The following is a 56,906-nucleotide window of genomic DNA, read 5'->3' as shown; positions in this document are numbered from 1 at the left end:
GCCATTTCTGCGTCTTCCGGGCTCACCGACGTGGTCTTGGCCTTGACGCCGGCCTGGTTGGCCATGGTGCGGAAGGCTTCCCGCTGGTCGTCGGTGACCAGGGTGACCACCGTGCCCGTCGCGCCCGCGCGCGCCGTCCGACCGGCGCGGTGCAGGTAGTCCTTGGGGTCTGCCGGGGGCTCGACGTGGACGACCAGGCTCACGTCGTCGACGTGGATGCCGCGGGCCGCGACGTTGGTCGCCACCAGCGTTGTCGTTTCACCGCTGCGGAATTCGTCGAGGATGCGGGTCCGGGCGTTCTGCGCCTTGCCACCGTGCAGGGCGCCGGCGGGGATCCCGGCCGCGCGCAGCTTCTTGGCCTGGCGGTCGGCGTGGTGCTTGGTGCGCACGAACATGATCGTGCGGCCCTCGCGAGCCGCGATGCGCGCGAGCACGGCCTGCTTGTCCGTCGTCGACACCAGGAACTGGTGGTGCTCCATGCTGTCGACGCTGGCCGCAGGCGGCGCCAGCGAGTGCACCACCGGGTCGGTCATGTACCGGTCGACGAGCTTGTCGACGTCGCCGTCCAGGGTGGCGGAGAACAGCAGCCGCTGGCCGTCCGCCGGGACGAGGTCGAGCAGCTCGCGGACCTGTGGCAGGAAGCCCATGTCGGCCATCTGGTCGGCCTCGTCGAGCGCGGTCCGCTCCACTTCGGACAGCACGCAGGTGCCTTGGCGGACGTGGTCGGCGAGCCGGCCCGGCGTCGCGACCAGCACGTCCACGCCGCGGCGCAGCGTGTCGACCTGGCGGTTGAACGAGGTGCCGCCGACGACCTCGCGGACGTAGAGCCCGAGGGCCTTGGCCAGCGGCTTCAGCGCATCGGTCACCTGGGTGGCCAGTTCGCGGGTCGGGACCAGCACCAGGCCGCGCGGGTGCATCGGGCGGGCGCTGCCCTGCTGCATCGCCAGCAGCGGCAGGCCGAACGCCAGCGTCTTGCCTGAACCTGTCTGGCCGCGTCCGAGCACGTCACGGCCGGTCAGCGCGTCGGGGATGGTGGCGGCCTGGATCGGGAAGGCCTCGGCCATCCCGTTGTCGGCCAGCGCGCGCACCAGTCGGGTGGGCAGTCCGAGATCGGCGAACGGTGCGGGGTCGACCGCGGTCACACCGACCTCGTCGAACAGGCTGCGCTTGGGCTGCTGCGGCTTGCCCTGCGGTCGGCGGCGGCGCGGACGGCGAGACGAGCGCGCGGGCATGGCGGACGAGCTTGATGGCACGAAGAACTCCCGGAAATGGCACGTCACGGGGAGGCTTCGCGGAATGTCCGCGGGCGATCACGAGGACGAGCCCGGCGCGTCGGCGCCGATAGGTGGTCAAGCGTGTCGCTGCGGACACGGGCCGGTGATCCCGGCTCTTGCGCCCTGAATTCTACCCTGATCGGCCCGGGCACCCATGGCTGCCGTCCGGGCCGATCAGGACGGCCTTATCGGTGCAGATTCCCCGCTGCGGCAAGGACTTCGGCCAGTGCGTCCGGATCGGTCCGGGCCTCGCTGGCGCCGCGGGAGCGGAACCACGCGGCGATGTTGTGTGCGTCACGTCGCAGGTAGTCCGGGCCGAGCGGGTTGGCCACCAGGTCGACCGCCTGCGGCAGGTCGATCAGCATCAGCCGCCCGTCGTGCACCAGCACGTTGTACGCGGACAGGTCGCCGTGCGTGAAGCCGTGCTGGGCGAGCACGACCAGGGCCTCGACCAGCTGCGACCAGAGTTCGTCGAGCTCATCGGCGTCCGGTCGCAGCCCCGCCAGGCGTGGTGCAGCCGTGCCGTCGGGGGTGCCGAGGAATTCCAGCAGAATTTCGGTCCCGACTCGCTGTACCGGGTACGGCACCGGCGCTCCGGCCAGCCACAGCGCGGACAGCACGCGGAACTCCGCCACCGCCCACTGCTGGGCGATCATGCCGCGCCCGAACGACGTGCGCTGCCGAATCGCCCGCATCTCGCGGGATTTGCGCAGCTGCCGACCTTCCAGATAGCCGGCGTCGCGGTGGAACATCCGGTGGTCGGAATCGCGGTACCGCTTGGACGCCAGCAGGCAGGACTCGGCGCCGGGCAGCGAGCGCCGCAGCAGGTGGACGTCGGCTTCCTTACCGGTCTTCACGACGCCGAGCTCGTGGTCCACCGCCGCCAGCTCGGTCACCAACCAGGCCGGATGCGGTTGCGGGCCGCGCTCACCGGTGTCCCAGGTGGACCATCGGTCGGCGCCGTCGGGCAGCGGCTGCGGTTCGGGTTCGTCGCGCAGCGCGGCGAGCCGCTCGCGTTCCTCCTCGGTGAGCCGACCGCGCCGGATCGGCTCGTCGTCGAAGCGCTGCCGCTTGACGGATTTCGGCTTGCGCGCCTTGCTCTTCTTGGTGTTGCGGAACAGATCCGCGTCGTACTGCTCGTACGAGGACAAGGTCGAGTGCTCCTTCAGGGCGGAGACCTCCGCCCGAGCACCGAAGCTCAGCGCGCGCGTGGCGGAGGAGAAAAGGTTCGAATGCATCCGCGCGCAACAACGGCGCGCACAACCGTCACAACGGCCACCACGACGAACCTCCCTTCCTCGAGCTCTTTCAACGCGCGACTAGCTTGACCGATCAGCGCCTGCGGCGACAACCGGTTTTTGACCTGCGATTTCAGTGTGAATTCGGTCCGCGGCGCATGATGCCGCTTTCGCAGTCAGGCGCGGACGACGACGCAGAGCTTGCGGTCGGCTTCGCGCTCCACCTGAAGCCCGGCATCGCGAGCCACGGCGAGGATGTCCTCGATCGACTCAGGTTCGTCGGAAGCCTGGGCGAGCGCCCGCGCGAGCTTGCCCTTGTGCGCCTTGTTGTGGTGGCTGACCACCTTGCGCTTGCCGGACGCGTCCTCCGACAGCACGCGAACCTCCACGGACCCGGGAACCTTCGCCAGCGCGGCGTAAGCCCCGGAGCGCAGGTCGACGACCAGGTCATCGGCTGCGGCCAGGGCCGGCTCCAGCACCGGCCGCCACACGCTGCGCAACGTCCCCAGCCCGGGCAGCGAATTGCCGCCGGAGAGCCGGTAGGCGGGAATCGAGTCGGTCCCGCGCACGATGCCGAACAGCGCCGACGCCACCGCCAGCCGCGCGTCGGCCTGCTTGCGCTCGAACGCGGACAGCGACTGCACGTCGAGGGCGTCGTAGAGAACCCCGGTGTAGCGCTCCAGAGCTGGCGCGGTGGGCGCGTCCCAGAGCTCGGCGTTGCGCTGGACTTCCTCGACCTGGCGCTCTGACAACCCGAGAACGTTCAGGCTCGCGGGTACGTCATCGGCCAAAGTGGACAGTGCCTCGACCAGCTGCTGCCGGGTATCGGTCAACTCCGGATGCGAAAGCCCGCCCAAGTCCAACGGCGCACCCGAACCACCAGCCGACTTGGTTTCCGAAGGAGGCAACAAAACCAACACCCCACCAGGGTAAGCACCACCCAACCGCGCCGAACGCCCCCTCTGCGGGACGGGATCACAGTTTCAATTGAAACTGTGATCCCGCGTGCCTAGGAATTACAGTTTCAATTGAAACTGTGGTTTCTCCGGCGAGCGAGAGCGGAACGAATCGTCGTGGCTAGTCCGTCCAGAGACCCCTGCATGTCCTCGTTGGTGACCGTGATGACCAGCCATCTCGCTTCGGTCAGTCGTCTCCGCCGGATCTGGTCCTTGCGGATCTGGGCCGGATCGGAGTGCCACTGCCCGTCGTACTCGACAGCAACTTGTTCGGTGGGAAAGGCCAGATCCACACGAGCGACGAACTGGCCGCGGAGGAACACCTCGAACTGGGGTAGCGGTTCGAGGTTTCGCAGGTTGAGTTCGACGCGCAGCACGGACTCCGGGATCGACTCCGCGCGACCGTCCAGGTACGGGATCCGGAGTCGTGCTCGCACCACACCGTTGTCGCCGCGGCCGGAAAGGAACTTCGCGATCCGTTCGGGTGTGATCAAGCCTGCGTGCGCCAGCGCGTCGAAGTGCGCGACCGACAGCGCGATCGATCGGCGTTTGATCAGGTCGAACGCGGTTCGTTCGATCCCCGCCAGCCGGATGTCGTGCCACGAGGTGTGTTCGAAGTCGTACGTCCGCACTGCTGAGCACCGAAGTCCCTGCCTGCGGTGCATTCCGAATTCTCGGGGCACGATCACGTCCACCGGGGTGGAGAAGTCGGCGATCGGCACGCCGTGGAGCGTCGCGGCTGACAGGCCGGTGAGCATTGCGGTCGGAGGTAGTCGCATCGCGGCGGCGTGGCACTTCAACTTGTGAGTGAGCGGAGTTTCGTTCCTCGTGTACACACCGTGCAGGACCCTCCGGAAGGCCGGACTTCTCAGGTGATTGTCCGTGATCCCAGCGGCCAGTGCTTCTGCGCGGAGGAACAGTCCGTGCTCGTTTCCGATGGGCGGCATGTTGATCTCAGTCATGCCTATAAGGAGGAGGATCCCCCGCGTATGGATACACCGGACACCGGATCGAGTGGAACAACTTCGTCCGGTGGGGGTCACCTTGACCACAGTTTCAATTGAAACTGTAAATCCCAGGCACGACGAATCACAGTTTCAATTGAAACTGTGACTCACGTTCGGTGCCGGCGGTGTGGTCAGGTGGGGGTGAGGGTGTGGTTGGTGGTTGTGGGGAGGGTTGAGAGGCCGTGGATGAGGGATGTCGGGCGGGGAGTTGGGGTTTCTGCTCGGCGGAGGTAGGGGAGGCGGGTTGCCAGGTTTCGGAAGGCGATCTCGGCTTCCAGGCGGGCCAGCAGGGCTCCTGGGGAGTAGTGGATGCCGGGGGAGAACGCCAGGTGTTGGCGGCTGGCCACGCAGAACTCGTTGCCCTCCGGGTCGGTCAGCACGGTCCAGCTCAGCCCGCCGGGGACCTCGTGCTCGCTGACCTCCGTCGCACCCAGCTCGACCAGCCGGCGCACCTCCGCCGCGCGATCGGTGGTGCCGAGGTCCACGTGCACCCTGTTCTTCCCGGTGCGGGGCTCGGGAACCCGCTGCAGCCCGAGTGTCACGCCGCCTTCCCGGTTCGGGGCGAGCATCATGAACTCGCCGACGTCGAGGTCCACCGAGGTGTCCAGCGTCCGGGGCCAGAACTCAGCGAGGGTGAAGCGCAGTCGATGGTGACCATGCCGATGCTGAGCGTCATGACGCTGAGCTAGCGGCGATCACCGACACCGGCCAGCGAACCGGTAATCCGCTGGTGGTGACCCCGGGGGCACTCGATACCCTGCCGGTGACGAATCAGCCCGGATGAGGAGCCAGTAGCCGTGATCACGAGGATGTCGACGTTGTTCCTGCGTACCCTGCGCGAGGATCCGGCCGACGCCGAGGTGCCGAGCCACAAGCTGCTCGTCCGCGCCGGCTACGTCCGCCGCATCGCGCCGGGGATCTACTCCTGGCTGCCGCTGGGCCTGCGGGTGCTGCGCAAGATCGAGGAGATCGTGCGCGACGAGATGGACGCCATCGGCGCCCAGGAGATCCACCTGCCCGCGCTGCTGCCCAAGGAGCCCTACGACGCCAGCGGCCGCTGGACCGAGTACGGCCCGCAGCTGTTCCGGCTGAAGGACCGCAAGGGCGCCGATTACCTGCTCGGCCCCACCCACGAGGAGCTGTTCACCCTCACCGTCAAGGGCGAGTACAGCTCCTACAAGGACTACCCGGTCATGCTGTACCAAATCCAGACCAAGTACCGGGATGAGGAGCGGCCGCGCGCGGGCATCCTGCGCGGGCGCGAGTTCGTGATGAAGGACTCCTACTCCTTCGACATCGACGACGAGGGCCTGTCCACCTCCTACCAGCGGCACCGCGACGCCTACATCCGGATCTTCGACCGGGTCGGGCTGAACTACGTGATCGTGTCGGCGACCTCCGGTGCGATGGGCGGCTCGGCGTCCGAGGAGTTCCTGGCCGAGAGCGAGACCGGCGAGGACACCTTCGTGCGCAGCACGGACTCGGGCTACGCCGCCAACGTCGAAGCCGTGGTCACCCCGGCTCCGGCCGCTGAGGCGCTCGAGGGCAAGGCCGCCGCCGAGGTCCACCACACGCCGAACACGCCGACCATCGAGAGCCTGGTCGACTACCTCAACGGCAACACCGACCGCAAGTTCACCGCGGCCGACACCCTCAAGAACGTGTTGGTCAAGGTCCGCCAGCCCGGTGCGGAGGAGTGGGAGCTGCTGGCCGTCGGCGTGCCCGGCGACCGCGAGGTCGACATGAAGCGGCTCGAGGCGTCGCTGGAGCCCGCTGAGGTGGAGCTGCTCGAGGAGGCCGACTTCACCGCCAACACGTTCCTGGTCAAGGGCTACATCGGCCCGAAGGCCTTGCAGGGCAACGGGGTTCGCTACCTGGTCGACCCGCGCGTGGTCACCGGCACCGCGTGGGTGACCGGCGCGGACAAGACCGACCACCACGTGCTGGACCTGGTGTGCGGCCGCGACTTCACCCCCGACGGCACTATCGAGGCCGCCGAGGTCCGCGAGGGCGACCCGTCGCCCGACGGCCAGGGCACCCTGGTCGCCGCGCGCGGCATCGAGATCGGCCACATCTTCCAGCTCGGCCGCAAGTACGCCGACGCGTTCGGGCTGGACGCGCTGGGCCAGGACGGCAAGCCGAAGCGGATCACCATGGGCTCCTACGGCGTCGGCGTGTCGCGCCTGGTCGCCGCGATCGCCGAGCAGAGCCACGACGAGCAGGGCCTGGTCTGGCCGCGCGAGGTGGCCCCGGCCGACGTGCACGTGGTCATCGCGGGCAAGGACGAGAGCATCCGGGAGCGCGGTGAGGCACTGGCGGCCGAGCTCGACGCGGCCGGTGTGCAGGTCATCCTGGACGACCGGACGGTTTCGCCGGGCGTGAAGTTCGCCGACTCCGAGCTGGTCGGCGTGCCCACGATCCTGGTGGTCGGCAAGGGCCTGACCCGAGGTGTCGTCGAGGTCCGCGACCGCGGCACCGGCGACCGCGCGGAGATCGAGGTCGACAACGCGGTCGAGCACGTCATCAACGCCGTCCGCGGCTGACCCGGTTCACGTCACGAAGCCCCCGAGGACCGCTCCTCGGGGGCTTCGTGATCCCGCGTCGTGCCGTCGCTGCCCGTCGCGAGCGCGACCCAGCGCTGCAGGTCGTGATCGGTGAGCGACCCGGCAAGCTACTGCTCCCGGCGGTGATCAGAGCGGATCGCGCCGGCCGGTGGTGGTGACCTGGCACGTCAACTTCGGCGGGATGCAGGCGCTGCGGAGGCGGGACGTGGTACCGCCGACCGTTACCTGCAGTGGCTCGTCGATCCCGATCGTCAGGCAGGAGGCGGCACCGGAGTGCGGGTCGCGCTCCAGCGGCGGCCCGCCGTGCGGTGAGCTCAGGACAAGGCGGTCAGCACGGCGTCGGTGTCGGCGAGGTCCGGTAGTACTGCGTGGGCTCCGGCGGCTTGGAGCTGGGCTTCGGTGCTGTGGCCGGTGGCCACGCCGACCGCGATGGCGCCGAAGCTCAGCGCGCCCGCGACGTCGTGCGGGGTGTCGCCCACGACCACGACGGAGTCGGGGGAGATCGCCGTGCCGCGGCGGTCCGCGGTCTTGGCGACGGAGTCCGCGATCAGGTCGTGGCGGTGCACTGAACCGGCGCCGAAGCCGCCGATCTCGAAGTCGACGTGGTGGTGCAGGTCGAAGGACTCGAGCTTGTGGAAGGCCACCTCGGCGAGGTTCCCGGTCACCAGCGTCTGCTCGAAACCGGGTTCCTGCGACAGCGCCTTCAACGCCTGCGCCGCCCCGGGCAGCGCGCTGCCGCGCTCCGCGAGCTCGTCACGGGTCTCGGCCACTGCGCTGGTCAGGGCGGTGAACATGGCCGCGATGGTGGTCTCGTCGGCGGTGACGCCGTGGTTCTCCAGGACGTCGGTGGTGATCGCCAGCTCGGTGCGCCCAGCGGTGTCGGGCATCTGTTCCAAGGTCCGGCCGGTGACCGCCACCAGCGCTTGGCGGTACCAGCGGGGGCCGAAGCCCCTGGCGTCGACGAGCGTCAGGTCGATGTCCCACAGCACGAGTCGAGTCACGAACCCATCGTGCCAGCCCGCAGCCCCTCGGCGACATACCAACCGCTGCCGCCCATGTCTTGCGCCGTCCGGTCGGGATTCCCAAATTTCCCTAAAGTTGGGCCGCCCTGAACGCCTGGACGCTGCGGTTCAGGGGTTTGGCGGATTCCAAATTTCCCTAAAATTGGAAACCTCATCGGTGTCAGGAGGTCAGTTCTCGGCGGGCGGTTTCGGGGACGATCAGCATGCCCACCACGGTCAGCGCCAGGCAGGCGATCAGCAGGATCACCACCGGCGTCGGGGAGTTCGTGGCGCGCAGCAGCGCGGTGCCCGCGAGCGGGGCTGCTGCTCCGGCCAGGACGGTGGCCGCCTGGTAGCCGAGGGAGACGCCGGAGTAGCGCACCGAGGTGCCGAAAAGCTCGGCGTAGAACGCGGATTGGGCTCCGGTGAGGGTGCCGTGCAGCAGCAGGCCGACGGCTACCGCGAGGAACACCAGGGCCGATTCGCCGCTGGCGACCAGCGGGAAGAACACCATCGTCCACAGTGCACACACCAGGGCCGCGCCGACCGCCACCGGGCGGCGTCCGAGCCGGTCGGACAGCGCGCCTCCAGCCAGCATCGCCACCGCCTGCACGAGCGAACCGGCGGTGACCGCTGCGGTCGTGATCGCCGTGGGCAACCCGATGCTGCCCGCGTACACCAGCAAGAAGATGGTGAAGACGTAGAAAGCTGCGTTCTCGCCGGCACGCGCGGCGAAGGCCGCGAACACCTCGCGCGGATATTGCCGCAGCGCCTCCAGAACCGGCGCACGGGCCTCGCGGCGCTGCTCGGCGACGGCTCGGAACAGCGGCGACTCGGCGACCTGCAGCCGGACCCACAGGCCGACGACGACCAGCAGGATCGACGCCAGGAACGGGATTCGCCAACCCCAAGCCGAGTACTGCGCGGCCGTTGTGCTCCCAGCGACCGCCGCGAGGGATGCCGTGGCCAGCAGGTTGCCCAGCGGCCCGCCGGTCTGCGGCCACGCGGTCCAGAAACCGCGGCGCTCGCGAGGTCCGTGCTCGGCCACCAGCAGCACAGCACCGCCGAACTCGCCGCCGAGGGCGAAGCCCTGCACCAGGCGCAGCAGCGTCAGCAGCAGCGGTGCGGCGATCCCGATCTGCTCGTAGCCCGGCAGCACGCCGATCAGCACCGACGCCGAGCCCATCATGAGCAGGCTGATCACCAGCAGCCGCTTGCGCCCGATCCGGTCGCCGAAGTGCCCGAACACCAGCCCGCCGAGCGGTCGAGCGGCGAAGCCGACGGCGTAGGTCACCAGCGCCAGCAAGACCCCGAGCAGGCCGTCCGTGTGCGGGAAGAACACCGGGCCGAACACGGTCGCCGCGGCCGCGCCGTAGAGGAAGAAATCGTAGAACTCGACGGTCGTCCCGACCACGCCCGCGGACACCACCCGGCCGAGCCGCCGCCCGCTGTCAACTGTCGTCGCCACGAACGCAAAGAGTGCGCGCGCGGACACGCACAGCGCAAGATTTCGCGAACGAATCTTCCACTTTCAGCCAGAGCAACACCCCGAACGGCTTGGCGGCCCGGGGGGAGCTGGGGTCAGCCGGGGAGGAAGCTGAAGCGGACTCGGCGGACCGGATTGTCCACATTGGTGTCCACCAGGCACACCGACTGCCAGGGGCCCAGCGCCATCTGGCCGCCGAGGACCGGGATCGTCGCGAACGGCGGGACGATCGCGGGCAGCACGTGATCCCGGCCGTGACCGCGCGAGCCGTGCCGGTGCTGCCAGCGGTCGTCCTTGGGCAGCAGTTCGCGCAGCGCCGCGAGCAGGTCGTCGTCGCTGCCCGCGCCGGTCTCGATGACCGCCAGGCCCGCGGTCGCGTGCGGCACCCAGACGTTGAGCAGACCATCCTCGGCCGACGCCGAGCGCAAGAACCGATCGCACTCGGCGCCCAGGTCGTAGACGACCTCCACGGATCCGGTGCGGACCTCGATCTCCTCGCTGTGCATGGCTCCCACCGTATCCTTCGTGAGCGTTGCTGGTGGTGAGAGCGCACGGTCCTGAAAAGCCGTTCCGCAACGGCTGATCCGGTGCGAGGATGCGGGGCATGCGAGAGGCATTCGGCGCCGAGTTCGACGTCCCGGACGGCTACCTCAACACCGCGAGCATCGGGATCCCGCCGGCCCAGGTGGCCCGCGCGGTCGCCGAGTCGGTGCGCAGGTGGGGGAGCGGGCTGGACCGGCCCGGCGACTTCGAACCTGCCGTCGCCGCCGCCCGCGCGGCCTTCGCCCGGCTGATCGGCACCACCGCGGACCGGGTCGCGCTCGGCACCACCGCGTCCCAGCTCATCGGCCTCGTCGCGGCGAGCCTCCCGGACGGCGCGCGGGTGCTGGTCGCCAAGGGCGACTTCACCAGCGTGCTCTTCCCGTTCGCCGCGCAGCAGGACCGCGGGGTGCAGGTGACGGAGGTGGAGCTGGACGAGATCGCCGCGCACGCCGCTGATCACGACGTGGTGGCGGTCAGCGTGGTGCAGTCCAGCGACGGCCGCATCGTCGACCTCGAAGCGCTGCGGAACGTCGCCGAGACGACCTCGACGCGGGTGCTGCTCGACGCCACGCAGGCGGCCGGCTGGCTGCCGCTGCAGCTCGACTGGGCGGACTGGGTGGTCAGCGCGGCCTACAAGTGGCTCATGGCGCCGCGCGGCGCGGCTTGGCTCGCGATCCACCCCGATGCGCCGGAGATCCGCCCCAACAGCGCGAACTGGTACGCCGCGGAAGACCCGTGGACAACCACCTACGGACTACCGCTGCGACTGGCCGGCGATGCTCGTGCGCTCGACCTCTCGCCGACGTGGTTCTCGCAGGTCGGCGCGGCTGTGTCGCTGGAGTGGCTGGCCGGGCTGGACATGGCCGAGGTCGCGGCGCACTGCACCGGTCTGGCCGACGAGTTCCTGGCCGAGCTGGGCCTGCCACCGGCTGGTTCGCCGATCGTTTCGGTGCAGGCCGCCGACGCTGTGCCGAAGCTCACCGAAGCCGGGGTGTCCTGCGCGATGCGAGCTGGTCGCGCACGCCTGGCGTTCCACCTGTACAACACCCGCGCGGACGTCGAAATGGCGGCCCGGGCGCTGAGAGGTACGTCCGGGGTGTCCGTCTCGTAATGCGCAACAGCTACCGTAGTTTTCGTGCCCGATGGAACAGGTGCGCCCAAAAACATGACGGGTGAACAAGCCGATACACAGCGCGACACCGCTCCGCTCCGCCGCGACAACTCGCGGATACAGCCGGATCGGGCACCAATGGACCCCGGAGTCGGGCAAGCCACCCGCCCGGTGTTCGCGCCGCCGCCGCAGCCTCAGCAAGCACCGCCACCGCCGCGGCAGCAGCCCCAGCAAGCACCGCCACCGCCACCGCAGCCACCGCCGCCGCGCCCGGTGCGCCAGCAGACCAACCCGCAGGTACAGCCAGCGGTCAACCCGCCGACCAACCGGCAGCCGATGTCCGACTTACCGCAGTCCGGTAAGAAGCGGACCGCGCCGATGGGCTGGGTCGTGCGCGGTGCCGGGCTGTTCGCCATCTCGGTGGTGTCCGGGCTGATCTGGATGATGCTCAAGCCGTCTCCGCCCGAGTCGGATGTGCAGGCGGAGGCGCCGCTGAAGTACAAGTTCGATCCGATCCGCCGCGAGGACAAGTTCCGCGGCTGCCAGAACGTCTCGGACTACAAGATCCAGCAGTTCTTCCAGGGCGAGGAGTGCGAGCACCTCGCCCGCGCTCTCTACGACACCACGCTGCCCGACGGCACTCGCGTGCTGACCTCGGTCGTCACCGTGCGGATGCCCAACGCGGACAGCGCGACGCGGCTCGACGACCTGACCACCCAGGACAGCACCGGCAACATCCGCGACCTGGTCGACGATGGCAGCGAGGACACCAAGGGCTTGCCGGCGCTCAAGGACAAGGCGTACGCCTCGGACCGCCAGAACGAGCTCGTGGTGATCGGCGACTCGGCCTACTACGACAAGGAAACGCCGGACAAGGACCCGCAACTGCTCGACGTCTCCAAGGAAGCCCTCAAGCTCGGCTGGCCGCAGGAGGGCGGCCCGCACTGACCCCGGTCAGGCCTGGCCGGGGAAGGCCTGCGCGGCAGGCTGCTGGCCGACGGTGAGGCGCCAGCGCGTCGCGCGGGTCGCCGCGGTGGTCAGTCCGTCCAGCGAGGTGGAGCGCAGCCCGGGGTCCTCGGTGTTCTCCAGCACCGAACGCCAGCCGGTCTGGCAGTCGGTCTCCGCCTTGATCAGCAGCTCGATCGCCGAGCCCTGATCGCTCACCTGCTCGCCCACGTCGTACGCGGGCTGCGCCGACGGCGGCGTCTGACCCGCTCCGCGGATCGCCTTCGCTGCCGTGTCGCGCATCCGCTGGTGCTGCTCGATCGCGTCGTTGATCGCGTTGCGCACGCGCGATTCGGTGGCGTACGCAGTCGTCAAGCCGTACACCCACACCGCCGCGTGCTCCGCGTCCAACGCACTGCGCAGCGCGTTGCCCGCTTCCTCCGAGAGCTCGGTCACACCAACACCTCCAGCAGGCTCGCGCAGCTAGCCGAGATCGATCCCACCAGTCCCGCCCGGTAGCCCGACAGACCCGGCACGAGCTTCGACGCCTGGTCCTGAGCGCCGCTCAGCGCATCGGACAACGCCTGCAACGCCGCGCTGGCCGACCCCGGAGCCTGCTGCGGAGCAGCGTCCGGCACCGACGGCGGGTCCTCGGGATCGCGCGGGTTGACGCGGTCGATCTCCTGCTGCAGGGCGTCCGCATGCGTGCTGCGCGCGACTGCGATCTCGTTGGCCACCTCGGCCAACTTCGCGTGCGCCTGCGCCACCGCCTTGGCCAGCTGGGCGTCGGACTTCGCCGCTTCCGCCAGCGCCAGCAGCTGGTCGGGCTCGTCGGCGGAGCTGCACGCCGTGGTCAGCGCGGCGGCGATCGGGGCTACCGCGATCAACCGCAGGACGCTGCGCCGTCCCAGCGCCGACCGGGCTCGCGAGGGGGAATCCACGCCGACCTATCCTGCCAGGCGACCAGGTCGACCGATGTTCGGGCACCGACCCCCGGCATGATCCGAACGAGCCCAGCACGATCCGCCGATCGTAGGGATCCCACGGCGCGCTCGGGTGCGGACGGACGCGATACCCTGGACGATCAGCGACCAGCACGTGCAGCACTGGTCGCTGACTCCGCGCGCGCCGACCGGTGCCGCGCGACTCCGCCAGGTCTTTGAACAGACCGCGATCGAAACTTGGGAGTGCCAACGTGTCCAGCCCGCCGCGTGGTGAGATCACTGCGCAGCTGGAGCCCGTCGTAGCCGAGGCCTTGGCCCGGATGGGCTTCGACCTGGAGGAGCTCGGCGTGCAGCAGGCCGGCCGCCGTCGCCTGGTCAAGGTCGTCATCGACTCCGACGAGGGAGTCGGGCTCGACGAGATCTCCGTCGTCAGCCGAGAGGTCGCGAAGGTGCTGGACGCGCACGAGCACGTCCTGGCCGGTTCCTACACGCTCGAGGTCACCTCGCCGGGCGTGGATCGGCCGCTGACCCGTCAGCGGCACTGGCGCCGCGCCCGCAACCGCCTGGTCAAGATGCGCCTGACCGATGGCGAACAGTTGGTGGCGCGGGTCGGAGAAGCCGATGATGACGGTGTCACCGTGCTGGTCGGCGGTGAACTGCGCCGGGTGACCTTCCGCGACGTGGAGCGCGCGGTGGTCGAGGTGGAATTCCAGCAACCACCGGCGGAGGATTTGGTCAAGCTGGAGCGGGCTGCAGGCGGCGTTTCCCAGCAGGGGAATGACCGGGAAGACACGGAGGAGTCGAGGTGAACGTCGACATCGCGGCACTGCGTGCGATCGAGCGCGACAAGGAAATCCCGTTCGAGACGGTCCTTGAAGCGATCGAATCGGCACTGCTCACCGCTTACCGCCACACCGAGGGGCACGAGCCGCACGCCCGGGTGGAGGTGGACCGCAAGACCGGCGTTGTCCGGGTCCTGGTGCACACCTTGGCCGCCGACGGCAGTGTGCAGGAGGAGTGGGACGACACCCCGGAGGGCTTCGGGCGGATCGCGGCGACGACCGCGCGGCAGGTCATCCTGCAGCGGTTGCGCGACGCCGAGCACGAGCGCACCTTCGGCGAGTTCTCCACCAAGGAGGGGGAGATCCTCGGCGGTGTCATCCAGCGCGACGCGCGCGCGAACTCGCGCGGCATGGTCGTCGTGCAGGTCGGGGACAGCGAGGGCGTGATCCCGTCCGCTGAGCAGGTCCCGGGCGAGAACTACGACCACGGCACCCGGATCAAGTGCTACGTCTACGGCGTCTCGCGCAGCGCGCGGGGCCCGCAGATCTCGCTGTCGCGAACCCACCCGAACCTGGTTCGGCGGCTGTTCGCGCTGGAGGTCCCGGAGATCGCCGACGGCACCGTGGAGATCCCCGCGGTGGCGCGAGAGGCCGGGCACCGCTCCAAGATCGCGGTGCGCTCGACCGTCCCCGGCGTCAACGCCAAGGGCGCTTGCATCGGCCCGATGGGCGCGCGGGTGCGCAACGTGATGAGCGAGCTGGGCGGCGAGAAGATCGACATCATCGACCACTCCGACGACCCGGCGACCTTCGTCGGCAACGCGCTGTCGCCGGCCAAGGTAGTCTCGGTCGAGGTCGTCGACGAACGCACCAAGACCGCGCGGGTGGTCGTGCCGGACTTCCAGCTCTCGCTGGCGATCGGCAAGGAAGGCCAGAACGCCCGGTTGGCGGCGCGGCTGACCGGTTGGCGCATCGACATCCGCAGTGATGCAGACCCCGCCACGAGCGCTGCCCCAGCGCACCCGGCGGATCTGGACCCCGCGGTGGACGGTGTGCAGACCGCGGGTTCGGCCGAGTGACGTCGTCGGGTTAGAATCGGTGGCAGGCTGACGCGAGGGGAGCAACGATCCGCACACGTGTGTCCGGCGAACGCGGCGAGAGCCGTGGGCCGGTTCGTACCTGTGTGGGGTGTCGTACCCGAACGTCGCCAGTTGAGCTGCTGCGCGTGGTCGCCGCGGTCGACGGGGATTCTTCTCCTGTCGTCGTTCCCGATCCGCGACGTCGGCGGCCGGGCCGGGGAGCCTGGTTGCACCCCGATCCGGCATGCCTGCGTCTGGCAGAGCGGCGCCGGGCGTTCCCGCGCGCACTTCGCGTGCGGGGATCACTCGACACCTCGGCCGTGCACGAGCACTTCGGTGCCGAGCACCCGCAGCCGGCGGCTCAAGACAGGACCGACGCGGGATTCGTCCCGCGCCAGGCAACTGAAGGAAAGCAGGTCGACCCGTCATGAATCAGCCGTGAAGCTGAAGCCATGAACGCGCATCGGCGATAGGACGAGGTCGAGCGGGACTGCCGCCCGGCCTCCCCCAGATGAGGAGAGCAGTGGCAGGCAAGGCCCGCGTGCATGAGCTCGCTAAAGAGCTCGGTGTTACCAGCAAGGAAGTACTGAACAAGCTCGCCGAACAGGGCGAGTACGTGAAGTCTGCGTCGTCCACCGTGGAGGCCCCGGTGGCCCGCAGGTTGCGCGACGCCCTCAACAAGTCGTCCAAGAAGAGCGACGGCGGCAAGCCCGCGTCGGCGGAGCCCAAGCCCGCGCGCCCGGAATCCGGTGCGCCGAAGCCCGGGCCCAAGCCGGGCCCGAAGCCCGGTCCGAAGCCGGGCCCCAAGCCGGGTCCGCGTCAGCCCGAGCCGCAGGTCAAGCCCGTGGAGCAGGCTCCGGTGGCGAAGGCCGAGCCGACTCCGGCTCCGGCTCCGAAGGCCGAGCAGGCTCCGGCCGCTCCGGCGCCCAAGCCCGAGCAGGCTCCGGCGGCCAAGGCCGAGCACAAGCCGGGCCCCAAGCCCGGCCCGAAGCCCGGTCCGAAGGCTCCCAAGCCCGGCCCGCGTCAGCCGCGCGTCGGCAACAACCCGTTCGGCGTCGGCAGCGGTGCGCCGCAGCAGCGTCCGGCGCGTCCGGGGCCTGGTCCCCGGCAGCAGGGCGGTGGCCAGGGCGGCCCCGGTCGTCAGGGTGGCGAGCGTCGTCAGGGCGGCGGCCAGGGTGCCGGTTCCGCTCCGGCGGGCGGCAACGCGCCGCGCGGTGACGGCGGCTCGCGTCCGAACCCGGGCATGATGCCCCCGCGTCCGAACCCCGGCATGATGCCGCCCCGTCCGCCGCGCAGCGGTGGCGGTCCCGGCGGTGGCCGTGGTGGCGGCGGTCGTGGTGGCCCCGGTGGTGGCGGCGGTGGTCGTCCCGGTGGTGGCGGCGGTGGTCGTCCCGGTGGCGGTGGCGGCGGCTTCCGTCCCGGTGGTGGCGGCGGTGCGCCCGGTGGTGGCGGTGCCCCCGCAGGCGGTGGCTTCCGCGGGCGTCCCGGCGGCGGTGGCCGTCCGGGTGGGCCCGGTGGCCGCGGTGGTGCGGCTGGCGCGTTCGGCCGTCCCGGTGGTCCCGCGAAGCGCGGCCGCAAGTCGAAGCGGCAGAAGCGCCAGGAGTACATGGAGAACATGCAGGCGCCGTCGGTCGGCGGCGTCCGCCTCCCGCGCGGTGGCGGCGAGACCATTCGCCTGCGCCGTGGTGCTTCGCTGACCGACTTCGCCGAGAAGATCAACGCCAACCCGGCTTCGCTGGTGCAGGCGATGTTCCACCTCGGTGAGATGGTGACCGCGACCCAGTCCGTTTCCGACGAGGTGCTGGAGCTCCTCGGCCAGGAGATGAACTACCAGATCGAGATGGTCTCGCCGGAGGACGAGGACCGGGAGCTGCTGGAGTCGTTCGACATCAACTACGGCGACCCGAACAGCACCGAGGAGGAGCTGCAGGCGCGTCCGCCGGTTGTGACCGTGATGGGTCACGTCGACCACGGTAAGACGCGACTGCTCGACACCATCCGGAAGGCGAACGTGCAGGCCGGTGAGGCGGGTGGCATCACCCAGCACATCGGCGCCTACCAGGTCGTCACCGAGCTGGAGGGCAACGAGCGCCCGATCACCTTCATCGACACCCCGGGTCACGAGGCGTTCACCGCCATGCGTGCTCGTGGTGCCAAGTCGACGGACATCGCCGTGCTGGTGGTGGCCGCTGACGACGGCGTCATGCCGCAGACGGTGGAAGCGATCAACCACGCCCAAGCGGCCAACGTGCCGATCGTGGTCGCGGTCAACAAGATCGACGTCGAGGGTGCGAACCCGGCGAAGATCCGCCAGCAGCTGACCGAGTACAACCTGGTCGCCGAGGAGTACGGCGGCGAGACCATGTTCGTCGACATCTCGGCGAAGCAGGGTGTCAACATCGAGAGCCTGCTCGAGGCGGTCCTGCTGACCGCGGACGCCACGCTGGACCTCCGGGCCAACCGGAACATGCCGGCGCAGGGTGTGGCGATCGAGGCGCACCTGGACCGCGGTCGCGGTCCGGTGGCCACGGTGCTGGTCCAGCGCGGCACGCTCCGCGTCGGTGACTCGGTGGTCGCCGGTGACGCCTACGGTCGCGTCCGCCGGATGATCAACGAGAACGACGAGGACGTCATCGAGGCGCTGCCGTCGCGGCCGGTGCAGGTCATCGGCTTCACGTCGGTGCCGGGCGCTGGCGACACCTTCCTGGTGGTCGACGAGGACCGGGTGGCGCGGCAGATCGCCGACCGCCGTGGTGCTCGCATCCGGGAGGCGCAGAACGCGGCCAAGCGCAAGCGCGTCAGCCTCGAGGACCTGGACAAGGTGCTCAAGGAGACTAACCAGCTGAACCTGATCATCAAGGGTGACAACTCGGGTACCGTCGAGGCGCTCGAAGAGTCCCTGATGAAGATCGAGGTCGGCGACGAGGTCGAGCTGCGGGTCATCCACCGCGGCGTCGGTGGCATCAACGAGTCCGACATCAACCTCGCCACCGCGGAGAACACCATCGTCCTGGGCTTCAACGTCCGGGCCGAGGGCAAGGCGGCCGAGGTCGCCAACCGCGAGGGCGTGGAGATCCGGTACTACTCGGTGATCTACCGGGCCATCGAGGACATCGAGCAGGCGCTCAAGGGCATGCTCAAGCCGGAGTACGAGGAAGTCGAACTCGGCAAGGCGGAGATCCGCGAGGTCTTCAAGTCCTCCAAGGTCGGCACCATCGCCGGTTGCATGGTCACCGAGGGCATCATCAAGCGCAACGCCAAGGCACGTCTCCTGCGCGACAGCGTGGTGGTCGCCGAGAACCTCAGCGTCAACTCGCTGCGCCGGTTCAAGGACGACGCCACGGAGGTCCGCGAGGGCTTCGAGTGCGGTCTGACTCTGGGGTCGTACAGCGACCTCAAGGTCGGCGACATCATCGAGCCCTACGAGATGCGCGAGAAGCCGCGCGACTGATTCGCAGTCCGCAGGGGGTCGTCGTCCGACGGCCCCCTGCGTTCTCGCGGTGGGGGACCCCATGTATGTCGGTGTGCTCGAACTCGACGTGTTGCTCGGCGACGTCCACTCGCTGAAGCAGAAGCGCGCCGTGGTGCGGCCGGTAGTGGCCGAGCTGCGGCGGCGCTTCGAAGTCGCCGTCGCCGAGGCGGGGAACCAGGACCTGCACCGCCGGGCGCTGGTCGGTGTCGCGGTGGTGTCCGGCGATGCCTCGCACGTGCGCGAAGTGCTGGACGCTTGCGAGCGGTTGGTCGCCGCTCGCCCGGAAATCGAATTGCTCTCGGCCCGGCAGCGCATGCTCGGTCCGGAGGACTGAAGAGGTGGTCCGCGGATTCCCGCGCGACCTCGTCCTGAGAAAGACCCCCCAGAACGTTCCGCTCCTCGTGCGGGCGGCTGAGCGGCCCGTGCCGCTCCCCAACTGAACTGAACTTTTCCGAAGGAGGTGCGCCGTGGCTGATACGGCGCGCGCCCGCAGGCTCGCCAAGCGGATCGCCCAGATCGTGGCGTCCGGGCTGGAGTACGAGGTCAAGGATCCGCGACTGGCGATGGTGACGATCACCGACGCCAGGGTCACCCCCGACCTGCGGGACGCAACTGTCTACTACACGGTCTTCGGCGGCGACGCCGACTACGCCTCGACCGCCGCCGCGCTGGCCAGCGCGACCGGGGTCCTGCGCTCCCGGGTCGGCCAGCAGACCGGTGTGCGGTTCACGCCCACGCTGAAGTTCGTGGCGGACACGGTTCCGGACCAGGCGCGGCACATGGAGGAGCTGCTGGCGAAGGCCAAGGAGGCCGATGCGGAGGTGGCTCGGTTGGCGTCCGGCGCGGAACACGCCGGGGAAGCCGATCCGTACCGCGAGGCCACCGACGATGACGAGCTCGGCACCGACGGTGCGGAACCAGAGCCGATTTCCGACGCCGATGTGCGTCGTGGGCCACAGAGTGGTTGAGTCGCAGCGCGCCATCAGGTGCGTTGTGCACGGGTGACCGCAATGGTCGCCGTTGCCGTGGAGGTGAACCGGTGCACGGGCTATCCGAAGCAGAGGGTGCGGGCGAGAGGTCCGGCGCCGTTGCGGATCCGGTCGCGTCAGCTGTGTCGGAGGCCGCGCGCGAGCTCGCCGATGCCACGGACGTGACGCTGTTCGCTCACGTCAACCCCGATGCGGATGCGCTCGGCAGCGCGCTCGCGCTGGGGCGGGCGCTGCGACAGCGGGGATGCACCGTGCGCGTGTCGTTCGGCACGCCGGACCAGCCGCCGGCCTCGCTGCGCGATCTCGACGGTGACGGCCTGGTCGTGCCCGTCGACGAGGTGCCCGCGGCGCCGCCGACCCTGGTGGTGTGCGACACCGGCAGCCTTCAGCGCCTCGGGCAACTGGCCGACCGGGTCGGCGCGACCATCGCGGCCGGTGGCGACGTCATCGTGATCGACCACCACGTCTCCAACACGCGCTACGGCACGTTGCACGTGGTGGACGAGCGCGCCGAGGCGACCGTGATGATCGTCCTGCGGCTGCTCGACGAACTCGGCGTGGAACTGGATCTGCAGACCGCTCGCTGCCTGTACGCGGGGCTGGTCACCGATACCCGGTCCTTCCGGCACGCCAGCGCCCGCACGCACCGCGTGGCAGCGCGGCTGCTGGACGCGGGCGTGGATCCCGAAGCGACCACGCGCCCGCTGCTCGACACCCATCCGTTCGGCTGGATGGGCATGCTGTCCGGTGTGCTCGGCGCGGCTGAGCTCGAACCGTCCGCTGCCCGCGGGATGGGGTTCGTGCACGCCACGGTCCGGCTGACCGACTCCGACGGCCTGCGCAGCGAGGAGCTCGACAGCGTCATCGACGTGCTGCGCACGACCAGTGAGGCTGAGGTGACTGCGGTGCTCAAGGAGACGGCGCCGCAGCACTGGTCGGTCTCGCTGCGTGCGGACAGTCTTCTGGACGTGGGCCACGCTGCGGCGGCTTGCGGCGGCGGTGGTCACCACCTGGCCTCGGGCTTCACCGCCCAGGGCAAGCCGGAGGACATCATCGCCTCGATCCGCAAAGCCCTCGACGAGGCTCCGCTGCTCGACTGATCCGCAATTTCAATGGAAATCGGACATGCGATTTCCATTGTGGAAGTTGTCCACAGGCACCGGTGTGTCGTGGTCCGACACGCCGGTGGGGCACAGTTTCAATTGAAACTGTGGTTCAGACGCGGCGGCGGGCTCGGAAGGCCGCGACGTGCATGCGGTTCGCGCAGCGCGGGGAGCAGAAGCGTTTGGCCTGGTTGGTCGAGGTGTCCAGGTAGTAGGTCTCGCAGCCGTCGGCTTCGCAGCGGCCCCAGCGGGTCGTTCCGTGCTGGACGACGCCCTGCGCCAGACCCCACGCCGCGGCGGCCGCGACTTCGTCGACCGCCGGTGCGTCCGGGCCTGCGACGTGGACGTGCCAGTTCGGGTTGTCGTGGTGTCCGCCGTGACCGGAGAGCCGTGGCCGGGGCGGATGCGCGGCGAGCAGGGCGTTGATCTCCGCGAGCACGGTTTCGCCGTCGTCGGCGACCAGGGCGTCCAGGGCTCGGCGCAACCCGTCCGCGACCGCGCGCAGCACCGGGAGGTCCGGTTCGTCGAGGCGGTCGGCCCACCAGGGTTCGTCGTGGACCGCGGCGCGGACCGCGTCGAGGCTGCTCAGATCGGCGTTGGCGATCCGCAGCGCTACGTCGACGTAATCAGCGTTGTCCATCAGTGGTCCTTACCGTAGCCTGACCTGTCAGGGGCGAAACTGTAGTTCGCAGCTTATCCCGCTGGGCCGGGAAGCCGCCCCGATCGACCCGAGCACGTACTGACCTGGAGGAAGTGTGTCCGAGCTGGCGGAGCGCATCGCGCCGCGGAAGTTGTTCGCGCTCGCGGTTCCGGCGCTCGGCGTGCTCGCCGCCGAACCGCTGTACGTGCTCGTCGACACCGCGGTGGTCGGACACCTCGGTGCCGTCCCGCTGGCCGGTCTCGCACTCGGCGGCACGCTGTTCACGCTGATCTCCAGCCAACTGACGTTCCTGACCTACGGCACCACTGCGCGCACTGCGCGTCTGCACGGTGCCGGACGTCGCAAGGACGCCGTCGCGGAAGGTGTCCAGGCCACTTGGCTGGGCATCGCGGTCGGCATCGTGCTCCTGCTGCTGGCCCAGCTGGTGGCAGTGCCGGTCGCCGAGCTGCTCGCCGGGCCAGGGCCGGTCGCCGACGCGGCCGCGACCTGGCTGCGCATCGCGCTCTGCGGCGCTCCGCTCGTGCTGATCACGATGGCCGGCAACGGTTGGATGCGCGGGGTGCAGGACACCGCGCGCCCGCTGCGATACGTGCTGGTCGGAAACGGTGTGTCGGCCGTGCTGTGCCCGCTGTTCGTCTACCCCTTCGGCTGGGGGCTGGAGGGGTCGGCGATCGCGAACCTGGTCGGCCAGACCATCGCAGCCTCGCTGTTCATCCGAGCGCTCGTGGTGGAGCAGGCGCCGCTGAAGCCGCAGCTGGCCATGATGCGCGCCCAGCTCGGCCTCGGGCGTGACCTGGTGCTGCGCACGCTGGCGTTCCAGGTGTGCTTCCTGTCGGCGACGTCGGTGGCTGCTCGAACCGGCGCCGAAGCCGCGGCCGCGCACCAGGTGGTCTGGCAGCTCTGGACGTTCCTGGCGCTGGTGCTGGACTCGCTGGCGATCGCCGCGCAGTCGCTGGTCGGCGCGGCGCTGGGCGCGGGTTCGGCGCCGCGCGCCAAGGTGATCGCCAAGCAGGTCACCTGGTACGGCCTGGCGTTCGGGATCATGCTCGGAGTCCTGTTCGCCGCGCTCGCGATCCCGCTACCGGCGGTGTTCACCTCCGACGCCGCGGTCCTGGCGGCGATCCCGCACGCCTGGTGGTTCTTCGTCCTCCTGCAGCCGGTGGCCGGTGTGGTGTTCGCCCTGGACGGGGTCTTCCTCGGCGCCGGCGACGCCGCCTACCTCCGCACCGCAACGCTCCTGAGCGCCTTCATCGGCTACCTGCCGCTGATCTGGCTCTCCCTGGCCTTCGGCTGGGGCCTGGCAGGCATCTGGACGGGCCTCTCCATGTTCATGGTTCTCCGCCTGATCACCCTCCTGCTCAGAGCCCGCTCAGGTCGCTGGGCGATCATCGGCGCCACCACAACCCAACCCACCACCGCGTGAGCTTCACTCGTCGCTGGGGCGGGGTCAGGGTCGCCAGAACCAGGGTTGGTCTCGGATTCGGCTGAAGGCTTGGCGGCGGGTTTCGGGGGCCAGGCGCTGGATGTAGACCTTGCCGTCGAGGTGGTCGGTTTCGTGCTGGAGGCAGCGGGCCATCAGGCTGGTGCCCGAGACCGTGACCGGCTCGGTGGCCATGTCGACTCCGCGGACCACCGCGTGTTGTGCACGGCGGGTGTTGAAGCCGAGGCCGGGCAGGGACAGGCACGCTTCGACGTCTTCCCGGGCTTCCTCGGAGAGCTCGACGAGTTCCGGGTTGAGGACGTAGCCGATTTCGCCGCCCACGTTGTAGCTGAACGCCCGCACGCCGATGCCGATCTGCGGCGCGGCCACCCCGGCGTGGCCGGGTGCGTCGACGGTGTCGAGCAGGTCGGTGACGATGGCGTGCAGTCGCTGGTCGAACTCGGTGATCGGTTCGGCGGGCATGCGCAGGATCGGATCGCCGAATCGTCGGATCGGTCGGAACGCCACTTCAGCCTCCTCGCTCGCCTCCAGCCGTAGCCCCGGTGCGACCCAGGCGATGATCGTTCAGCCAGGTCGGGGATGATGGTGCGTCGTGTCCGAGCACTCCCGTAAAGCACGTCCCACCGTTCCGCCCGGCCTGCTCGTGGTCGACAAACCGGCGGGGATGACCTCGCACGACGTCGTCTCGCGAGTCCGCCGCATCATGGGCACCCGCAAGGTCGGCCACGCCGGAACCCTGGATCCGATGGCCACTGGTGTGCTGGTGCTGGGCCTGGAGCGAGCCACCAAGCTGCTCGGCCACCTGGCCCTGGACACCAAGGCCTACCTGGCCACCATCCGGCTGGGCGCGACGACCACCACCGACGACGCCGAGGGAGAGTTCCTGTCCGAAGTGGACGCGTCCACTGTGGACGAGTCCGCGATCCGCGCCGGGATCGCCGAGCTGACCGGGGACATCCAGCAGGTGCCCAGCGCGGTCAGCGCGGTGAAGATCAACGGCCGCCGGGCATATGAGCTCGTGCGCAAGGGTGAGGAGGTCGAGCTGGCGGCTCGGCCGGTCACCGTCTCCCGCTTCGATGTGCTCGGCCTGCGCCGCACCGAGCGCACCACCGAGCTGGACGCGCTGGTCGAGTGCTCGTCCGGGACCTACGTGCGGGCGCTGGCCCGCGACCTGGGCGCCGGCCTCGGCGTCGGCGGTCACCTGGGCGAGCTCCGCCGGACTCGGGTCGGCCCGTTCGGGCTGACCACCGCGCGCACCCTGGACCAGCTGGAGGCCGAGCCGGGGCTGTCGATGGGGCTTGACGAGGCGGTGGAGACGGCTTTCCCGCGTCGCAACGTGGATTCGACCGTCGCTCGCGCTCTTTCGCACGGCCAGCTGGTGCCGGCCGCCGGTGTCGAGGGCACCTACGGGATGTTCGATCCGGAGGGGCGTGCGGTCGCGCTGGTCCAGGATCGCGGCCGGACCGCCAAGCCGGTGCTGGTGATCGTCCCGGCGAATTGACCGGTATTTTGCGATCCGCAAACACATTCGGTGACCCTGGTCACATCACTGGTCGACGAGAACGGCAAGCCGCTGGCGATGGCGGTGCAGCGCACCCTGCAGCCCGCGCCGCCCCAGGTGCCCATGCCGGGCCCGACTCACGGCATGGCGACGGCCTCGCTGAAGTGGACCACCGCGGAGAGCTGCGGGGTGATCCCGGCCAAGATCGCGGTCAACAGGGGTGCGAGTCGCGGCACGGGTCATGGCTTTCCGTCGTTCGGTTGGTCGAGCAGTAGGCTTCGTGGTCGTGCAGCGATGGCGTGGTTTGGAGCAGCTTCCCGGCGGCTGGGGACGGTGCGTGGTCACCATCGGTGTCTTCGACGGCGTGCACCGAGGGCACCAGCAACTCATCTCGCACGCGGTGCGGCAGGCGCGACGCCGCGGCGTGCCGTGCGTGCTGATGACCTTCGACCCGCATCCGTCGGAGGTGGTGCGGCCGGGCAGCCATCCGGCGCAGCTGACCACCTTGCGGCGGCGCGCGGAACTGGCCGAGCAGCTCGGCGTGGACGTGTTCTGCGTGCTGCCGTTCACACGCGAGGTCTCCCGCATCCCGGCCGAGGAGTTCGTGCACGGGATCCTGGTCGAGAAGCTGCACGCGGCCGAGATCGTGGTGGGGGAGAACTTCACCTTCGGGCACAAGGCCGCCGGCAACATCGAACTGCTGGCCAAGCTGGGCGAGCGGTTCGGCTTCGACGTCGAGTCCGACACCCTGGTGTCCGGCCCGGTCGAGCGGACCGACGACCCGTCGGGAGCGTCGGTGACGTTCTCGTCGACCTACATCCGGTCGTGCATCGACGCAGGTGACGTGGTCGCTGCAGCGTCCGCGCTGGGCCGCGACCACCGCCTGGAGGGCATCGTGGTGCGCGGGGCCGGGCGCGGCGGCAAGGAGCTCGGCTTCCCCACCGCGAACCTGTCCACCCCGCCGCACGCGGCGATCCCGGCCGACGGCGTCTACGCCTGCTGGTTCACCCACCGCCGCCGCGGCTCGAACGAGCCCGGCCGCACGCTGCCTGCAGCCGTCTCGGTGGGCAGCAACCCGACGTTCTCCGGCACCGAGCGCACCGTCGAGGCCTACGTGCTCGACGTCGACGCCGACTTCTACGGCGAGCACGTCGACCTGGACTTCGTGCGGCGGCTGCGGGCGATGGAGCGCTTCGACAGCGTCGAGGCGCTGATCGAGCAGATGAACCTCGATGTCGCCGAGACCCGCCGAATCCTGGCGGCGGACGGGTGAATTCAGGCAAGTCGGCTCCCCGAACGGAGCAACCGCGCCGTCCGAGCGGACCAGGGCGCACTGGGCGGATTTCCGATTCTCGCTCACGTCCGGCCAATGACCTGGCAGTATTCAGTGCCGGAGCGGCCAGGCATGATCAGGTCGGCGCCGAGATTGGGGGAGCGAAGGTGGCGGAGAGCAGCAACGTCCAGCGGAACCTGGCCCTGCAGCGGCAGTGGTACGGCGAACCGCTGGGCGATCGCGTGCGCCGCCTGGTCGTCGCCTTCCGCATCTCGCAGGCCCAGCTCGCCGACGTGCTCGGCATCAGCGCCCCGATGCTCAGCCAGGTGATGAGTGGTCGCCGCGCCAAGATCGGCAACCCGCAGGTGCTGGCCCGGCTGGTGATGCTCGAGCGCAAGGTGCTCATCCCCGGTGTCGTGTCCGGTGAGGCCGATGCGATGAAGCAGGCGCTGGAGGACGTCCGCCAGTCGCAGCCGTCGGTGGGGCGGGACAACTTACCGGTCAAGCACGCCGCCAACGGCGAAGAAGCGGTCTGGCCGATCCTGCGTGAGGTGGCCAAGCCCAACGAGCTCGAGGCCGCGGCGTCCATCCTCGAAGGCCGCTACCCGCGCCTGGCGGGCCTGCTCCGCCGCGCCGCCAACGGCGACTGACCCCTTTCGCTCGCGAGGTGCTGCGCCCTGCGGGGTGGTCGTGAGTAGTTTGGGTGGTGGGACGCGCGCCTGGAGGTGGGTATGCGCCTGTTCACCGCGATGTGGCCGTCGGCGGAGGCGGTGCGACACCTGGCCGCCGCGGTTGATCGGTTGGATTCGGAGCGGTTGGCCCGGGCGACGGCCGGGTTGCGGAAGTTCCGTTTCGTCGCGCCCGAGCGCTGGCATTTGACGTTGTGCTTTCACGGTGACGACGCAGATCAGGAGCATGTGACCGAGAGGCTGGAGCGCCGGGTGGCGCGGCTGCGGAATGCCGATCCCGCGCCTCCGCGTCTGCGGTTGGCAGGGAGCGGAGTGTTCCGCGGCGTGCTGTGGGTCGGTGTTGAACCGGCCGACGAGGACGACGAGCGGGGACTGCGTGACCTCGTGCACGCGGCTGGGGGTGATCCGCACGGATACCGGGCCCACCTCACCGTTGGCCGGTGGGTGGCCGGGCGGGCCGACCGGGAGCTGCTGCCCGGGCTGTTCGCCGGTTACGCGGGGCCTTGGTGGGAGTCGCGCGAACTGGCCGTGGTGCGCAGTGACCTGCGGGAAGGCGGTCCGTCGTACCGGACCGTGCACCGGGTCGGGGTGACGCGCGAGTCATCGGGTTGACCCGGTAGTAGCAGGCCGCCCTGATATCCTGACCGGTGGAGCGGCTGCAGTCCGTGGCGGCCGCCTCCGGCCCGGTGTTCGATTCGGGCGCCGGACCCGTTCCCGGCCGGATCGGCCGGGTGCAGCTGACACGGGACATCGAAGGAGTCAACTCGTGGCTTTGTCCACTGCGGAGAAGAAGCAGATCCTGGCCGAGTACGGCCTCAAGGACGGCGACACCGGTTCGCCCGAGGCCCAGGTGGCCCTGCTGACCAACCGGATCATCGGTCTGACCGAGCACCTCAAGCAGCACAAGCACGACCACCACTCGCGTCGTGGCCTGCTGCTGATGGTCGGTCGTCGCCGTCGTCTGCTCAACTACCTGACCAAGGTGGACATCGAGCGCTACCGTTCGCTGATCAAGCGACTCGGCCTGCGCCGTTGACGAACGCCGAGGGGAGTGGCCAGCGGGCCGCTCCCCTCGGTGCATGAACCGGCGCTGAGGCGCCGTTGCAACAGAAGAGCGCTCACGGTGGTACGCACTGGGCAGGCGTCCGCCGGTCCTCGGTAGTGGCTGCCGGGCAAGTCGTCGTAAGGACGTTCCCGGGGGCTTCGATCGATGGCCGGCCTCGTCGGACCACGACCCGGATGCACCTGCCGTGGGCCTCGTGAGGATGAGGAGTCATCTTGACCGAACCCCAGATCGACGAGGGTGTGTACGAAGCGACCGCCGTGCTGGACAACGGCGCCTTCGGCACCCGCACCGTCCGCTTCGAGACCGGACGGCTGGCCAAGCAGGCCGCGGGCAGCGTCGTCGCCTACCTCGACGACGAGACCATGCTGCTGTCGGCCACCACGGCCTCCAAGCAGCCGAAGGAACACTTCGACTTCTTCCCGCTGACCGTTGACGTCGAGGAGCGGATGTACGCCGCGGGCCGCATCCCCGGCTCGTTCTTCCGCCGCGAGGGCCGCCCCTCCACCGACGCGATCCTGACCTGCCGGCTGATCGACCGGCCGCTGCGTCCGTCCTTCGTGGACGGTCTGCGCAACGAGATCCAGGTCGTCGTCACCGTGATGAGCCTGGCGCCGGGCGACCTGTACGACGTGCTGGCGATCAACGCCGCGTCGGCGTCCACGCAGGCCTCCGGTCTGCCGTTCTCCGGCCCGATCGGCGGCACCCGGATGGCGCTGATCGACGGCCAGTGGGTTGCGTTCCCGACCCACGAGCAGCTCGAGCGCGCCGTGTTCGACATGGTCGTCGCGGGCCGCATCGTCGGTGACGACGTCGCGATCATGATGGTCGAGGCCGAGGCCACCGACAAGACCGCGCAGCTGGTCGGCGAGGGCGCCCAGGCTCCGACCGAAGAGGTCGTCGCCGCTGGTCTGGAGGCGGCCAAGCCGTTCATCCGGACCCTGTGCCAGGCGCAGCAGCAGCTCGCGCAGGCCGGCGGCAAGGCCGCCCAGGAGTTCCCGGTGTTCCCGGCCTACGCCGAGGACGCCTTCACCGCCGTCGAGCAGGCCGTTTCCGCGGACCTGGCCGAGGCGCTGAAGATCGCCGGCAAGCAGGAGCGGGAGTCCCGGCTCGACGAGATCAAGGCGTCGGTGCTGGAGAAGGTCGCCACCGGAGCGGGCGAGCAGTTCGAGGGTCGCGAGAAGGAGATCGGCGCTGCCTTCCGCTCGCTGACCAAGAAGCTGGTGCGCCAGCGCATCATCCGCGACCAGGTCCGCATCGACGGCCGCGGTCTGACCGACATCCGCAGCCTGTCCGCCGAGGTCGGCGTGATCCCGCGGGCGCACGGCTCGGCGCTGTTCGAGCGCGGCGAGACCCAGATCATGGGCGTCTCCACGCTGAACATGCTGCGGCTGGAGCAGACCATCGACTCGTTGTCCCCGGAGACGACGAAGCGGTACATGCACCACTACAACTTCCCGCCGTACTCGACCGGTGAGACCGGCCGGGTCGGCAGCCCGAAGCGGCGCGAGATCGGCCACGGTGCGCTGGCCGAGCGCGCGTTGATGCCGGTGCTGCCGTCGCGCGAGGAGTTCCCGTACGCGATCCGTCAGGTCTCCGAGGCGCTGGGCTCCAACGGCTCCACCTCGATGGGCTCGGTCTGCGCCTCGACGCTGTCCCTGCTCAACGCGGGTGTGCCGCTGAAGGCGCCGGTCGCCGGCATCGCCATGGGTCTGGTCTCCGACGAGATCGACGGCAAGACCCACTACGTGGCGCTGACCGACATCCTCGGTGCCGAGGACGCCTTCGGTGACATGGACTTCAAGGTCGCCGGCACGAAGGAGTTCGTGACCGCCCTGCAGCTGGACACCAAGCTGGACGGCATCCCGTCCGAGGTGCTGGCCCAGGCGCTCGGCCAGGCCCGCGACGCCCGGTTCACCATCCTCGAGGTGATGGCCGAGGCGATCGGCAAGCCCGACGAGATGAGCCCGCACGCCCCGCGCGTGACCTCCGTCAGCATCCCGGTGGACAAGATCGGCGAGGTCATCGGCCCGAAGGGCAAGATGATCAACTCGATCACCGAGGAGACCGGCGCCGAGATCACCATCGAGGACGACGGCACCATCTACGTCGGTGCCGCCGACGGCCCGTCCGCGGAGGCCGCGATCGACAAGATCAACGCCATCGCGAACCCGCAGCTGCCGAAGGTCGGCGAGCGCTTCCTGGGCACCGTGGTCAAGACCGCGGCGTTCGGCGCGTTCGTCTCGCTGCTGCCGGGCAAGGACGGCCTGGTGCACATCTCCAAGCTGGGCAACGGCAAGCGCATCGGCAAGGTCGAGGACGTGGTGAACGTCGGCGACAAGCTGCGCGTGGAGATCGCCGACATCGACAGCCGCGGCAAGATCAGCCTGGTGCTGGTCAACGACGAGGACGAGAAGTCCGAGGGCGCGGCTGAGCCGGAGGGCGAGAAGTCGGAGCAGTGATCTGCGACTGACCGTTTGATACGGCCCGTCCCGGCAAGTCCGGGGCGGGCCGTATCGTTTGAGTGCACCAATCCGCCCGAACACTGTCGTGGGGACATGAAGCAGCAGAAGCAGATCGTCGGTGGCCACCTGCAACGTCCCGGGACCACCCGGGTTCTCGGCCGCAGCGGTGACTCCGCCGTGCGGCGCACCGTGCTACCGGGCGGATTGCGGGTCGTGACCGAGCCGGTGCCCGGCGTCCGCTCGGCCTCGGTCGGGATCTGGGTCGGGGTGGGTTCGCGCGACGAGGGCAAACCGCAGGCCGGTGCCGCGCACTACCTCGAACACCTGCTGTTCAAGGGCACCGCCAAGCGCACCGCGATCGACATCGCGCAGCAGATCGACGGCGTCGGCGGCGAGCTCAACGCGTTCACCGCCAAGGAGCACACCTGCTACTACGCGCACGTGCTGGACCGCGACCTGCCGTTGGCCGTGGACATGCTCTGCGACGTGGTCTTCGACGCGGTGAACGCGAAGTCCGATGTGGACGTCGAGCGCAGCGTGGTGCTCGAGGAGATCGCGATGCGCGACGACGACGCCGAGGACTTGCTGCACGAGCTGTTCAGCTCGGCGGTGCTGGGCGACCACCCGCTCGGCCGGTCGGTGTTGGGCAGCGAGGAATCGATCACCGGCATGACGCGGGCGCGGGTGCACGGCTTCTACCGCAGCCGCTACGCGATGCCGAAGATGGTGATCGCCGCGGCCGGCAACGTCGAGCACGGTCGGGTTCTGCGCCTGGTCCGCAAGGCCCTCGGCGACCGCTTGACCGGTGAGGAGCTGCCGGCAGCACCGCGCACCGGGCGCGCCCGGTTACCGCAGCAGAAGCGCGTGGTGCTGCAGCCCGACGACACCGAGCAGGCGCACCTGCTGATGGGTTGCCGCAGCTTCGACCGCTACGACGAGCGCCGCTTCGCGCTCGGGGTGCTCAACGCCGCGCTCGGCGGCGGCATGAGCTCGCGGCTGTTCCAGGAGATCCGCGAGCGGCGTGGCCTGGCTTACTCGGTCTACTCCTCAACCGCCGCGTACTCCGACGCCGGCACGTTCTCGGTCTATGCGGGCTGCACGCCGGACCGGCTCGGTGAGGTTGCTCGGGTGATCCGGGGCGTGCTCGCCGGCGTCGCCGCGGACGGTCTGACCGAGGACGAGGTGGAGCGCGGGCGCGGACAGCTGCGCGGTGGCTTGGTGCTCGGCTTGGAGGACAGCGCGGCGCGGATGAGCCGCATCGGCAAGACCGAGCTCAACTACGGCCGCCACTTCACGGTGGAGCAGACCCTCGAGCGCATCGACGCGGTCACCACCGAGGATGTCGCAGAGCTCGCGGCGGAACTGCTCCGCCGCCCCCTCACCACAGCCGTCGTCGGCCCCTACAACACCCTCGAAGAACTCCCCGACGGAGTCTGAGCGGTCACCCCAGGGGGCCAATTTCGCGAGAAATTGGCACCCGTACCCCGACCGGGCTAGGGGCGGTGGTGCGCGCATAGACTCGGGGTGTTTCGGTGCCGGGGTGGAAAGGTAGTCGTCACGTGAGCATCAAGGTCGGTGTGCTGGGCGCCCGCGGGAGGATGGGTTCCGAGGCGGTTCGCGCCGTCGGCGAGGCCTCCGACACCGAGCTGGTCGCCGCGATCAACCGCGAGGACGACCTGTCCGGGCTGGTCACGGCCGGTGCGCAGGTGGCCGTCGACCTCACCCACCCGGATTCGGTGCTGGACAACGTCAAGTTCTGCGTCGAGAACGGCATCCACGTCGTGGTGGGCACCAGCGGGCTCGGGGAGCCGGAGCTGGCGCAGATCCGGTCCTGGCTGGCCGAGCGCCCGGAGGTCGGGGTGCTGATCGCGCCGAACTTCGCCATCGGCGCGGTGCTGTCGATGCGGTTCGCCGAGCTGGCCGCGAAGTTCTTCGAGTCCGTCGAGATCGTCGAGCTGCACCACCCGAAGAAGGCCGACGCCCCGTCCGGGACGGCCGCGCGCACCGCGCAGGTGATCGCGCAGGCGCGCGCCGAGGCCGAGCTGGGCGAGGTTCCGGACGCGACGACCAAGGAGCTGGACGGCGCCCGCGGTGCCGACGTCGACGGGGTTCGCGTGCACTCGGTGCGGATGACCGGTCTCGTCGCGCACCAGGAGGTGCTGTTCGGCACCGAGGGCGAGACGCTGACGATCCGGCACGACTCCTACGACCGCCGCTCGTTCATGCCGGGCGTGCTGCTGTCGATCCGCGAGGTCGGCAACCGGCCCGGCGTGACCGTCGGGCTCGACGCGCTGCTGGGGATCTGAGTTGGCCGAGTCGAAGCAGCGCAAGTTGCTGACCCCGCGGACCTCGGCGTTCGTGGTCGCGGCAGTGCTGCTCGTCTACCTGGTGATCATGGGCGAACGCGCCATCACGATGATCGTCAGCGGGCAGCCGGTGTTCATCGTGCTGGGCGTGGCGATCTTCGTGCTGCCGGTGCTCGGCGCGGTGCTCGTGGTGGACCAGCTGCGCTTCGGCGCCAGCACCGAGCGGCTGGCCCGGCGGCTGCACGACGAGGGCGCGCTGCCGGACGTCTCGCACCTGCCGCTGCGGCCGTCCGGTCGCGTCGAGCGGGAAGCCGCGGACGCGTGGTTCGACGAGAAACAGGCCGAACTCGAGGCAGAGCCGGGGGATTGGCGCCGCTGGTTCGCTCTGGCGCAGGCCTACGATCTGGCCGGTGACCGCAACCGCGGCCGCAAGGCGATGCGCCGAGCGATCGAGATGGAACGCGAAGACCCCTCGAAATAATCGTCCACAGTGGATAACGGCGTCGCAGCGACTGCGGCGCCTTTTCCATTTCTGGATGCCGAATGTTTCAGGAGCGCAAGGAATGGCTGCTGGTGTGGGCCGGTGACGAGAACGTCGCCGACACCGCGGTGCCGAAGGTCCGCGACCTGCCCGGTTCGCTGCCCGGCGACATCGGCGACGTCGCGGATTCCCTGCCGGGGCCGGACTTCCTCGCGGTCATCGACGCCACTCCTGGATCCCCCCGGGTACGGCTCGTTCTCCACCACCGTCGGACCGCTGGTGGAGAACGAGCCGCACCACATGCAGTACGTGTGGCACAAGGGCGACACGATCTACGCCAGTGCGCTCTTCGGCGCGGCGACCTACGACTTCGACGCCGCCGCGCTGCCGAACGTGAAGCTCAAGGGCATCAGCCTGCCATCGCAGACCCTCGGTGGCTCCGTTCCCGACGCGTACTGGGTGCTCAAGGACGGCACGGCGTACGCGACGTACATGGGCGGGCCGGTCGCGTCCGGTCCGTACCGCTACGACGACGGTTCGGTGCACATCGGCAACGGTTTCGCCGGAAGCCCCGGTGAAGTGGTGCGGTTCGACGAGAACGCCAAGGTGCTCTCGCAGTCCCCAGCCCCGACACCGGGCGGCGACAACGAGAAGCTCTGCGACAACGTGCCGCGGCTCGGCCAGGCGACCTGCGCCAACCGCACGGGATCAAAGCACGAGAGGACCTGAACACGCTGGTCACCGCGGACTACGTGGAGCCGCGCAACATCATCCTGGACACGGTGAAGGCGCCGTCGCCGTACCTGCGGTGCCCCACCGCGTGGACCTGGGACATCTCCGACCGCAACCATCCGAAGCTCAAGGCGGTGTCCTACCTGCCCAACGGCCCGCGCGGTGACGAAGCCGATCCGCTGCACCAGGAGAGCCACGCGGTGATGGAAACGACCGTCACCAACCTGCCCGGTCACAAGGGCGCTTTCGCGCAGACCGCGCAGGCCGGTGCGGTGTTCTACACGCCGGACATCACCGCTGCTGAACCGCAGTGGCGGCAGGTGTCCGACGACGGCACCGCGAACCAGGCTTCGACCAGGCCAACGACCGCAACGGTGGCAGCTCCAACGGCGGCTGGATCCAGACCAGCCCGGACGACGGCTTCCTGTATCGCGCGATCGTGGGTCGCCAGCCCGGCACGTTCGGTCCGGACGACCCCGGCACCACGGGTGGCGTCTACACGCTGGACATCTCGAAGCTGGTCGACGCGGGCACCGACTTCCAGTGCTCGATCGACACCAAGCAGGAAGCCGAGCACGGCGGTGCCGAGTCCAACTGCCCGACCTTGTCGGGTGCGACGCCGATCAACTCCGGCCAGCCGGGTGCGGGGCCGCACTGGGGTGCCTACGACGACTTCGTGCAGGGCGAGGACGGTATCTACCGCGAAACCGACCAGCCGGAGCGGCTCGCGGTGTCGAACTACTTCGTTGAGCGGTCTGGTTTGGACGGTGACCACAGGTCAACATCGTGCACCTCGGGAAGGACAGGAAGGTCGAGGTCGACGACACCTTCCGCGACGAGGTCACCGGGGACGTGGGCGTGAACTTCAACCGGAAGTCCTGGCCGCACGGCGAGTTGGGCAACGCCAAACCGCACTCGGAACTGTTCGTGGTTCGCCGACGGGGACCTCAAGGGCTGATCGCGAACACGAGAAAGGTTGGAGCACACGCATTCCCACGTCGCCGCAGCGTCCGATGTGGATTTTTTGAGCCTGGTGCTGCGGGTGGTGCTGCTGACCAGCACCGCGCTGGTGGCCGGTATCGGCCTGCTGCGGTCGTCGGTGGCGGCATCGTCGCGGCTGGCTTGGGCTGCGGCTCTGGTTGCTGCTGTGGCCAGTGCGAGCTCCGCCACCGTGCTGGACATCAACATCGGTTTCGCCGTCGTGCACGCGGTTCTCGCACTCGCGGTACCGATCTCGCTGCGCTGGCGAGCGGCTGCGACCTACCTGGGGTTCGCGCTGGCCTTGCTGCTCATCGCCGAGGCCGCGGCTGCGTTCGCTGAGGCGCCTCGTCAGGATGGCGTGGCCATCGTTGATGAGCCGGACACCAGCGAGCTGAACAACAAGTGGACCTTCGCGCCGTTGGGCGTGCCGATCTTCGAGCTGATCGATTCCGTCAGCGGGGTGCCGAAGAGGTTGGGGCTGATCTGACCCTGATCGCTGGGCCGGTTGTTTGTCCTGGTAGGGGCCCGTGAGTCTCTTGTGGCGTAAAGGACTCACGGTCTTGTTCCGGGCTGGTCAGATCCAGGTGGCGATCATTGCTGGGGCGATTGCCAGGGCGCCGAAGCGGACGAAGCGTCCGACGAAGCCGGTGATCAGGAACGTGCTCAGCGGAACCTTGGCCCATCCTGCGATCACCACCGCCGCCGCGTACGGCGGGACGCTCACCGCGGCGCTGACCAGCAGAACTACTGCGGTCCACACTGGACGTTGTTGGCAGTTGGTGCGGAACTTCTCCAGCCATTGGCGCCACCGCCCGGGCTGCTTTTCGCTGCCGTCCTTGCTGCGGAGGAAGCCTGGCAGCTTGATTGCGCCGCGCGCGGCGTAGAAGTGCAGCAGCTTGCCGCCGATCTGGCCGATTGCGATCACCGTGGCCAGCAGCCACCAAGGGACGTCCGTGCCGTTGAGCACCACGCCGATCGCGAACACCTCGACGCTGATCACCGGGATCAGCGCGGAGGCCACCGACACCCCGAAGGTGGTGGCTAACAAGCCGATGGTGGCCAGCACATTCGCTCCCAGCGCGTTCAGACCAGCTGACGGAAGGTCTGCGATCCGAGCACGCTGAAGAACGTGGTCACGGAGTCTTGAGCTGCGGTTCCAGTGGGCCGGACAGGCGGAGCTCCCGCAGCGGGCGTCCACCGGCGTCCAGCGTACGTACCGTACCGTCCGGCGCCCACCCCACATTGCGGAAGAAGGACATCGAAGCGGTGTCGGCTTCCGGAACCCAGACGATGCCGCGAGTGGCGCCAGTCACGGCCAACCGCTGCGCCATCTCACCCAGCAGCCGACCGCCGTGGCCACGACGTCCCCAGCGCGGTTCCACCAGCAGTGCGCTGACCAGCACCACAGTGCTCGCGTCGGGCGGCACGGTGCCGTTAGCCGCGGCGACCTCCGGTTCCGGTGCAGGTCCGGCGGCGCAGAACCCGACGATCCAGGAACCTTCGGTGGCCACCAGCACGGTGACCGGTCCTTCGGTCAACGCCTGCTGCCACTCCTGCTCGGCGGCAGCTGGGTCCAGGCCGTCCAGCACTTCGGCGGGCAACAGCTCGGTGTACGCGGTCTGCCAGGTCGTCAACTGGATGCGTGCGATCTCCGCAGCATCGGACGCCACCGCTTCCCGCACCTCGGCATCAGCCATGCGATCAATCTAGAGGTTCCTGCGAGTCTTCTTCATCCTGGTCGGTAACCGCAGCCGCGACGCTTAATGGGCTGTGGTGCGGAAGGCGTCGCATGCGCCGTCAGGCGCATAGCCCACCCTCGGCGCTTGCGCCGCCGCGGGTTCTCAGACGTCGCCTGGCGAGGACGGCCCAGCCGTCGTGTTGGCCATACATGAGGCTGGGCACCCGCAGTCCAGGCGGGCGCTGAGGTTCCGCTACCTGCACCGCTAATCAAAACGAGCCTGGAAAAACTCAAGTGTCAGGACCTGCTGGCACTATCGGCTGGGTGCAGACCATGAGCCGCGACACCGCTCGCAGAGTTGCTTTGGCCTCCCAGGGGTTCGCCGATCCGCCGCCGCGTGGTGAGGTGACCCGGCGACACCTCCAGCGCGCGCTGTCCCGGACGAAGCTGCTGCAGCTCGATTCGGTCAACGTGGCTGTCCGCGCTCACTACATGCCGCTGTTCAGCCGACTGGGCGCTTACGATCCCGGGCTCGTCGACACCGCGGCTTGGACACATCGAGCGCGGCAACCCCGGCTGTTCGTCGAGTACTGGGCGCACGAAGCGTCGCTCATCCCGATCGAGGACTGGCCGTTGTTGCGCTGGCGCATGCGCGAGTACGGCGGCGCTTGGCGGCGGCGCAGCCGGGAACTCCTCGAACGCTCTCCTGAGCTGGTCAACGACGTCCTGGCTGCGGTCAAGGACCTCGGTCCGATCGGTGCGGGTGCGCTGGAGCGCGAGCTCGGCGGAGGTGAGCGCCAAGGTCGTGGTCCCTGGTGGAACCGCACCGACACCAAGCGGGTGTGCGAGCTGCTGTTCGCGATGGGGGAGCTGACCACCGGCACCCGACGCGGCTTCGAACGCCTCTACGACCTGCCCGAACGTGTCCTTCCCGCGGACGTGCTCGGTCATGAACCCGAGGACGACGAAGCGATCCGGGCGCTGGTCGAGCGGTCCGCGCACGCGCTCGGCGTGGCGACCGAGACCGATCTGCGGGACTACTACCGGCTTTCCCCGGACCAGTCCAAGCAGGCGGTGGCCGAGCTGGTCGAGGACGGCGTGCTGGAGCCCGTCTCGGTGCACGGTTGGCGGCAGCCCGCGTACCGGTATTCGGCGGCGCGCATTCCGCGCAAGGTCGTCGGCCGGGCGCTGCTGTGCCCGTTCGACCCGCTGATCTGGGAGCGTTCCCGGGCCCAGCGGCTGTTCGACTTCCACTACCGCATCGAGATCTACGTCCCGGAACCCAAGCGGCAGTACGGCTACTACGTCTTCCCCTTCCTGCTCAACGGTGAACTGGTGGCCCGAGTCGACCTGAAGGCCGACCGAGCCGCAAACGTGCTGCGGGTGCCGGGAGCGTTCGGCGAACCGGACTGCAACCTGGCCGAGGTCGTCCCGGAACTCGCCGCCGCACTCCGCGACATGGCGTCCTGGCTCGGCCTCGACGACGTTGCCATCGGCGCCCGAGGGGACCTGGCCAAGCCCCTCCGGGCGGTTGCCCGGTAGCCCGCCACTCGCCAATGAGATCACCCACGCCGACTCGCAGAGGTGCGTCGTCAACCTTCGCAGCCTCCCCGGTGAATCACCCACGTCCATTAGTGCACAGTGGACTCGCGTTGAGGAGTTGCGCTAGAGCTTGAGCGCTGCGGGTCGTGTCGGTGGGCCTGGTCCACCGACACCGCGGGTGATCGCCAGGGTTTTGTCGCCGCAGTCGAGCGTCCGATTCCGTCAGGTTGCGGTTGTCAGCACGGCATCACCCGTTCCTGTTCGGCCGAAGATTCGGAGCTTCGGTTCTTCTTCCGGAGGTTGTTCGGACACCGCCAGGTCGCTGCTCGCGCTGCCGGTGGAGGAGGTGAGGTCCACTTCTGCGGCGGTGCCGCGGTGGATTGACACCTGCAGTTCGCCGGAGCCGGTGATCAGTTCGACCTGGCCTTCGGTCGCGTCCGCGACCGTCAGGTCGCCGCTGCCGGAGCGGACCAGCACGTCGGCGGAAACCGCGCCGAGCCAGACGTTTCCGCTGCCCGTGGCGACCGACGACGGTGCCTCGAGCGAACTGATCTCGATGTCACCGCTGCCGCTGCGCGCGTGCACGCCACCGGTCATCGTGCCGAGCCGGAGCTGGCCCGAGCCCGACCGAATGGTGGCTCGGTCGGAGGCCTGCTCGATCGACACGGTGCCGGAGCCGGCTTGGACGCCGATCCGACCCGCTGGGCCGGACACGCGGACCTCGCCGGAGCTGGTGTGCACCGCGACCTCCGAGTCCAGCGGGGCACGCACCTTCACTGACAGCGGCACGTTCCGCAGCGGCGAGGTGGTCGGGGTTCGGATCGCCAGTCGGTTGCCGGTCAGGTCGACCCGGGTCCGGCGCACGGCTTCGGCGATCGGCTCCTGCGGCCCGCGGAAATCACCGCCGGGACGGATCCCGGTGTCGAATTGCTCACTGACCCAGTTCAGCAGGCCGGTCAGCCCGCTCCGCCAGTCCGGTCCGGACGCCGCCGGGTCGTGCCGGACCTCGACGTAGGTCGCCGCGGTGTCGGCCAGTTCGACGGTGACGGGGCCGAGGTTGTTGCCGATGTCGATGCGGATCGGTCCGGAGGTGTCGAAGTCCTGGCTGCGCACCAGTTCCGCGAGCCGCTCTTCGGCTGCTGACCAGCCCTCGTCACCGGCCGGTCCGACGTCCTCGGGACCGCGCGGTTCCTCCGGGCCGGTGCCGGAGCTGTCGTGGTTCGTCATCGCGTGCACCGCCTCTCAGCCTTCGACCCAGCCGCGGATGCGCGAGCCCGGTTCGCCGCGCCAGCGTCCGCGCGGGCCACCGCCGGGCGGCCCCCACTGGCGCCCGCCGCGCCCGTGCCGCGGGTGGTCCCACGGGCCGCGCGGGCGTCCGGTGTGCAGCGCACCCTGGACCGCCTGGGCGACCCAGGTGTTCAGGGACACGCCCTGGCTCGACGCGGCCTGCTCGGCCTGCGACTTGATCTCCTCGAGCAACCGGAGCGTGATGCGGCTGATGTCACCGCTGTCGCCGCTCGGTGGTGGGGGTGGCGGTTCCTCCTCTTCGTCGTCCACGGCCGGTGGTGGGGCGGAGCCGCTGACCACCACCCGGACATCACGTCCGTCCAGGCGGATGTCGACGACCGGGCCGTCGAGCTGGGTCGTCACCTCCGCTGCCAGGTCGGACAGGGCGTTCATGATGGCCAGCCGTGCAGCTGGCTCGATCGCGCCGGACAGCACCGCCGCGGTCTGCCGGGTCTGGTCGTCGCCGGCGGATGCGGCGGACGTCAGGTCTTCGCGAAGCTGGTCGATGTAAGGGTTGAGATCCATGACGCCATGATGGCACCAGATGTGACGTCACGCAATGACTCGATGGTGTCATCCGGTGTCACGGGATCTCGTCGGGCTCGCCGGATAGGCTCGGAGGGCACGTCGGGGCGTCGTCGTGCGGCGGTCGTCAACCGCTGGACGGAGCAAGGAAGGGGTCCGCTCGTCGTGACCGAGATCGTTCGGCCGAAGGTGCAGCTGATCGGCAAGACCGAGTTCTTCCCACCGGAGGACGTGGACTGGTCGACCGACGCCGACGGCGGGCAGGCGTTGTCCGAATTCGCCGGTCGGGCGTGCTACCAGTCCTGGCACAAGCCGAACCCGGCCACGGCCACCAACGCCGGCTACCTGAAGCACATCCTGGACGTCGGCCACCTGTCGGTGCTGGAGCACGGCACGGTGTCGTTCTACCTGTCCGGGATCTCGCGCTCGCTGACCCACGAGCTGATCCGCCACCGCCACTTCTCCTACTCGCAGCTGTCGCAGCGCTACGTGCCGGAGAACGACACTGCGGTCGTGGAGCCCGACGTCATCGCGAACGACCCGGAGCTGCACGAGAAGTTCGTCAAGGCGACCGAGGCGAGCGCGGCGGCTTACGACGAGTTGCTGTCCGCGCTGGAGGAGCGGTTCGCCGACGAGCCGAAGGCGACGCTGCGCCGCAAGCAGGCTCGGCAGGCCGCCCGCTCGGTGCTGCCGAACGCCACCGAGACCCGCGTCGTGGTCACCGGCAACTACCGCGCCTGGCGGCACTTCATCGGGATGCGCGGCTCCGAGCACGCCGACGTCGAGATTCGGGCCCTGGCGGTGGAATGCCTGCGCCAGCTGCAGAAAGCGGCGCCGAACGTCTTCAGCGACTTCGAGATCACCGGACTGAAGGACGGCACGGAGGTCGCATCCAGCCCGCTCGTCACCGAGGGCTGACCCCCTCGGCGCGAGTTTTTGCCGGTCTCGGCTCGGGGTGGAACCTGTTGCGGTTCTACGCAGTCCAACTGAACGTCTCGATCATCTGATTGGATGAGCGACGGGTTCGGATGGGTTGCGCTGCGTAGTCGCGCGTGCGTACGGGTGGAGGACATCGCAGTGGTGGAGCAGGTCGGGTCGGGCGCGCAGACCAGGCTGATCGGCGGTCGGTACCAGGTGATCCAGGAGCTCGGCCGCGGTGGCATGGGCATCGTCTGGCGGGCTTGGGACCAGGTGATCGGTCGCGAGGTCGCGATCAAGGAGCTGCACCTGCCCGACGGCGTGCCGCCGGCCGAACGCCAGGTCTACGAGGAGCGGGTGCTCCGCGAGGCGCGCACGGCGGGGCGGCTCAACGACCCCGCGGTCGTCACGGTGCACGACGTGCTCGCCGAGTCCGGCACCACCTACATCGTGATGGAGCTGGTGCAGGCGGTCACGCTCAACCAGCACGTCGCCCAGCATGGCCCGTTGCGCCCGGATCAGGCCGCTGACGTGGCCCGTCAGGTGCTTTCCGCGCTGGAGAGCGCACACGCGGCGGGCATCGTGCACCGCGACGTCAAGCCGAGCAACATCATGTTCGCCGACGGCCGGGTCAAGCTGGCCGACTTCGGCATCGCCCAGACCCTCGACGATCCGCGGCTGACCACCAGCGGCGCGATCGTCGGCTCGCCGTCGTTCATGGCGCCGGAGCGGTTGCAGGGCGCGGACGCGAGTCCGGCCAGCGACCTGTGGTCGTTGGGCGCGACGTTGTTCTTCGCGGTGGAGGGTTGGATGCCCTTCGAGCGCCAGACCACCGCGGCCACCTTGAACGCGGTGCTGAACGAGCACCCGCAGCTCTCCCGACCGCATGGCGTCGTCGGCTCGGTGATCGCCGGTCTGCTGATCAACGACCCGCGTGCGCGGTTCACCGGCCCCCAGGTCCGCGCGCTGCTGGACAGCGTTCCCGTCAACGGCGCGTCCGAGCAGACGAGGCCGGCCACTCGCATGGCGTCGCCGCAGCAGCCGGAGAAGCGGCTGAAGCCGTGGCTGATCGGTGGTGCCATCACTGCGCTGGTGCTGTTCCTCGCCGGCCTGCTGGTCGGCCGGTTCGCGCTGGTCGGCAACAGCGATCCGGTCGCGATGGAACCGACGCTGACCTTCGGCGCTGGCGGCGATATCGAGGTCCTCAGCATGGACAGCAAAAAGTGCGGGACCGGCCAGCTCGCGGCCGGGGCCCGGCTCACCGAGGGCGTGTCGTGCACGGATCCGCACGACTTCGAGCTGTACGCGGATTCCACCGTGTTCGGCTCCGGTGACTACGACCTGCCCTACCCGGGAGAGGACGAGCTGGCCCGCTACGGAGAGAGCTACTGCTCGATCTACTTCAGCTCGAACAAGGTCCTCACCCCGGGCAAGCAGACGGCGCTGCGCTTCGTCGCGCTGATCCCGTCCGAGCAGAGCTGGAAGGACCGGGCGCTCACCGCCGGCAGCGGCGAGAGCCGGGGTGACCAGGACGTCCACTGCGCCGCCTACAGCGCCAACGGTGACAAGCTGCAGACCTCCATCACCGGCTGAGCGCCGGTTCGACACGACATGCCGGTGAAACCCGGAAGCGGATCAACGACACGCACTAAGGTGGGCTCATGGGTGTCGCCAGCGATGAACGCCAGCAGTTGTGCGATCTGTTCGAGCAGTTCGGTCCGGAAGCGCCGACGCTCTGCGAGGGGTGGGCGACTCGGGACCTCGCCGTGCACCTGGTGGTGCGCGAGCGTCGCCCCGACGCGCTGGCCGGGAAGTTCCTGAAGTCGCTGTCCGAGCGCAGCGAGCGGATCGAGGACGAGCTGCGCGCCATGCCGTGGCCGGAGCTGATCGACCAGGTGCGGCAGGGGCCGCCGAAGTGGAACCCGATGGGCCTGGCAGGCGTGGACGAGGCGGTCAACGCCGCCGAGTTCTACGTGCACCACGAGGACGTCCGCCGCGCTCAGCCGGACTGGCAGCCCAGGCCGTCGGAGTCGGAGCGCGAAGAGGCGCTGTGGAAGTCCCTGGGTCGGATGGCGCGCATGTTCTACGGGCGCAGCCCGGTGGGCGTGGTGCTGCGTCGGCCGGACGGCACCGAGATCGCGGCCAAGCGCGGCCCGCGCACGGTCCGGATCCTCGGTGAGCCGAGCGAGCTGGTCCTGCACGCGTTCAGCCGACGTGCTGCGAAGGTCACGTTCGACGGCAACGAGGCCGATGTGCTCGCGGTCCAGGACCTGCGCCGTTCCCTCTGACCCCGGAGACGGAAACTCCGTCGTAACAGGCCTGCTGAGCCGGAAGATGCACGGCTGAGAAAGGGCTCAGGTGAGGGGTTTTCGGAATGTGCCGGGATCCCGATCCAGGCGCTCTGAGCAGGGAAGTCACCAGGTAGCGTCGGAGGCATGACCGCCTGCCCCACTGCGATTCCGGGCCGCCCGTTCGGCCGCGTCCTGACCGCTATGGTCACGCCGTTCGACGAGGACGGGAAGCTCGATCTCAAACTCGCCCAGGAGCTGGCCACGTACTTGGTGGACAGCGTCGGAAACGACGGGTTGGTCGTCAACGGCACCACCGGCGAGAGCCCCACGACCAGCGACCACGAGAAGGAGCAGCTGCTGCGCGCCGTGGTCGAGGCGGTGGGGGATCGCGCGACCGTGGTGGCCGGTGCGGGCACCAACAACACCGAGCACTCCGTCGAGCTCGCCCGCTCCGCGGAGAAGGCCGGGGCGCACGGTCTGCTCGTGGTCACGCCGTACTACTCGCGGCCGCCGCAGGAGGGCCTGTTCCAACACTTCTGGACGGTCGCCGACGCCACCGAGCTGCCGGTGATGCTCTACGACATCCCGCCGCGCTCCGTCGTGCCGATCCAGGTCGACACCCTCAAGCGGCTGGCCGAGCACCCGCAGATCAAGGCGGTCAAGGACTCCAAGCACGACCTGCTGGCCGGCAGCGAGGTCATGGCGGCCACCGACCTCGCCTACTACTCGGGCGAGGACCCGCTGAACCTGCCGTGGCTGTCGGTTGGCGCGGTCGGTTTCGTCAGCGTGATCGGGCACGTCGTGGGCGACCGGCTGCGCAGCATGCTCGACGCCTACGAGGCCGGTGACGTCACGGGCGCTCGTGAGATCCACAACGGTCTGCTGCCCGTGTACCGGTCGATGAACTTCGTCGGCGGGGTCATCTTCTCCAAGACGGCATTGCGGTTGTGCGGGTACGAAACGGGTCAGCCGCGGCTGCCGCTGCCGGCCGCGACCGAGGAACAGGTGCGGTTGATCACCAGCGACCTGTGGGATGCTGGCCTGGTATTGGTCAATCCGGACGCCGCACAGAGGTGAACCAGCGTTGAGCGCAAAGGCGACAGCCATCGAGTACCACCCGGTGACGCCGATTTCTTCGGCCCCACCGCCCCAGTTGGCCGAGGGTGGGCTGCGAGTCGTTGCGCTCGGCGGCATCGGCGAGGTCGGTCGGAACATGACCGTCTTCGAGTACAACGGTCGGCTGCTGATCGTCGACTGCGGTGTGCTGTTCCCCGAGGATGACGCGCCCGGTGTGGACCTGATCCTGCCGGACTTCGCAGCGATCGAGAACCGGCTCGACGACATCGACGCGCTGGTGCTCACGCACGGCCACGAGGACCACATCGGTGCGGTGCCGTTCCTGCTGCGCCTGCGCCCGGACCTGCCGGTGGTGGGCGCGAAGTTCACCCTCGCCCTGCTGGCGGCCAAGTGCCGCGAGCACCGGCTGAACCCGGTGCTGGTGGAGGTCGCCGAGGGCGAGCGCAGCAAGCATGGCGCGTTCGACCTGGAGTTCTTCGCGGTCAACCACTCCATCCCGGACGCGCTGGCGGTGGCCATCCGCACGCCGGCCGGGGTCGTGCTGCACACCGGTGACATCAAGCTGGACCAGCTGCCGCTGGACGGCCGGCTGACCGACCTGGCCGGGTTCTCCCGGCTCGGCGACGAGGGCGTGGACCTGTTCCTGGTCGACTCCACCAACGCGGAGGTGCCGGGGTTCGTCACGCCGGAGCGCGAGATCGGCCCGGTGCTGGACAACGTGATCGGCAAGGCGACGCAGCGGGTCATCGTGGCCTGCTTCGCCAGCCACGTGCACCGCGTGCAGCAGGTGCTCGACGTCGCCGTGACGCACGGCCGCAAGGTCTGCTTCGTCGGCCGTTCGATGGTGCGCAACATGGGCATCGCGACGGACCTGGGCATGCTGAACGTGCCGGAGGGGCTGCTCGTCGACCTCGACGAGGCGTTGTCGATGCCCGAGCACGAGGTCGCGTTCGTCTCGACCGGTTCGCAGGGCGAGCCGCTGTCCGCGCTGTCCCGGATGGCGCGCGGCGAGCACAAGCAGATCCGCATCCGCGCCGGTGACACCGTGGTGCTGGCCAGCTCGCTGATCCCCGGCAACGAGACCGCAGTGTTCGGCGTGGTCAACGGCCTGGTGCGGCTGGGCGCGCAGGTGGTGCACCAGGGGCACGCGAAGGTGCACGTGTCCGGGCACGCCTCGGCCGGTGAGCTGCTTTACCTCTACAACGCGGTGCGTCCGAGCAACGTGATGCCGGTGCACGGCGAGTGGCGGCACCTGCGGGCGAACGCCGAGCTCGCGCGGCTGACCGGCGTGCCCGCGGACCGCGTGGTGATCGCCGAGGACGGTGTGGTGGTCGACCTGCTCGACGGGATCGCCAGCATCGCCGGACGCGTCGAGGTCGGTCACGTCTACGTCGACGGGTTGTCCGTCGGCGACGTGGGGGAGTCGACGCTGTCCGATCGCCTGGTGCTGGGCGAGGGCGGGTTCATCGCGATCACGGTCGCGGTGGAGGCCGCGACGGGCCGCGCGGTGTCGTCGCCGACGATCTCCGGGCGCGGCTTCTCCGACGACCCGAAGGCGCTGGACGACGTGGTGCCGCTGGTCGAGATGGAGCTGGCCCGTACCGAGGCGGAGGGCATCGCCGACACCCACCGGATCGCGCAGGCGGTGCGTCGGGTGGTCGGCCGTTGGGTCGCCGAGACCTACCGCCGCCGCCCGATGATCGTGCCGAACGTGCTGCCGGTCGGGTCCTGATCCGTCCCCCGCACGACTGGTTAGTTCGGTCGCTTCATCCCATTTTTCCGACTACTCCGCGCTGTTAGGTCCGCCACCGGGTGGTCTGTGGTCCTCGTTGGAAGGACACGGCAGGCCCCGGTGGAGATCCGCTGGGACTGTGGTGACGCCGGTTCGGAGGTGCCCACCCCGACGTGGGGCCGAGGGCGGACCGGCGGAATCGCCAAATCGGAGGATTGGGGTCTTTCAGGTGCGTACTTCCACTCGACTTTTCGGTGCTGCGGCTGCAACGGCTGCCCTGCTGGCGATTGGTTCCCCGGCTTTCGCCGACAGCTACGGCAACGACGGGATCAACCTGCTGAACGACAACAACGTCAGCGTGCTGCCGATCCAGGCGTGCGGCAACAACGTGGGCGTCCTGGCGCTGGTGGTGCCGATCGCCTCGCCGCAGGTCAACTACTGCGTCAACGCACCGATCTGGGACCACTGACCCAGAACCTCGCGCACTAGAAGGGCCGAGCTCCCGCGGGAGCTCGGCCCTTCTGCGTGTCAGCGACCGGTCTTGACCTGGGCCACGAAGTCGGCCCAGGCGGTGCTGCTGAAGGCCAGCGTGCCACCGTCGCGGTCCTTGGTGTCGCGCACGCCCACGACGCCCGACACCATTGCCACCTCGACGCATTCGTTCTGGGTAGGGCTGTAGCTGCTCTTGAACCATGTCGCATTAGCTAGAGCGCGGTGTTCGACCATGGGGACCTCGCGTTCACTCCGAGTACTGCTTCCCCACTGATCGTATGAGACTGATCGACGCTTTCGGGTCGAGCGCAGCAGCCTGAAGTCGGTCCCACAGAGTTGTGTACGCGGAGATCGCGTCCTTGTCGTCGAGATAGCGGGCATCGTCGAAGCACTCGAGGTACACGAACTCCAGATCAGCGGCGATGCCGTGCGATGGGATCTGCAGCAGCGTGAAGTCGAAGGAGATCCCGCCTACGGTGGTTGCTGCGTCGAACGGCATGACCTGGATCGAGACGTTGGGTTGCAGTGCCACTTCGGCGAGGTGGTCCAGTTGCTCCCGCATGATCTTGCCGTCGCCGATCTTCCGGATCAGACATGATTCAGACAGGACGAACGACAGTGTTGGCGGCTTCGAGCGGGTCATGAGCTGCTGCCGTTCCTGCCGCGAGTCAACGAGTGCATCCACTCCCTCGTCGTTCCGGCGGACTGATGACGTGTGCAGGGCGCGCATGTAGCCTTCGGTCTGCAGGATGCCGGGCATGATTTCGCCTTGTACCTGCCGGATGTTGTCCGCGTCGGTCTCGAGGTCGACGTACATCCGGAACCACTCGGGGAACACCGCGCGGTAGCCGCTCCACCGGCCTCGGGTGCTGCGAGTTCGCGCCAGCTCGAACATCCACTGCATGTCGTCGGGGTCGAAGCCGTAGAACTCCAGCAGCAGCTTCAGATCACCCTTGCTGATGCCGCCTTGACCCAGCTCGAGCCGGCTGATCTTGCTGTCCGCGCAGTCGAGTTCCTTCGCCGCTTCGGCTTGCTCACGGCCCGCTTTCAGGCGTGCGTGCCGGAGTTCGTTGCCCAGCTGGAGTCGCCGCACTGTCGGGGTTGCCATCCATCGCCTCCAGTCGGGATCCGTCGCGAGAAGTATTCATCAACCGCATCCACATTGGAATGACTCTATTGGGCGACTTCCTGATCTGCATTTGCGGATTTAGTCTTGCGATAAGCAAGTTTGAAATTGGGAGTCAAAACATGAATTTGCTTGAACAACTGGACGGGGTCGTGTTGTTGCTGCTCATGGCTTTGGTGGCGGTATTGCCGTGGGTGGTGGTCGTGCGGGAGCTGCCAGCTGTGCGGATGTGGCTCGCTCGGTGTCGGAATAGGCGCTCGATGCGGGAGATACAGCGGCAGACCGCGATTTCCGGAGGTCGGCGGTGAGCGAGCCGGGGGAGGTGCAGCGCCATTTCTGGCTGCCGACGCCGGATCCGGATGCGGGCGCGTTCGTCCGGCACGCCTTCCGCGGACGGCGCTGGGAGGGGCAGGCCAGCGAGGCGACCGTGTGCGGCAAGCAGGTCGCGATGGCCAAGCCGAGTGAGGTGGACTGGTGCAGCGCGCCAACCTGCTTGGACTGCAATGGGATTCTCGTCAACGAGCAGCGCGGTAGCCCGCCCGAGCGCTGCTGAAGACCCGGTTCGATGCTGACGCCCCCCGACCCGGCATCGAACCGGGCGGCCGGTCGGCGCTACGCCGCCCCTCCCCGGTGCGCTGACCGGCCGCATCCAAAAGGCCCGTGGGTCCTTCGTGACGTCGAAGGATCCACGGGCCTGGGGAGGAATCAGATTCTCGCGGCGGGTTTGGTCAGGACCTTGATCATCTCATCGATGGTGGAGATCAGCTTCCGGCTGTCGGCGGGGGCGAGGGTGTACCACTCGCGTCCGTCGCGGCCGGGCTTGCGCTGTGCCAGGTAGCAACCCGTTTCGATGGCGAAGAACTGGAGGTTGAAAGGCAGCGTGTGCATCCGGCGGACCTTCTGGTCGTACGCGCGGACGGTGAACAGACCGTCCAGGGTTCGCTTCGCGGTGAACGCCTGCGCGAGGGTTTTGGCGTCGTTGCCGCGAATCCCGTTGGCGGACAACGCCGAACCGAAGCTCCCCTCTCCGCCGCTCATGCGCTTACCGGCCCGGTCTAGCTGCTCGTACGGCACCGAAACCGAAACGCCTTCCCCACTGGCGATCCGGCCGAGCAGGTTCACCGCGTTGCCGGCCGGGCCACCGTGTTCGTGGCGCTTGATGCGGATGTCCCGCAGAGCGTTCTGCGCGTCGCCGTCGGCCTGGTACGCCTGGATCGTGCTGCGGCCGTGCTCCACCAGCACGGCGTTGAAGCTCTCACCGTCCCGGGAGTTGACGGCGACCCCGACCGCCAACGGCGGCCGGGCCAGCAGCTGGATGGCGTCCTCCAGGAACGGGTGCAGATCACCGCCGTCGAGCAGGCCCTGCTGAGCCAGCTGCTGCCGCCCGCGTTCGGCTGCCGCGCGACGATCGTCGTCGGTGGCCTCCACCGGAAACCAGCCGACCCGCAGCAGCGGGTGCAGCTGCAGGTCGAACTTGGTGCAGAGGTAGCTCGCGGCGGTGGGAGACAGGCTGAGTTCGCGTCCTGCCACGATCATCGTCCCTCGTTGGACCAGTCACCGAAGACGGGCGGAGCGGTCTTTTCCATGTCGTTGGTGAAGATGTCGTCCTGCTCCTGCAGCCAGCTGGGACGCTCGTGTTCCTGGTCTTCCTCGCCCTGCGGCTTGCCGCGGCCGGCGCCCCCGGCGCCGCCCATGCCGCCAGCAGCACCGCGCCCGCCGGCACTTGCAGCGGTGGAACCGCTAGCGCCCGGACCGGTCCCCGAGCCCATGCCGCCGCCGACGCCCGCACGCCCACCGGCACCGAGCTGCCCACCGGCACCGGCACCACGACCCATGCCGCCAGCGCCACCCATGCCACCGCGACCTGCGCCGCCCATGCCGCCGCGAGAACCAGCCCCGCCCGGGCCGCCGTTCGGCGACGGAGCCCAACGACCGTTGTAGGGGTTCTGCCGCTCCCAAGCACCGGTCTGCGGATTCTGCCGGTAGAGCGTCCCGTCCGGCCCGCGAACCAGCCCAGGCGGAAGCCCCTGCCCCGGAGTCGGATTCGTCCACACCGGAGAGGTCCCGGCCGGAGTCGGCGGCGAGTAGGACGGAACGTGACTCGGAGCCGAAGCCCACGAAGAAGAAGTCCCGGCAGGAGTGGAAGAAACCCCACCCCCGCTGTACCCGGAAGGAGTGCTCGACGAGTAACCGCTGGGGGTCTGCACGTTCGACCCGACCGGCTGCTGCGGCGGAGGCGGCGGCTGGTCAGCAGGCTTGAACTCCGGCATCCGAGCGATATTGGCGTCCGTCTGCGAGCTGTACCGCTCCATGGCCTGGTTGGCCTGCTGATTGGTGTCGACGTACGCCTGCTGGCGGTCTTCGTAGTCGCTCATCCACCCGGTGACCGGGTTCGAGTCGAGGCCCCAGTCCTCAACCCAACCCTTCTGCGGCGGATCGAGAATCGCTTCCTTCCCGCTCGGCAGAGTGTCGCCCTGCGCCGGAAGGGTCTGGAAGGCTTCGCGCTGGTAGGTCGCCTGATCCTGCAGCGCAGACTTCACACCGCGCGAAGTGGTGGCAGCTGCTTCAGCGAGCGGCTTGATCTCGGAGATCGAGGCGTTCGCGGAGTCAGCAGCGCGCCCCTCGTGCGCAGCTTCGGCGGCTCGAAGAGCGTCCCCGACATCAACGACCATCTGGTCGAAGGCTTTGGCGGCGTTCTCCCACATCTCCACGCCATTGTCGGTCGGCGCGGGAAGGTTGGCGGCGTCCGGAGAACCGCCCATCTGCTTGCGGTATTCCTTGGCGCTACTCGCGTAGCACATGTCAAGCATGTTCGCTATCTCCCCAGATAATCCTTACTTGGCCGCAGGCAAGGTAGGAACAGAAGCTTCAAGAGCTTTCTGCGTCAGCGAGCAGGGGGCCGAATTCCCCATGGCGAACGCGGCCAGCAGCTGGTTGTCCTTGCTTCCGAGGTACATCCAGCAGTTGCCGGTCTCAGCCGGGTTGGACCTGTTTCCCTGCACCGCCGGGTGGCCTGCGATGGTCAGCTCCTGGTAGTCGACGAAGATCGACTTGTTCTTGCGGTACTCCTCGATCGTGCCCGTCATCGGCCCCAAGGAGACGATGGTTGAACCATCCTCCGACTTCCAGGTGCACGTGGGAGGTTCGTCCGGGTTCAACTTCGGCTTGTCGTCGACCTCGCCAGATGGGTTGAGCCCCAAGGACGTGGCGGCGTCGGCGGGAAGCAGCTTGCAAAGATCAACCGCCGTGGCGTCCCGAGGGTCGCTGATCTTCGAGCCGGTCTGGTCCTGGTTCGCTTGCTGAGAGGGCTGGGTTTCGCTGCCCGAACCGCCGCCCGCACATGCGCCCAACAAAGCCGTCAACGCGATCGCAGTACCAACCAGTGCGCTTCGTTTCAGGGTGCTCATCTTCGCCATCATGCCGTGGTCACGCTTCACGTTGGACACCGCTCACATTGGAACCGGCCGCATCGTCGGTGCGGCGATACTCCTCCAGAGTTGCCTTGTAAGCATCGATCTTCTCGCCGAGCTTGTCGGTCAGCTCCTTCACAGCGATCTGGAGCGACCCCTGTTGTCCCACAGCCCTCTTGTTGATCTCCTCGAAGGCTTTGGTCGTGTACGTGTCCTTGGCGGTGAGCTCGCCAGCGAACGCTCCGTGGCCGGTCACCGAGATGCTCCGGACCAGCGACTGCGCGTCGTCCCGGATACCCTCGAGCTTCTTGATGGCGCCTTCCAGCGCGGCTGGGTCTACGCCGAACCCTGACACGTCTACGTCCCCCTTTTTGTGACACCTGTTGTTGCTGATCCATTCTCTGTGATCACCGCGCGTGACTACAGCAGATTGGATCGGTCAACACTATGGCGCTGGTCACCGTATCGAGAGGCCTGAAGCGCCTCGGCATTCACCTGAATGTCGCAGCGCGTGGTGGGTGCTAAGGCGTGTCGGCGACGCGAAACGGGGCTGGTCTCCGGGGGAGACCAGCCCCGTTTCAGGGGATCAGTGCCAGTTGGCTTCGAGAGCCTTTTGCAAGACCTCCGGTTGTTGCGGGCGCTTGGCCGTCAGGGTTGTCGGGCCGGTCTCCGGGGTTGGTTTGGGCAGGGGTTCGCACTTGGTGTCCGGGCCTTCGCCCGGTTGGCGCTGCGGGAGCTTGCCCGTGGACAGGTAGTCCGCGATCTGGTCGTCCAGGCAGGTGTTGCCACCCAGGGAGCCCGAATGGGTCGTGCCGCCGGGGAGGCTGATCAGGCTGGCGTTGGGGAAGCGCTTGCGGGCTTCCAGGGCTCCCGGGAACGGGGTTGCCGCGTCCAGCTCTTCGCTGATCAGGAGGGCGTTGTCGACCTTGCTGCCGTCCACCTCGACCGGCTTGCCGGGCTTGGCGGGCCAGGACAGGCACGGGGCGTTGTACCAGGTGTTGGACCAGGTCTCGAACGGCGCCTTCTCGTGGATGTTCCAGCTGTCCTTGCGCCACTGCGGCCAGCTCTGCGGCCACTTCACGTCCGTGCACTGGACTGCCAGGTAGACCGCGAAGCCGTTGTCGTCGCCTGGCGTGTTGGAGCGGTCGTAGATCTTCTTCAGCGTTTCCCAGTCGCCGTTGTGCACCCAGCCGGCGAACGCCTTGGCGCGGCTGTCCCACGCCGACTGCGAGTAGCCCGCGGTCAGGAACACGTCGACCCACTCGTCGGGGCCGATCACGCTGCCGGCGGGTTCCTTGTCGAACGCGGCCTGCTGCTCGTAGAACAGCTTCTCCACGTCCGCACCGCTGGTGCCCAGGTGGTAGACGTCGTCGTGCTCGGCGACCCAGTCGAAGAAGATCTTGATGTTGCGGTCGAAGGCGACGTCCTGGTTCAGGTTCGCGTCGTACCAGACGTCCTCGACGTTCACCACGCCGTCCATCACCACGCGCCGCATCCGGTCCGGGTGCAGGGTGCCGTAGACCTGGCCGAGGTAGGTGCCGTAGGAGAAGCCGTAGTAGTTGATCTGGTCAGCACCCAGCGCCTTGCGGATGCTGTCCATGTCCTCGACGGTGTCGGTGGTCTTGACGTGCTCGAGGAGCTTGCCGGTGTTGCCGCAGGCGCGGGCGTAGCCCTCGGAGCGGTCGCGCCAGGTCTTCTCCAGCTCCGGCGTGGTGGGCACGTAGTTCGGCCGGTCGTAGGAGAAGTAGTTCGGGTCGCAGGAGATCGCCGGCTCGCTGGATCCGACGCCGCGCGGGTCGAAGCCGATCCAGTCGTAGGCTGCGCCCGCGTTCTTGGGCACGTACGCGCCGAGCGTCGACAGGCTCAGCCCGGAACCGCCCGGGCCGCCCGGGTTGACCAGCATGACGCCCTGGTACTGGTCGTCGGGCACGGTGTGCTTGATCCGGGAGACCGCGAGCGAGATCTGCTCGCCCGCCGGGTCGGCGTAGTCCATCGGGACCTGCAGCATCCCGCACTCCGCGTCGGCCTTCTGCAGGTCCTCGTCGGAGCACTGACCCCATTGGATCGGCGTCGGGTCGAACCCAGGTGGTGCCGGGGCCGCGCTCGCGGCCACCGGTGACAAGCCTGCGAGCAGCCCGACCGCCATCGCAGCGGTGACGATTTTTCTCACGAATGCCCCCGTCCGTCCGGTTGTGCCCACTACCAGCGGTGAGCAATGTGGACAGTAAAAGGGATCAGCCGTGCCGAGGCTGCATGCTTGGCGAGAATTGGTCTGCCTGGGGGGAACTCCGGTCAGTACGAGCAGGTGCTGAGCATGCTCTGCAGGGCGGTCTTCTCCGCGGATTGCAGGGCCAACTGCCAGCGGTGCTTGGTGTGGATCCAGAACTTCGCGTAGCCGCAGTAGGTGTTGGTGCGCGGCGGCTTCCACGCTGCCGGGTCGCGGTCGCCCTTCGAGCTGTTGATCTCGGTGGTCACCGCGATCAGCTGCGGGCCGTCGAGGTCACGGCGAGGCCGTCGCGTCGGAATGTGCCACGCCGAATACCGCCGCATGACAGCACAACTACCGGTAGTTGAACAACGGCACGCTCGTCCGATGTGGATGCCCTGTCGAAAGGCCGCCGAATGCGGCTGATCGGTCTATTCAGGGGTGCCAGGGGCTGGGTTTGTCCGTTGCTGGGCGGGTTGGGTCGAGGTGGTGGGGTGCGCCGAGTTCGTCGGACCGGAGGGTGGTCAGACCTTCGGTGATGGATCGCATGATGCGGTCGCGGGCTCGGGCCGCGTCGCCGACCCGGTCGGCGGACAGGTCGCTGAGGTCGACCGGGGATCCGAAGTGGACTCGCAGCTTCGGTCGGCAACGAACTGCGCGCAGCCACGAGGAGAAGAGAATCCACAGGTCGCGGGCGCTTTCCACGGTGACCATGCCGTAGCACATCGCCTCGTGGGCACCCCACTGGCTGATCGGGACCACGGTCGCACCGGAGGCCAGCGCCATGCGGGCCACGCCGGTCTTCCCGCGCTCCGGCCACATGTCCGGTTCGAGGGTGATGCGGCCCTCCGGGTACAGCAGCACCGGGTGGTCGTCGCTGGTCAGCGCTGCGACCGCCTTGCCCATCGCCTCGGCCGCCGTGCTCTTGCCGCGGTCGACGCGGACGTGCCGGCAGCGGCGCAGCAGGCCGCCCAGCACCGGGGTGTCGAACAGGCCGCCCGTGGCCATGAAGCGGGGCGCCAGTCGGCGGGTCCGGCAGGCCGCGATCAGGACGAGGGGGTCCAGGTTGCCGATGTGGTTGGCGGCCAGCAGCAGCGGCTTGCCGAGCACCTCGTCCGGCACATCGCCGGTGATCTCCAGACGGCCGGTGACGGCGACGATGGCACGATCCACCCGCATCAGCGCACGCCACAGCAGCGGCGCGGCGCGGAACAGCTTCTCGCGGTCGGTTCGGCGTGTCGGCTCGTGCTGACCGGACGGGAGGGCAACCATGATGATTGAGGATCTCACGCCCGATGCCCCGTTCGGGGCACAACGCCCGAGAAAACGTCCGAATCGCCATCCGCAGTGGCTGTTGTGACGGGAGAGGCGGGTGCGGATACCGTGTGGGGTATGGCGAGCCGGACATCGAACGGGGGACGTGGCTCGGCGCGCAGCAAGAGCGCCACGAAGAGTAGCGGCTCCGGATCCCGCAGTGGCGGATCGACTCAGAGCAAGTCCCGCGCGAAGTCGGGCACTAGCAGCAGCCGGAAGAGCACGGCGAAACCGCGCAGCTCGACGCGTCGGCAACCGGCGAAGCGGAACACGCGGTCCCGCGGTGGCGGGGGAGTGGCGCGCGGCGTTGGCAGCGTGGTGCGGGCGATGGGCAAGACCCGGGAGCTCGACCCAGCGCACCGGCGCGACGGACTCGCGCTGATCTTCCTGGCCACCGCTGTCATCGCGGCCGCGGGCGTGTGGTGGCAGGCCGGTGGTCCGGTCGGGCACGGGTTCGACCTGGCGCTGCGCTCGGTCATCGGCTCGGCCGCGGTGGTGCTGCCGCTCGTGCTGCTGGTCACCGCGATCCTGCTGATGCGTACCGAGAGCACCGCCGAGGCCCGGCCGCGGGTGGTGATCGGGTCGATGCTGCTGATCCTCACCACGCTCGGTGTTCTCCACATCGCCAAGGGTTCCCCGCTGGAGCCGGAGAAGTGGCCGGAGGCCGGTGGTGCGCTCGGCTTCGTCACCGGCGGGCCGCTGGCGTACGGGCTCACCCCGTGGGTCGCCGTTCCGGTTCTGGTGCTGGTCGGGTTGTTCGGATTGCTGGTGCTCACCGGTACTTCGATGCGCGACATCGGCGACTGGATGCGCGGCGTCGGCTACGAGGACGAGGAAGACGAACCCGCGGAGCCGAAGCGGGCCAAGTCGAAGAAGGCTGCGGAGGCGGATCCGGCCGACGTGAAGCTGCGCCGTCCGTCGCGGCGGCGCCAGGCGGCGATGGCCGACGACGAGGACCCGCAGCTGTCCCTCGAAGACGTGCCGGAGGAGCCGACCCCGGCGCCCAAGCCGAAGGCCGTCGCTGCCGCGGTGCCGGCCCAGCCCGCGCCGGAGAAGCCGAAGAAGAGCGGCAAGCCGCAGATCAGCCGCAGCGTCGAAGGCGACTACAAACTGCCGCCGCTGGACGTGCTCACCGACGGCGAACCGCCGAAGAACCGCAGCCGCGCCAACGATCAGATGATCGAGGCGATCACCGCGGTGCTCGAGCAGTTCAACATCGACGCGCAGGTCACCGGCTTCACCCGCGGCCCGACCGTCACCCGCTACGAGGTCGAGCTCGGACCGGGCGTGAAGGTCGAGAAGATCACCGCGCTGACCAAGAACATCGCCTACGCGGCGGCCACCGACAACGTGCGGCTGCTGGCGCCTATCCCCGGCAAGTCCGCAGTGGGCATCGAGGTGCCCAACACCGACCGCGAGATGGTTCGCCTCGGTGACGTGCTGCGCTCCGACGAGGCGACCAAGGACGGTCACCCGCTGGTGATGGGCCTGGGCAAGGACATCGAAGGCCACATGGTCACCGCGAACCTGGCCAAGATGCCGCACCTGCTGGTCGCCGGTTCCACTGGTTCCGGTAAGTCCAGCTTCGTCAACTCCATGCTGGTGTCGCTGCTGGCGCGGGCGACGCCGCAAGAGGTCAGGATGATCCTGATCGACCCGAAGATGGTGGAGCTGACGCCCTACGAGGGCATCCCGCACCTGATCACGCCCATCATCACCCAGCCGAAGAAGGCCGCCTCCGCGCTGGCCTGGCTGGTGGAGGAGATGGAGCAGCGCTACCAGGACATGCAGGCCAACCGGGTCCGGCACATCGACGACTTCAACAAGAAGGTGAAGTCCGGCGAGATCACCGCCCCGCTGGGCAGCGAGCGCGAATACCGGCCGTACCCGTACATCCTGGCCATCGTCGACGAGCTCGCCGACCTGATGATGACCGCGCCGCGCGACGTCGAGGACGCCATCGTGCGCATCACGCAGAAGGCGCGAGCCGCGGGAATCCACCTGGTGCTGGCCACCCAGCGGCCGTCGGTGGACGTGGTGACCGGTCTGATCAAGACCAACGTGCCGTCCCGGCTGGCGTTCGCCACCTCGTCGCTGACAGACTCGCGGGTCATCCTCGACCAGCCCGGCGCCGAGAAGCTGATCGGCATGGGCGACGCGCTGTACCTGCCGATGGGTGCGTCGCGGCCAGCTCGCGTGCAGGGCGCGTTCGTCGCCGACGACGAGATCCACCGCATCGTCTCGTTCGCCAAGGACCAGGCCGATCCGGAGTACACCGACGGGGTCACCGCGGCCAAGGCCGCGGACAAGAAGGAGATCGACTCCGACATCGGCGACGACCTGGACGTGCTGCTGCAGGCGGCGGAACTCGTGGTGACCAGCCAGTTCGGTTCGACCTCGATGTTGCAGCGCAAGCTGCGGGTCGGGTTCGCCAAGGCCGGGCGGTTGATGGACCTGCTGGAGTCGCGCGGCGTGGTCGGCCCGTCGGAAGGATCGAAGGCGCGCGAGGTTCTGGTCAAGCCCGACGAGATGGAGAACGCGCTGTACGCGATCCGCGGTGGGCCTTCGCCGGACGACGAGTGACTTCCGCTGGTCATGGCTCGTGAGCATTTCGGGGTGCCATAGCGCCCCGAAGTACTCACGAGCTTTCAGCAGGCGGAACGTGCGGACTTCGTTCTTCGCGTTTTCACCAGCATTTTTCGCTGGTGTTCCCATTTGGTTAGCGCTACTCCGAATGCGCTTGGCGGATTGCGCTGAATGGAATCCTCGTGCGGGCCGAATTTCACGATCTTTGAGATAGTCTCCGGCGCGCTGACGGTATTCATCCGCCGCGGTTTCGTTGACCAGAAGATGGTCCAGATGCGCTCCGCCGATGACCGGAACGGGACCGATCTGCGCGAGACGATTGTGAACGACAAGTTCACCGTCCGGCCCGGGATGGCCGGTGTGCGGAAGCTGCCGGACGGCACGTACGTGATGGGCAACGAGGTCTGCAACTACGACCCGGTGCACATCTGCACGATCTGGACGCGAACCTCTCAGGACGGCTGGGACTTCGGCGACCCGTCCGACCTGAGCCGCGGCTGGCGCGAGACCCCATCGCCGGTGCAGCTCACCTACAACCAGGGCAGCGTGTTCCGGAACACGTCCCAATGCCCAGCAGCGATCTGGAACATCCAGATCTGCGACACCGCCTGAGCCGCGATCACGTCACCCGCAGC

55 protein-coding genes and 2 pseudogenes (1 of these 57 only partly in view) are annotated in these 56,906 nt (G+C 68.8%); 32 read left to right on the top strand and 25 right to left on the bottom strand.

Going from position 1 to position 56,906, the window contains the following annotated elements:
- The 5 genes and pseudogenes from ACWCO2_RS10925 to ACWCO2_RS10905 form a co-directional block, all read right to left on the bottom strand.
- Positions 1–1,232, bottom strand: the 5' portion of a protein-coding gene (locus ACWCO2_RS10925) for a DEAD/DEAH box helicase (RefSeq protein ID WP_450127527.1). The gene continues 253 nt to the left of window position 1, outside the view; 1,232 of the gene's 1,485 nt are visible here — the first part of the coding sequence; its start codon is at positions 1,230–1,232; the stop codon falls past the left edge of the window.
- Between the two features lie 227 nt (positions 1,233–1,459).
- On the bottom strand, positions 1,460–2,425 hold the full coding sequence (locus ACWCO2_RS10920) for a serine protein kinase RIO (RefSeq protein WP_450127545.1): 966 nt from the start codon (positions 2,423–2,425) through the stop codon (positions 1,460–1,462).
- 263 nt (positions 2,426–2,688) lie between these two features.
- Entirely contained in the window at positions 2,689–3,432 is a 744-nt protein-coding gene (gene yaaA / locus ACWCO2_RS10915; protein ID WP_450127526.1) for a peroxide stress protein YaaA, read from the bottom strand.
- A 104-nt stretch (positions 3,433–3,536) separates the two neighbouring features.
- Complete coding sequence (locus tag ACWCO2_RS10910) at positions 3,537–4,247, bottom strand: endonuclease domain-containing protein (RefSeq protein ID WP_450127525.1); 711 nt, start codon at positions 4,245–4,247, stop codon at positions 3,537–3,539.
- Between the two features lie 566 nt (positions 4,248–4,813).
- A pseudogene (locus tag ACWCO2_RS10905) lies at positions 4,814–5,151 on the bottom strand (VOC family protein); the annotation flags it as partial.
- Between the two features lie 121 nt (positions 5,152–5,272).
- Here ACWCO2_RS10905 and ACWCO2_RS10900 point away from each other — a divergent pair.
- Positions 5,273–7,018 carry a proline--tRNA ligase gene (locus ACWCO2_RS10900; RefSeq protein ID WP_450127524.1) on the top strand — a complete coding sequence of 582 codons (1,746 nt, stop codon included), beginning with the start codon at positions 5,273–5,275 and terminating at the stop codon, positions 7,016–7,018.
- Positions 7,019–7,353: 335 nt separating this feature from the next.
- Here the strand turns inward: ACWCO2_RS10900 and ACWCO2_RS10895 are convergent, their stop codons facing one another.
- The 3 genes from ACWCO2_RS10895 to ACWCO2_RS10885 all read right to left on the bottom strand — a co-directional run bounded on the left by ACWCO2_RS10895 (position 7,354) and on the right by ACWCO2_RS10885 (position 10,032).
- Positions 7,354–8,040 carry an HAD family hydrolase gene (locus ACWCO2_RS10895; RefSeq protein ID WP_450127523.1) on the bottom strand — a complete coding sequence of 229 codons (687 nt, stop codon included), beginning with the start codon at positions 8,038–8,040 and terminating at the stop codon, positions 7,354–7,356.
- 181 nt (positions 8,041–8,221) lie between these two features.
- Positions 8,222–9,508, bottom strand: a complete 1,287-nt coding sequence (locus tag ACWCO2_RS10890) for an MFS transporter (RefSeq protein WP_450127522.1) — start codon at positions 9,506–9,508, stop codon at positions 8,222–8,224.
- A 113-nt stretch (positions 9,509–9,621) separates the two neighbouring features.
- Positions 9,622–10,032: a YjbQ family protein gene (locus tag ACWCO2_RS10885; protein WP_450127521.1), complete on the bottom strand. Its 411-nt coding sequence runs from the start codon at positions 10,030–10,032 to the stop codon at positions 9,622–9,624.
- Between the two features lie 98 nt (positions 10,033–10,130).
- Here ACWCO2_RS10885 and ACWCO2_RS10880 point away from each other — a divergent pair, with 98 nt between their 5' ends.
- Complete coding sequence (locus ACWCO2_RS10880; protein WP_450127520.1) at positions 10,131–11,180, top strand: aminotransferase class V-fold PLP-dependent enzyme; 1,050 nt, start codon at positions 10,131–10,133, stop codon at positions 11,178–11,180.
- A 138-nt stretch (positions 11,181–11,318) separates the two neighbouring features.
- Positions 11,319–12,128, top strand: coding sequence for a hypothetical protein (locus ACWCO2_RS10875; protein WP_450127519.1), 810 nt, complete (start codon positions 11,319–11,321; stop codon positions 12,126–12,128).
- Between the two features lie 6 nt (positions 12,129–12,134).
- Here ACWCO2_RS10875 and ACWCO2_RS10870 read toward each other — a convergent pair whose 3' ends face one another.
- Positions 12,135–12,581, bottom strand: a complete 447-nt coding sequence (locus tag ACWCO2_RS10870; protein ID WP_450127518.1) for a ferritin-like domain-containing protein — start codon at positions 12,579–12,581, stop codon at positions 12,135–12,137.
- On the bottom strand, positions 12,578–13,066 hold the full coding sequence (locus ACWCO2_RS10865; RefSeq protein ID WP_450127517.1) for a hypothetical protein: 489 nt from the start codon (positions 13,064–13,066) through the stop codon (positions 12,578–12,580). Before ACWCO2_RS10865 ends, ACWCO2_RS10870 begins: the two co-directional genes overlap by 4 nt.
- A gap of 254 nt (positions 13,067–13,320) precedes the next feature.
- Between ACWCO2_RS10865 and rimP the strand changes: the two genes are divergently transcribed.
- The 7 genes from rimP (at position 13,321) to ACWCO2_RS10830 (ending at position 20,491) form a co-directional block, all read left to right on the top strand.
- On the top strand, positions 13,321–13,878 hold the full coding sequence (gene rimP, locus ACWCO2_RS10860; protein WP_450127516.1) for a ribosome maturation factor RimP: 558 nt from the start codon (positions 13,321–13,323) through the stop codon (positions 13,876–13,878).
- Positions 13,875–14,930 (top strand): transcription termination factor NusA, encoded by a 1,056-nt coding sequence (gene nusA, locus ACWCO2_RS10855; protein ID WP_450127515.1) that lies wholly within the window; start codon positions 13,875–13,877, stop codon positions 14,928–14,930. The genes rimP and nusA overlap by 4 nt, the downstream gene beginning before the upstream one ends.
- A 59-nt stretch (positions 14,931–14,989) precedes the next feature.
- Positions 14,990–15,361 carry a YlxR family protein gene (locus tag ACWCO2_RS10850; protein WP_450127514.1) on the top strand — a complete coding sequence of 124 codons (372 nt, stop codon included), beginning with the start codon at positions 14,990–14,992 and terminating at the stop codon, positions 15,359–15,361.
- A 92-nt stretch (positions 15,362–15,453) separates the two neighbouring features.
- Entirely contained in the window at positions 15,454–18,381 is a 2,928-nt protein-coding gene (gene infB / locus ACWCO2_RS10845; RefSeq protein WP_450127513.1) for a translation initiation factor IF-2, read from the top strand.
- A 61-nt stretch (positions 18,382–18,442) separates the two neighbouring features.
- Positions 18,443–18,736, top strand: a complete 294-nt coding sequence (locus ACWCO2_RS10840) for a DUF503 domain-containing protein (RefSeq protein ID WP_450127544.1) — start codon at positions 18,443–18,445, stop codon at positions 18,734–18,736.
- A gap of 133 nt (positions 18,737–18,869) precedes the next feature.
- A complete protein-coding gene (gene rbfA / locus ACWCO2_RS10835; RefSeq protein ID WP_450127512.1) occupies positions 18,870–19,370 on the top strand; it encodes a 30S ribosome-binding factor RbfA in 501 nt (166 codons plus the stop codon).
- A gap of 143 nt (positions 19,371–19,513) precedes the next feature.
- Complete coding sequence (locus ACWCO2_RS10830; RefSeq protein ID WP_450127543.1) at positions 19,514–20,491, top strand: DHH family phosphoesterase; 978 nt, start codon at positions 19,514–19,516, stop codon at positions 20,489–20,491.
- A 115-nt stretch (positions 20,492–20,606) separates the two neighbouring features.
- On the opposite strand, the gene ACWCO2_RS10825 is transcribed toward ACWCO2_RS10830, so the two are convergent.
- On the bottom strand, positions 20,607–21,134 hold the full coding sequence (locus ACWCO2_RS10825) for a CGNR zinc finger domain-containing protein (RefSeq protein ID WP_450127511.1): 528 nt from the start codon (positions 21,132–21,134) through the stop codon (positions 20,607–20,609).
- Between the two features lie 115 nt (positions 21,135–21,249).
- On the opposite strand from ACWCO2_RS10825, the gene ACWCO2_RS10820 reads away from it, so the two are divergent.
- Positions 21,250–22,578, top strand: a complete 1,329-nt coding sequence (locus tag ACWCO2_RS10820) for an MATE family efflux transporter (RefSeq protein WP_450127510.1) — start codon at positions 21,250–21,252, stop codon at positions 22,576–22,578.
- 24 nt (positions 22,579–22,602) lie between these two features.
- Here the strand turns inward: ACWCO2_RS10820 and ACWCO2_RS10815 are convergent, their stop codons facing one another.
- Complete coding sequence (locus tag ACWCO2_RS10815) at positions 22,603–23,103, bottom strand: peptide deformylase (RefSeq protein ID WP_450127509.1); 501 nt, start codon at positions 23,101–23,103, stop codon at positions 22,603–22,605.
- An 85-nt stretch (positions 23,104–23,188) separates the two neighbouring features.
- On the opposite strand from ACWCO2_RS10815, the gene truB reads away from it, so the two are divergent.
- The 11 genes and pseudogenes from truB (at position 23,189) to ACWCO2_RS10760 (ending at position 34,574) form a co-directional block, all read left to right on the top strand.
- Positions 23,189–24,097: a tRNA pseudouridine(55) synthase TruB gene (gene truB, locus ACWCO2_RS10810; RefSeq protein WP_450127508.1), complete on the top strand. Its 909-nt coding sequence runs from the start codon at positions 23,189–23,191 to the stop codon at positions 24,095–24,097.
- A 286-nt stretch (positions 24,098–24,383) separates the two neighbouring features.
- A complete protein-coding gene (locus tag ACWCO2_RS10805; RefSeq protein WP_450127507.1) occupies positions 24,384–25,370 on the top strand; it encodes a bifunctional riboflavin kinase/FAD synthetase in 987 nt (328 codons plus the stop codon).
- Positions 25,371–25,537: 167 nt separating this feature from the next.
- Complete coding sequence (locus ACWCO2_RS10800; RefSeq protein WP_450127506.1) at positions 25,538–26,020, top strand: helix-turn-helix domain-containing protein; 483 nt, start codon at positions 25,538–25,540, stop codon at positions 26,018–26,020.
- A gap of 81 nt (positions 26,021–26,101) precedes the next feature.
- Positions 26,102–26,671, top strand: a complete 570-nt coding sequence (gene thpR, locus ACWCO2_RS10795; RefSeq protein WP_450127505.1) for an RNA 2',3'-cyclic phosphodiesterase — start codon at positions 26,102–26,104, stop codon at positions 26,669–26,671.
- A 154-nt stretch (positions 26,672–26,825) separates the two neighbouring features.
- On the top strand, positions 26,826–27,095 hold the full coding sequence (gene rpsO / locus ACWCO2_RS10790; protein ID WP_450127504.1) for a 30S ribosomal protein S15: 270 nt from the start codon (positions 26,826–26,828) through the stop codon (positions 27,093–27,095).
- 242 nt (positions 27,096–27,337) lie between these two features.
- Positions 27,338–29,584 carry a polyribonucleotide nucleotidyltransferase gene (locus tag ACWCO2_RS10785; RefSeq protein WP_450127503.1) on the top strand — a complete coding sequence of 749 codons (2,247 nt, stop codon included), beginning with the start codon at positions 27,338–27,340 and terminating at the stop codon, positions 29,582–29,584.
- Between the two features lie 96 nt (positions 29,585–29,680).
- Positions 29,681–31,024, top strand: coding sequence for a M16 family metallopeptidase (locus ACWCO2_RS10780; protein ID WP_450127502.1), 1,344 nt, complete (start codon positions 29,681–29,683; stop codon positions 31,022–31,024).
- A gap of 122 nt (positions 31,025–31,146) precedes the next feature.
- The gene (dapB, locus tag ACWCO2_RS10775; protein WP_450127501.1) at positions 31,147–31,893 is read left to right on the top strand and encodes a 4-hydroxy-tetrahydrodipicolinate reductase; all 747 of its coding nucleotides are present in this window, start codon (positions 31,147–31,149) and stop codon (positions 31,891–31,893) included.
- A gap of 1 nt (position 31,894) precedes the next feature.
- Positions 31,895–32,374 (top strand): hypothetical protein, encoded by a 480-nt coding sequence (locus ACWCO2_RS10770; RefSeq protein WP_450127500.1) that lies wholly within the window; start codon positions 31,895–31,897, stop codon positions 32,372–32,374.
- A gap of 71 nt (positions 32,375–32,445) precedes the next feature.
- Positions 32,446–34,064, top strand: a pseudogene (locus ACWCO2_RS10765) (hypothetical protein); the annotation flags it as partial.
- 18 nt (positions 34,065–34,082) lie between these two features.
- On the top strand, positions 34,083–34,574 hold the full coding sequence (locus ACWCO2_RS10760) for a DUF6239 family natural product biosynthesis protein (RefSeq protein ID WP_450127499.1): 492 nt from the start codon (positions 34,083–34,085) through the stop codon (positions 34,572–34,574).
- Positions 34,575–34,661: 87 nt separating this feature from the next.
- Here ACWCO2_RS10760 and ACWCO2_RS10755 read toward each other — a convergent pair whose 3' ends face one another.
- The gene (locus ACWCO2_RS10755; RefSeq protein WP_450127498.1) at positions 34,662–35,153 is read right to left on the bottom strand and encodes a hypothetical protein; all 492 of its coding nucleotides are present in this window, start codon (positions 35,151–35,153) and stop codon (positions 34,662–34,664) included.
- A 67-nt stretch (positions 35,154–35,220) separates the two neighbouring features.
- Positions 35,221–35,784 (bottom strand): GNAT family N-acetyltransferase, encoded by a 564-nt coding sequence (locus ACWCO2_RS10750; RefSeq protein ID WP_450127497.1) that lies wholly within the window; start codon positions 35,782–35,784, stop codon positions 35,221–35,223.
- A 305-nt stretch (positions 35,785–36,089) separates the two neighbouring features.
- Here ACWCO2_RS10750 and ACWCO2_RS10745 point away from each other — a divergent pair, with 305 nt between their 5' ends.
- Complete coding sequence (locus ACWCO2_RS10745; RefSeq protein WP_450127496.1) at positions 36,090–37,307, top strand: winged helix-turn-helix domain-containing protein; 1,218 nt, start codon at positions 36,090–36,092, stop codon at positions 37,305–37,307.
- A 222-nt stretch (positions 37,308–37,529) separates the two neighbouring features.
- Here the strand turns inward: ACWCO2_RS10745 and ACWCO2_RS10740 are convergent, their stop codons facing one another.
- Complete coding sequence (locus tag ACWCO2_RS10740; RefSeq protein ID WP_450127495.1) at positions 37,530–38,534, bottom strand: DUF4097 family beta strand repeat-containing protein; 1,005 nt, start codon at positions 38,532–38,534, stop codon at positions 37,530–37,532.
- Between the two features lie 15 nt (positions 38,535–38,549).
- Positions 38,550–39,119 carry a toxin-antitoxin system HicB family antitoxin gene (locus ACWCO2_RS10735; RefSeq protein ID WP_450127494.1) on the bottom strand — a complete coding sequence of 190 codons (570 nt, stop codon included), beginning with the start codon at positions 39,117–39,119 and terminating at the stop codon, positions 38,550–38,552.
- Positions 39,120–39,284: 165 nt separating this feature from the next.
- Here ACWCO2_RS10735 and thyX point away from each other — a divergent pair, with 165 nt between their 5' ends.
- The 6 genes from thyX (at position 39,285) to ACWCO2_RS10705 (ending at position 45,606) form a co-directional block, all read left to right on the top strand.
- The gene (gene thyX / locus ACWCO2_RS10730; RefSeq protein WP_450127493.1) at positions 39,285–40,037 is read left to right on the top strand and encodes an FAD-dependent thymidylate synthase; all 753 of its coding nucleotides are present in this window, start codon (positions 39,285–39,287) and stop codon (positions 40,035–40,037) included.
- 159 nt (positions 40,038–40,196) lie between these two features.
- The gene (locus ACWCO2_RS10725; RefSeq protein WP_450127542.1) at positions 40,197–41,630 is read left to right on the top strand and encodes a serine/threonine-protein kinase; all 1,434 of its coding nucleotides are present in this window, start codon (positions 40,197–40,199) and stop codon (positions 41,628–41,630) included.
- Between the two features lie 68 nt (positions 41,631–41,698).
- Complete coding sequence (locus tag ACWCO2_RS10720; protein WP_450127492.1) at positions 41,699–42,325, top strand: TIGR03085 family metal-binding protein; 627 nt, start codon at positions 41,699–41,701, stop codon at positions 42,323–42,325.
- A gap of 147 nt (positions 42,326–42,472) precedes the next feature.
- The gene (dapA, locus tag ACWCO2_RS10715) at positions 42,473–43,405 is read left to right on the top strand and encodes a 4-hydroxy-tetrahydrodipicolinate synthase (RefSeq protein WP_450127491.1); all 933 of its coding nucleotides are present in this window, start codon (positions 42,473–42,475) and stop codon (positions 43,403–43,405) included.
- A 7-nt stretch (positions 43,406–43,412) separates the two neighbouring features.
- Entirely contained in the window at positions 43,413–45,137 is a 1,725-nt protein-coding gene (locus ACWCO2_RS10710; RefSeq protein ID WP_450127490.1) for a ribonuclease J, read from the top strand.
- Positions 45,138–45,366: 229 nt separating this feature from the next.
- Positions 45,367–45,606, top strand: coding sequence for a hypothetical protein (locus ACWCO2_RS10705; RefSeq protein ID WP_450127489.1), 240 nt, complete (start codon positions 45,367–45,369; stop codon positions 45,604–45,606).
- A 59-nt stretch (positions 45,607–45,665) separates the two neighbouring features.
- Here ACWCO2_RS10705 and ACWCO2_RS10700 read toward each other — a convergent pair whose 3' ends face one another.
- The gene (locus ACWCO2_RS10700) at positions 45,666–45,863 is read right to left on the bottom strand and encodes a DUF397 domain-containing protein (RefSeq protein ID WP_450127488.1); all 198 of its coding nucleotides are present in this window, start codon (positions 45,861–45,863) and stop codon (positions 45,666–45,668) included.
- A 13-nt stretch (positions 45,864–45,876) separates the two neighbouring features.
- Positions 45,877–46,737, bottom strand: a complete 861-nt coding sequence (locus tag ACWCO2_RS10695; protein ID WP_450127487.1) for a helix-turn-helix domain-containing protein — start codon at positions 46,735–46,737, stop codon at positions 45,877–45,879.
- Positions 46,738–47,059: 322 nt separating this feature from the next.
- Between ACWCO2_RS10695 and ACWCO2_RS10690 the strand changes: the two genes are divergently transcribed.
- Positions 47,060–47,308 (top strand): hypothetical protein, encoded by a 249-nt coding sequence (locus ACWCO2_RS10690; protein WP_450127486.1) that lies wholly within the window; start codon positions 47,060–47,062, stop codon positions 47,306–47,308.
- A gap of 152 nt (positions 47,309–47,460) precedes the next feature.
- Here ACWCO2_RS10690 and ACWCO2_RS10685 read toward each other — a convergent pair whose 3' ends face one another.
- From ACWCO2_RS10685 to ACWCO2_RS10655, 7 genes are all read right to left on the bottom strand, one after another.
- Positions 47,461–48,291 carry an ESX secretion-associated protein EspG gene (locus ACWCO2_RS10685; RefSeq protein ID WP_450127485.1) on the bottom strand — a complete coding sequence of 277 codons (831 nt, stop codon included), beginning with the start codon at positions 48,289–48,291 and terminating at the stop codon, positions 47,461–47,463.
- On the bottom strand, positions 48,288–49,556 hold the full coding sequence (locus tag ACWCO2_RS10680; RefSeq protein ID WP_450127484.1) for a hypothetical protein: 1,269 nt from the start codon (positions 49,554–49,556) through the stop codon (positions 48,288–48,290). The genes ACWCO2_RS10685 and ACWCO2_RS10680 overlap by 4 nt, the downstream gene beginning before the upstream one ends.
- A gap of 33 nt (positions 49,557–49,589) precedes the next feature.
- Positions 49,590–50,201: a DUF3558 domain-containing protein gene (locus ACWCO2_RS10675; RefSeq protein WP_450127483.1), complete on the bottom strand. Its 612-nt coding sequence runs from the start codon at positions 50,199–50,201 to the stop codon at positions 49,590–49,592.
- The gene (locus ACWCO2_RS10670) at positions 50,182–50,520 is read right to left on the bottom strand and encodes a hypothetical protein (protein ID WP_450127482.1); all 339 of its coding nucleotides are present in this window, start codon (positions 50,518–50,520) and stop codon (positions 50,182–50,184) included. Before ACWCO2_RS10670 ends, ACWCO2_RS10675 begins: the two co-directional genes overlap by 20 nt.
- Before the next feature lie 231 nt (positions 50,521–50,751).
- Complete coding sequence (locus ACWCO2_RS10665) at positions 50,752–52,335, bottom strand: alpha/beta hydrolase (RefSeq protein ID WP_450127481.1); 1,584 nt, start codon at positions 52,333–52,335, stop codon at positions 50,752–50,754.
- A gap of 122 nt (positions 52,336–52,457) precedes the next feature.
- The gene (locus ACWCO2_RS10660) at positions 52,458–52,715 is read right to left on the bottom strand and encodes a hypothetical protein (protein ID WP_450127480.1); all 258 of its coding nucleotides are present in this window, start codon (positions 52,713–52,715) and stop codon (positions 52,458–52,460) included.
- Between the two features lie 91 nt (positions 52,716–52,806).
- Entirely contained in the window at positions 52,807–53,643 is an 837-nt protein-coding gene (locus tag ACWCO2_RS10655; protein WP_450127479.1) for a lysophospholipid acyltransferase family protein, read from the bottom strand.
- A 369-nt stretch (positions 53,644–54,012) separates the two neighbouring features.
- Between ACWCO2_RS10655 and ACWCO2_RS10650 the strand changes: the two genes are divergently transcribed.
- Positions 54,013–56,268: a DNA translocase FtsK gene (locus ACWCO2_RS10650; RefSeq protein ID WP_450127541.1), complete on the top strand. Its 2,256-nt coding sequence runs from the start codon at positions 54,013–54,015 to the stop codon at positions 56,266–56,268.
- Between the two features lie 276 nt (positions 56,269–56,544).
- Complete coding sequence (locus ACWCO2_RS10645; protein ID WP_450127478.1) at positions 56,545–56,883, top strand: hypothetical protein; 339 nt, start codon at positions 56,545–56,547, stop codon at positions 56,881–56,883.
- Positions 56,884–56,906 lie beyond the last annotated feature (23 nt).

The sequence above is a fragment of the Saccharopolyspora sp. NPDC002376 genome (assembly GCF_053593195.1).
This window is presented reverse-complemented; position numbering and strand designations above follow the sequence as displayed.

Excerpts from the sequence above, each read along its gene's own strand:
- ACWCO2_RS10910 (WP_450127525.1), bottom strand. The coding sequence starts at position 4,247 with ATGCGACTACCTCCGACCGCAATGCTCACCGGCCTGTCAGCCGCGACG.
- ACWCO2_RS10885 (WP_450127521.1), bottom strand. The coding sequence starts at position 10,032 with ATGCACAGCGAGGAGATCGAGGTCCGCACCGGATCCGTGGAGGTCGTC.
- ACWCO2_RS10880 (WP_450127520.1), top strand. The coding sequence starts at position 10,131 with ATGCGAGAGGCATTCGGCGCCGAGTTCGACGTCCCGGACGGCTACCTC.
- ACWCO2_RS10875 (WP_450127519.1), top strand. The coding sequence starts at position 11,319 with ATGGACCCCGGAGTCGGGCAAGCCACCCGCCCGGTGTTCGCGCCGCCG.
- ACWCO2_RS10840 (WP_450127544.1), top strand. The coding sequence starts at position 18,443 with ATGTATGTCGGTGTGCTCGAACTCGACGTGTTGCTCGGCGACGTCCAC.
- ACWCO2_RS10825 (WP_450127511.1), bottom strand. The coding sequence starts at position 21,134 with ATGGACAACGCTGATTACGTCGACGTAGCGCTGCGGATCGCCAACGCC.
- thpR (WP_450127505.1), top strand. The coding sequence starts at position 26,102 with ATGCGCCTGTTCACCGCGATGTGGCCGTCGGCGGAGGCGGTGCGACAC.
- ACWCO2_RS10780 (WP_450127502.1), top strand. The coding sequence starts at position 29,681 with ATGAAGCAGCAGAAGCAGATCGTCGGTGGCCACCTGCAACGTCCCGGG.
- ACWCO2_RS10750 (WP_450127497.1), bottom strand. The coding sequence starts at position 35,784 with ATGGCTGATGCCGAGGTGCGGGAAGCGGTGGCGTCCGATGCTGCGGAG.
- ACWCO2_RS10740 (WP_450127495.1), bottom strand. The coding sequence starts at position 38,534 with ATGACGAACCACGACAGCTCCGGCACCGGCCCGGAGGAACCGCGCGGT.
- ACWCO2_RS10735 (WP_450127494.1), bottom strand. The coding sequence starts at position 39,119 with ATGGATCTCAACCCTTACATCGACCAGCTTCGCGAAGACCTGACGTCC.
- ACWCO2_RS10720 (WP_450127492.1), top strand. The coding sequence starts at position 41,699 with ATGGGTGTCGCCAGCGATGAACGCCAGCAGTTGTGCGATCTGTTCGAG.
- dapA (WP_450127491.1), top strand. The coding sequence starts at position 42,473 with ATGACCGCCTGCCCCACTGCGATTCCGGGCCGCCCGTTCGGCCGCGTC.
- ACWCO2_RS10700 (WP_450127488.1), bottom strand. The coding sequence starts at position 45,863 with ATGGTCGAACACCGCGCTCTAGCTAATGCGACATGGTTCAAGAGCAGC.
- ACWCO2_RS10695 (WP_450127487.1), bottom strand. The coding sequence starts at position 46,737 with ATGGCAACCCCGACAGTGCGGCGACTCCAGCTGGGCAACGAACTCCGG.
- ACWCO2_RS10685 (WP_450127485.1), bottom strand. The coding sequence starts at position 48,291 with ATGATCGTGGCAGGACGCGAACTCAGCCTGTCTCCCACCGCCGCGAGC.
- ACWCO2_RS10680 (WP_450127484.1), bottom strand. The coding sequence starts at position 49,556 with ATGTGCTACGCGAGTAGCGCCAAGGAATACCGCAAGCAGATGGGCGGT.
- ACWCO2_RS10660 (WP_450127480.1), bottom strand. The coding sequence starts at position 52,715 with ATGCGGCGGTATTCGGCGTGGCACATTCCGACGCGACGGCCTCGCCGT.
- ACWCO2_RS10655 (WP_450127479.1), bottom strand. The coding sequence starts at position 53,643 with ATGGTTGCCCTCCCGTCCGGTCAGCACGAGCCGACACGCCGAACCGAC.
- ACWCO2_RS10650 (WP_450127541.1), top strand. The coding sequence starts at position 54,013 with ATGGGCAAGACCCGGGAGCTCGACCCAGCGCACCGGCGCGACGGACTC.
- ACWCO2_RS10645 (WP_450127478.1), top strand. The coding sequence starts at position 56,545 with ATGCGCTCCGCCGATGACCGGAACGGGACCGATCTGCGCGAGACGATT.